A 57,671-nucleotide genomic window follows, 5' to 3' on the forward strand; every position below is an offset into this window, starting at 1 on the left:
TTGGGAAAAATGCACCAAGTAACAGAATTCAAATCGGTCAGATAGGCTGTGGGCGAATAGCCAGAGATCATGATATTCCGGGAACTTGGAGACATGCCAGCGCACGTTATGTAGCAGTTTCAGACCTGGATTCCAATCGAATGCTGGACGGAAAAAACCTGATTGAAAATTATTACGCTAAGAATGATAAAGAGGCAGCCGGTGAAATCAAACAATATGGCGATTTCAGGGAAATGCTTTTGAATAAAGAAATAGACGCAGTTGTGATCAGTACGCCAGATCATTGGCATTCACAGCCTGCGATGATGGCAGCATTAGCCGGCAAGCACGTTTACCTACAAAAACCAACATCTTTGACCATCAAAGAAGGAAGACAGCTGGCAGATGTTGTCAAAAAAACCGGCGTAAAACTGCAATTGGGAACACAACAGCGTTCCTCTGAGCAATTTAGAATTGCAGCAGAATTGGTGAGAAATGGCAGGATAGGAAAACTCCACACTGTCCGTATCGGCTTGCCTGGGGATCCTTCTGGTCCTGAAGCACCAGAAATGCCAGTTCCTAAAAACCTGAATTATGAAATGTGGCTAGGCTCAACTCCTGAAGTGCCTTATACTGAAATTGGGGTTCATCCACAAAAAGGCTACGGAAGACCGGGCTGGTTAAGGATCAACCAATTTGGAGCGGGAATGATCACTGGATGGGGCCAGCATCATTTTGATTCGGCAGCATGGGGAATGGATACCGAGTTGACTGGTCCACGATACATTGAGGCGGTAGCAGAGTTTCCTCGTTCCGGACTTTGGAATGTGCACGGCGACTTCATGGTCAAAGCTGAGTATGACAATGGCATCAATATGTTTACCAGTGGAGGCTATCCAAATGGAATTCGTTACGAAGGAACAGATGGATGGATTTGGGTTTCGAGAGGCAATTATGTAGCATCTTCCAGTGATCCTGTGGCTCAAGGAGAAAGTGCAAAGGCATTAGATGCTTCTGATCCAGCTATTCTAAAATCAGTCATTGGTCCCGATGAAATTCATTTGCAGAAGAGCACCGAACATCATGGGAATTGGCTAGGTGCTATTCAGGGAGAAAATGAGTTGCTTTCTCCAGTAGAAATTGGTCACCGTGCCTGCTCGGTTTGTTTGGTAAGTCACATTGCCATGCAACTAGGAAGAAGGCTGGAATGGGATCCTGTTGCAGAGAGATTTGTAAATGATGATGAAGCGAATACCTACCTTAGCAGGGAGCAGAGAGCTCCTTATGGAACAGATTATGTCAAAGTTTAAAAGCGTAAATAGGCCATTACAAAAGGCCGTTTTAATAGCATCTGCAATACTATTTCAATTTTGCGATGCTCCAAAAGAAGAAATGAATACCGAGAAATCCAGTGCAGCTATTCAGATTGTAAGTCTGGATCCAGGACATTTCCATGCAGGATTAATTCACAAGAGCATGTACCCTGAAGTGGATTCTACAATTCATGTTTATGCACCTGAAGGGGAGGAGTTAGGGGATTATCTTAAAAGGATAGCTGGATATAATGAACGCCCAGAAGATCCTACTGCCTGGAATGTAGAAGTTTATACTGGAGATGACTTTCTTCAGAAAATGATCCAAGAGAAAGCTGGGAATGTAATGGTTGTAGCCGGAAAGAATGATCGCAAAATTGATTATATCCTAGCGGCTTTGGAAAATGGAATGAATGTCTATGCTGATAAGCCTTTGGTGATCAATCCGGAAGGTTTTCAGAAATTGAAAAAAGCCTTTGAAATCGCTGGAGAGAAAAACTTACTCTTTTACGATATCATGACGGAGAGATTTGAAATCTCCACTATCCTGCAAAAGGAGCTTTCTGGGATCGAGGAGGTATTTGGGACAATAGAACAAGGAACTCTCGAAAATCCAGCGATCACAAAAGAATCCGTGCACCACTTCTTTAAATATGTTTCAGGAGCACCATTGATTAGACCGGAATGGTTTTTCGATACCGAAATTGAAGGATCAGGATTGGTAGATGTGACCACTCATTTGGTGGATTTGGTGCAGTGGGAAGCATTTCCTGGAGTTGTTTTGGATACAACGGACGTAGAAATGATCGATGCGAAGCTTTTGTCTACTTCACTCGATTACGATCAATACAAACTGGTGACTGGCAAAACACCTCCTTTTCAAGAAGGAGAGACTCTTGATGTTTTTGCCAATGGCGAGATGAATTATACTCTGAAAGGAATCCACGCTAAAGTTTCTGTGAAATGGGCCTTTCAAGCTCCTGAAGGTACTGCAGACACGCATTATAGCATCATGAGAGGCACCAAAGCTGATTTGATAATCAGACAAGGTGCTGAAGAAAATTACAAACCTGTTTTGTATGTGAAATTGAAAGAGCAACAAGACGAGGCTTTGGAAAAAGCAATTCAAGAAAGTTTGCAAGGTAAATATCCTGGAATTACTTTGTCAAAATTGGCTAATGGCGAATTTAAAATAGAAATCCCTGAATCTTACTCCGTAGGTCATGAGGCTCATTTTGCTCAGGTGACAGAAAACTATTTGAAATATTTCAAAGCAGGAGAACTTCCTGACTGGGAGGTGCCGAATATGATTGTCAAATATTATACGACGACCAAGGCTTTTGATGTGGCCAAAAAAGATTAAATCTGGCCTCCCAAACAGGGAGGCTATTTTTTTGTTTAATACTCATGGCTGAACAAACTCAAAGCTCTGATAAGAAATTAACACTCGCGATTGCAGGAGCCGGAGGCTATGTGGGAAGATGGTTTATCCATCACTACAAGGACAAATACAATATCATAGCCCTCAGTAGAAGGCAAATAGATTACAATCCTCACCCAGAAGTAACTTGGCGGCAGGTTGAACTCTATTCAATCTCCTCGACAACCGAAGCTTTGAAAGGTGTAGATGTGGCGATGTATTTGGTACATTCTATGAATGCATCCACCCGTTTGAATCAAGGTAGTTTTGAAGACACAGATTTATTATTGGCGGATAATTTTTCCAGAGCAGCCCAAATCAACGGAGTCAAGCAGATTATTTACCTAGGGGGATTGCTTCCTAAAGAACCTGAGGAAAAGCTGTCCAGACATCTCAAAAGCAGGCTTGAAGTAGAAGAAACATTGGGTTCGAGGAAAGCTTATTTGACAGCGATTAGAGCATCAATTATCGTAGGCCCTGGCGGTTCTTCTTTTGATATGATCAAAAATCTGGTGAGAAGACTTCCTGTGCTTATGTGTCCAAAATGGACAGAATCAATGACTCAGCCTATTTCCTTGAGAGATACTTTGGATATTATTGATACCTGCATTGGGAATAAAAATGTATTCGGAAAAGCCATCGAAATAGGGAGTCCAGAAGTGATGTCCTACCGGGATATGCTCGAAAGAACAGCTAAAGTAATGGGAAGGAAACGGCTCGTTTTTTCAGTCCCAGTTTTTTCTCTCGGGCTTTCAAAATTCTGGGTAGGCTTGTTTGGAGATAGCCCTCCGCAATTGGTTTCTCCTTTGGTGGAAAGTTTAAAGCATACCTTGACGGTCTCACCAGAATTGAAGTTTGACGAAAAGAAAATTGATTATCTCAGCTATGAGGATTCGGTCAAAATAGCTTTGAACGAAGATACCAAGCCAAATCCAGTTACTTTTTTTCCAAGTGATAAGGTGAAAAACACGGTAAGAAGTATTCAAAGAATGCAAAACCAAAATCGTCACTCGGCACTTTGGGTCGCAAATCGATATAACCTCTGGTTGCCAAGTTTTTTCAGTTTTCTGATCAATGGTAAAACATCAGAAAGAGGGGATTTGGGCTTCTATTTACTTTGGGGTAAAAAACCCATGCTTCAACTCACGATGATTCCGGATAGAAGTGACCAGCAAAGGCAACTTTTTTACATTTCTGGTGGTTGGCTTGTAAAGAGATTTGATTACGGCTGGCTCGAGTTTCGTGAAGTTTTGGACAGTAAATACATCATTTCTGCAATCCACGAATTTGTGCCTAGGCTACCTTGGCTTATCTATGTTACTACTCAGGCAAAGATGCATTTATGGGTCATGAACAGATTCAAATCTTATTTAGCTAAAAAAGATTAACCATTTATTTAACCTACAAATCAGGATTTTAACTCCTTCAAAACATGAAAAATTTAACTTTTGCAAATGGCGACAAACTTCCCATTTTAGGATTAGGGACCTGGAAAAGTAAACCCGGAGAAGTAAAACAGGCAGTTCTTTGGGCGATAGAAGCAGGCTACAGACATATTGATGCTGCCGCCATTTACCAAAATGAAGAGGAAGTCGGACAAGGAATTGCAGAAGCAATTAAATCTGGCTTAGTAAAAAGAGAGGAATTATTTGTGACATCCAAGCTTTGGAACAATTCCCACAAGTACGAAGATATCCAACCAGCTTTGGAAAAAACATTGTCGGATCTTGGTTTGGACTACTTGGATCTTTATTTAGTCCATTGGCCAATTGCTTTCAAAAGAGGAATTGGTTTTGCAAAAACACGAGATGAATTTTACACATACCTTGATGTGCCTTTAACTCAGACTTGGGAAGGAATGCAGGCGGTAAAGAAAGCCGGATTGACCAGACATATTGGAGTTTCTAATTTCAACCAAGAAAAGCTTCGGGAAGTCATGAGCATCGGTGGTCAGATTCCAGAGATGAACCAAGTGGAAATGCATCCTTACCTGCCTCAAAAATATTTGGTTCAGTTTTGCATTGAAAATGGAATTTTGATGACAGCCTATTCACCTTTAGGCTCACCTGATTCCAGAAACGAAAGTCATGCAAATGATCCTGTTTTATTGAAAGATCCGGTAATTGACATCATAGCCAAAAAGCATAATGCTTCTATGGGACAAATCCTTATTGCTTGGTCCATTGCGAGAGATATTGCCGTGATTCCAAAATCCGTGAATCAGGGTAGGATCAAAGAAAACCTTAAAGCAGCATCAATTAAGTTGGATCAAAATGATATGATGGAGCTAGATGATATAGGAGTGGATTTCCGTTTTATCAATGGTAAATTTTTCACGGGTGCAGAAAGCCCCTACAAGCTTTCCGATTTATTTGAATAAAGAAAAAGCCCGATTCGGGCTTTTTTTAATCTTCAGTTTCTAAAACTTCGAGTATATCTGCAAGCTCATCAAAATCCTTTAATCCAGGTTTGATTTCCTCTCCACCTTCCAATACTATTCCTTTCAAATTCAGCGTATCGATCAGGTTATTTACATTCTCGGCACTTAAGCCAGCTCCCAAAATGACCTCACAGGTTTCAGAGAGAAGTTTTATCACTTCTTTATCACCAGGCGTCAAAGGATCATCATTGGAAGTAATATGAAAGATTATTCCTTCTTCCTTCAGTTTACCAGCAACATCGGCTTCCATATGTCTGACTTCTGCTAGATCTTTCTTGTAAATAGGTTTGTACCCAGCTACTTTAAGTGCTACTAGCTCATCAATTCTTGTATGCTCTACCCATGTGATAGCTGGATATTCCTTTAGCACTTCCAGGCAATCTTTCGCGGACAATTTTTCAAATTCACCAACAAATTCTAATCCTGAAACCCAGCCGGTAATCTCACCAAATTGAGCTGGTTTAACATATTTCGCAGCACTCTCTTCCAAGGCAAATCCAATGAGATTCACATACATTCCTGCACAATATCTTGCATCACTTAGATTGGTGATACCACTTATTTTAACAAAAGTCCTTAAGGCCATAGCTTAAAATTTAACGCCGTAAAGGTAATCAGGATGATGGGCTGGGAAAAGGTTTTTCCAAGAATATGATGGATCCAAAGAAGGGTTTAATAGGAAATTAAATGTATTTTTAAATCGTAAAATGAATCTATGAAAAGACTCTTACCTCTCTTTTATCTTTTGGTTTTGATTGGTTTCTCTGGATGTGAAAGAGAAATAGAGGAAGATCCTGTGGATTTGGGTTTTGATTATCAGCCATTGGAAGTAGGTCGCTTTTGGATTTATTCTGTGGATCAAACCATCTACTTTGGAGAAAACGATTCTGAAACCGATTCCTTTTATTACAAGGATTTGATTTTTTCCAGCTTTCTCAATGAGGAAAATGAACAGGTTTTTATTCTTGAAAGAACTAAATCAGCTGACCTGGAAATTTGGGAGCCTGTTTTAAATTATACACTGCAGTACAAAGGCCAAACTTTAGTAAGAACAATTGAAAACCAAGCGCTTGTAACTCTTGTTTTTCCGCCAATAGAAGGTACGGTTTGGGATGCAAACACTTATAGAGATTTACCGGTTGATGAATTTGAGGTGTTCCTTTTAAATGATTCAGGGGCGGCAAACTCTTTGCAAGTAAAACAGGAAGAGGCAGATGATCTTGTAACTTACAGGGATATCCGATATGAAAATTACCAGTTGGGTGTAGGCTTAATTGAGGATTACAAAGAAGTGCTGACCTACTGCTCTAGAAACGATTGTCTGGGAGATCAGTTAATTGATTCAGGGAGTAAAATTCACATGAAACTTACCGAATATGGGAAACAATAAACTTTTATTTTTAGCGATCATTTTTTTTGGTTTTTGGAGTACTTCAGAGGCTCAGGATCGATATGCGGTATTCTTTAAATATAAACCCCAAGATTCCTATTCTTTAAGTCAGCCAGAGCAGTTTCTAACCCAAAAAGCTTTGGAAAGAAGGGCTAGGGAGGGAGTTTCGGTGGATTCCTTGGATTTGCCAGTTTCCCAGAAATACATTGATGAGTTGGAGGAAAAGGCGCATTACCTTTTGTATCCAAGTAAATGGATGAATGCTTTGTTGCTGGTAACGGACGAAGCAGGAGCCTTGGAAATGGAGGCATTGCCTTTTGTGGATCGAGTTGAAATGGTTGCATTGGATTTTATACCTAGTCCAAACGCCAAAGTAGGAAGGAAAATCTTTGCTTCTGTTAGTTTGAAAATCTGCCTTCCTGTGAATCATCGTAAGCTAGGGACCAATGAAAATCCGTATGATTTCCAAAATAGCCTTTTGGGAATTCCAGAAATGCATGAGGAAGGATTTACCGGAAATGGGGTGACTGTAGCTGTTTTCGATGCTGGATTTCCTGGAGCAAATGAAGCTTCAGCTTTAAATCATTTATTTGCTAATAATAAAATTCTGGGAACCAAAGATTTTGTAAAACCATGGTCTGAGAATGTCTATACCTCAAATCAACATGGAACCAATGTTTTATCTCTTATAGCAGCAAAAGAGGAAGGTGTATTGGTCTCTGGGGCTCCAGATGCCAATTATATTTTGGCGATTACTGAAGAGGATGCAACGGAATATAAAATTGAAGAATACAATTGGGTGAAAGCCGCTGAATATGCAGATAGCCTTGGCGTAGATATTATCAATAGCTCTGTAGGTTATTGGGATTTTGATGATCCAACTATGAATTATACCTTGGATGATCTGGATGGAAAAACTACTGTAATCGCCCGAGGAGCCAATGTAGCAGCCCAAAAAGGGATTTTGATTGTAAACAGCGTCGGGAATTATGGACCAAATGAGTCCAGCATAGTTTCTCCTGCAGATTCGGAATTTGTTTTGGCGATAGGTGCTGTCAATAAAGATCTGGAAGTTTCCAATTTCAGTTCAAGAGGGCCAACTGGAGATGGTAGATTGAAACCCGATCTGACTACTTATGGTAATGGAGTGGCTTTGATCCGATCTAACGGAAGCTTGGGCTATTCCAACGGGACTTCTTTCTCAGCTCCGCAAATCACAGCCTTAGCAGCTGGACTTTGGGGAGCTAAACCAGAATGGACAAGAGCTGAATTGGTTGAAAACCTAATCAGAAGCGCCACTCAAGCCGATGCAAAAGACAATGAATTGGGATATGGTATTCCTAATTTCTTTGATGCCTACTATGGAGAGATTCTGGCGGTCAATGCCGAAGAAAATGTCGCTTGGAAAGTGTATCCAAATCCACTTGCAGAAGATGATTTGACCATTTATTTCGGTCAGGGTCTTAGTGCAGAATTCACTTTGATCGATATGAATGGAAAGACTTTAATGTCGTCCGTTCTACTTAGAAACGATGCAAAAGAGCCTTTCAGAACTTCCTTACAAGGCTTGAAACCTGGATTTTATATCGTACAGATGCAAGATGCCAGAAACCTGAAACGAACCAAGTTGTTTAGGCAATAACCGATTTGAATTAACCATAAACTTTACCCATGTCACTCTTAATTGCCCCATCTATTTTAGCGGCGGATTTTGCCAACCTTCAGAAAGAGGTAGAAATGTTAAATTCTTCTCAGGCTGATTTTATCCACGTGGATATTATGGATGGTGTATTTGTCCCTAATATTTCTTTTGGTATCCCAGTGATGGAAGCAATTCATCGACATGCCAAGAAACCATTAGACGTGCATTTAATGATTGTCGAGCCTGATCGGTATTTGGAGGCATTTAGAAATGCTGGAGCTCAGATCATCTCAGTTCATTTTGAGGCTTGTAACCACCTACACCGAACTATTCAAGGAATTAAGTCCTTGGGTGCTAAAGCAGGAGTTGCCATCAATCCTCATACGCCAATTGACTTTTTAAAAGAGGTAATTCAGGATATTGACGTGGTTTGTATGATGTCTGTCAATCCTGGATTTGGAGGGCAAAAATTCATAGAAAATACCTATGACAAAGTAGCGAGATTAAAAGAGTTGATTCTATCAAAAGGAGCAAGTACAAAAATAGAAATAGACGGAGGAGTGAATTTGGGGAATGCCCCGAAACTTTTAATGGCTGGAGCGGATATTTTAGTAGCAGGCAGCTTTGTCTTTAATTCGCCTGATCCTGTCGCAACTATCTCTGAATTGAAGTCTATCCGGATGGTATAGGACTATTGGCGACCGTTCATCCAAAAATACCTTAATAAACCCTAAAAGTCTTGATTTTTTGGAATATGGTTTATTTATTGAACATATTACGAAAACTAAAATCAGAGAAGATTATGAAAAAAGTATTGTTGTTTGGAGCGTTTTTCGCATGTATGGGAATGACCGGATTTGCGCAGGAAGCAGCGGAAGAAGTTACGGATGAGGAGCTTACAAAGTTTGCCAATGTGGAAGTCATGACATCTGAGTACGTGGACTCAAAAACTGAAGAGTTGAGAGCTATGATTTTGGAGAATGAGATTTTCCAAGGTGGTGCTAGATATAATGAAATCAAAGCGGCTTGGGGAGATGAGGCAAAAATGGCAGAAGCAGAAATCACTGAAGAAGAAAAAGCAGCTTATCAAGCGGTTCAGGATTTCCAAAACTCACTTCAAGATGTAGTAAAAGAATATAAGACAGACTTGATCATGAATGATTCTATCTTAGGAGCATCTACTTATAATAAAGTAAATGGTGCACAAAAATCTGATCCTGCTGTTAAAGAAAAACTTGATGCAATTATTGCTGAGCTTAAAGCCAAAAACGAAGGAGAAGAAGAAGATGGTGGCGAAGGTACTAGCAACTAATTCAAAATAATCCTACCTATTAAGCCTTCCTTGTGGAGGCTTTTTTTTTATCTTCACACCAAGACAGCCGATTATTCGTTAGTTTTCTATGATGATGAAAAAACCACTACTATCACTTCTTTTAATTTGTTTTGCACTAGTTGCTTTTGCTCAGGATGAGGATGTGTTTGGTATTTCTACCAAAGCCAAAAATCCTAAAAGTGAGAGTGCAGTGGGCAATATCACCAGAAATGTTTTAGAAATGTTCAGTTTGGAGCTTTCTACCGGAACTGCTTACAGCCAGTTTTCTACCTCTTTTTACACTCCAAATACAGCCCTTTATCCTAATTTTTCCCAGTACCAGAACTTTGATAATCCATTGGATATTTCCGAAGAAAATCCTCTGGAAATGAAAAGCAATGACTGGGTATTTCCAGTGTTTAATGCTGGTTTAAGAATCAATTTATTTAATCTTCTGACTATTGGAGGAGGCTATGGGCAGGAATGGGGAGACATGTCTGCAATGAAAGGCGGTGATTTTGAATTCCAATTTGAAGGAGCCTCTTATCAGGCAAGCAAACTTTATGGAACCGTGGGATTGGTACTCTACGATGCGAAAAGAAGACAGGCTTTTTTAAGATGGAAATACAGAAAATATGCTTCGGCTAATTTTTACATGCAATCCGAGCTGACCCAGAGATCAAAACAAGTATATCCTTGGCGTTTTATTTTGGAAGGAGAATTCGGTCAATTAAAAATGAAAAATTTTGTTGATGGAAGTCTGACTGCAAATGGAGCCATGTACGAACCAAAATTGGCAGTGGGAGACAAGCCATATATGGGTATTGCTTTACGGATTGAAAGGGACTTTTCTGAATACACCAAAATGTTTATCAAAGGCGGAGCAGAGTTTAGGGATTTCACTTATTCTGCATCTGATTTTTCTGAAGTTCAGGATCTTAAGCAAACACTATATGGAATGCAAGTAGGTTTTGCTGTTCGCTTCCCTGGAACCAAAAGATGCAAAATTGCAGGTTGTGGCGTAGTGATGAAACACATGCATAATGGAATTGAGTATCGAGGCAGTGGGATTTTCAATTATCAGAACAGAAAAGTAGGTCAATGGTATTAAGTTTTTAAAGACTTTTTTTGACTTCATATTCTCTTTTCAAAACCATTGGGTTTTTACTATCTTGCAGGCTAATAATCGACCCTACAAAAGCATTATATGGCTCAAGGAGAAAACGAGAACATCATACCCATTAACATTGAAGAGGAAATGCGCGGAGCCTACATCGATTATTCGATGTCGGTTATTGTTTCCAGGGCACTTCCAGACGTCCGTGACGGAATGAAGCCAGTTCATAGAAGGATCCTTTACGGGATGCAAGAACTAGGCGTACTACACAACAAACCCTATAAGAAATCTGCAAGAATCGTAGGTGAGGTACTCGGTAAATATCACCCACATGGTGATTCAGCTGTTTACGACACAATGGTTCGTATGGCACAGCCTTGGTCTCTTCGCTATCCTTTGGTGGATGGGCAGGGTAACTTCGGTTCGATAGATGGAGATAATCCAGCTGCGATGCGTTATACTGAGGCACGTCTCAAGCGTATTGCTGAAGAATTGCTGATTGATATCAATAAGGAAACAGTAGATTTTCAGTTCAACTTTGACGACTCCTTAAAGGAGCCAGTTGTGCTACCAGCTAAAGTTCCTGCACTTTTATTAAATGGAGCTTCTGGTATCGCAGTAGGTATGGCTACCAATATGGCACCTCACAATCTTGGGGAGGTCATCAATGGAATCATTGCCTATATAGATAACAGAGAGATTACAGTTTCTGAATTGATGGAGCATATCATTGCTCCGGATTTCCCAACTGGTGGTATTATCTATGGTTACAATGGTGTAAAGGCTGCTTTCGAAACAGGACGAGGAAGAATCGTCATGCGAGGAAAAGCCAATGTGGAGACCAAAGATGGAGGAAACAAAGAGATGATCGTCATCACTGAGATTCCTTACATGGTCAACAAAGCCAATATGGTTGAGAAGACCGCGCAGCTGATTAATGAGAAAAAAATAGACGGAATTTCTGCTATTCGTGATGAATCGGATAGATCAGGGATGCGTATCGTATACGAATTAAAGAGGGATGCCATTCCTTCAGTAGTACTTAATAACCTTTATAAGCATACTCAGCTTCAGACTTCTTTCTCAGTGAATAATGTTGCCCTTGTCAAAGGAAGACCTTATACACTCAACTTAAAGGATCTGATTGTTCATTATGTGGACCACAGACATGAAGTGGTTGTCCGCAGGACTGAATATGAACTGAGAGAAGCTGAAAAAAGAGCACATATCCTTCAAGGATATTTGATTGCTTTGGATCATTTGGATGAGGTGATCGCTTTGATCAGAAACTCAGCAGATCCAGAAACAGCTAGAAATGGTTTGATCGAAAGATTTGAACTAAGCGAAATTCAGGCAAGAGCTATTCTCGATATGAGATTACAGCGATTGACAGGAATGGAGCGAGATAAAATCATCCAGGAATACAAGGAAATCATGGCTTTGATCGAAGAGCTGAAAGAAATTCTTGCCAACGAGGAGAAGAGAATGGAAATCATCAAGACGGAACTCACAGAAATGAAAGACCGTTATTCTGATGATAGACGTACTGAAATCGAGCACAATGCTGAAGATTTCTCATACGAAGACATGATTCCTAATGAGGAAGTAGTTATTACAGTTTCTCATCAAGGATATGTAAAGCGTACTGCGCTTACAGAATATAGAACGCAAGGTAGAGGAGGAGTCGGTTCCAGAGGTGTAAGTACCAAGGAAGATGACTTTACAGAATACCTGTTCACTGCCTCTACTCACAATTACTTATTGATCTTCACCGATAAAGGAAAATTATTCTGGTTGAAGACTTATGCGATTCCTGAAGGCTCTAAAACTTCTAAAGGAAGACCAATCCAAAACCTGATTAACATAGAATCAGATGATAAAATCCGATCTATCATTCAGGTGGATGATCTTAATGATCAGGATTACATTAACAACCATTTCTTGGTAATGGTAACAAAGCAGGGGATTATCAAAAAGACTACACTTGAGCAGTACAGTAGACCAAGAACCAATGGCATCATTGCCTTGAACATCAGAGAAGATGATCAATTGGTAAAAGTGGATATGACGAATGGTGATCAGCATATCGTAATAGCTGCAAAATCTGGTAGAGCAATTCACTTCCCTGAAACAGCTGTAAGGCCTATGGGTAGAACTGCTACTGGTGTTAAGGCAATTACATTGACTGGTTCGGAAGACTTTGTAATTGGCATGGTTTGTGCCTCTGAAGAAACTGCAACTCTTCTGGTAGTTTCCGAAAACGGATATGGAAAACGTTCCAATCTGGATGAATACAGAATTACTAACAGAGGTGGAAAAGGAGTGAAAGCAATGAACGTAACGGATAAAACCGGAGCTTTAGTTGCGATCAAGCAAGTGACTGATTCTGATGACTTAATGATCATTAATAAGTCGGGAATAATCATCCGGATTTCAATGGATACACTTAGAATTATGGGTAGAGCTACCCAAGGTGTTCGATTGATTAAAGTCGGCGAAAATGATCAGATTTCATCAGTTGAAAAAATCACTGTAGAAGAGGAGGAAGAGATTGACACCCTTGAATCTCCTGAATCTGATTCTACAGAAACAACAAACGAAGCTCCTGATACCGCAGGGGATGAGCCAAATGAATAACCAAACAAAAAAGTAAAAACGAATTAATAATGAAGAAGCTAATTCTATCAATGGCCTTGATCGGTGCAACAACCCTGGCCTTTGGACAAAAAAAAGTAGTTAGGTCCGCAGAAAAAAACTTCAAATCAGGTGATCTTCAAACAGCATTATCTGAGGTAGAAGCTGCATCTGCCGACCCAGAGACAGGATCTGATCCTGCCACCTATCTATTGAAGGCACAAATCGAAACCAAAATGTTTGGTAGCGATTCTTCTAATACCATGCAGACTTATGAAATAGGAAAAGCTGCCCTAGCTACCTATATGAAAACCTTCGAAATGGCTGGATCTGATAAAAGTTCTGGCGTTGGAGAAGAAGTTTGGGAGGAAGATATTACTGGTGTGCCAGATAACTTGAGACCTTATTCTATCAACACTTTGAAAAATACTTCATTTGACAAAGCGATTGAGAGATTCAATGAAGAGGACGAAGAAATGGCATACTATTTCTTTGACCTAGCAGGTGAAATCGATCCAAAAGACACTACCATTCATTACAATGCTGGGTATATTGCTAATAACCTAGAAAAGTATGATGAAGCTAAGAAGCACTTTAACATGCTTTTGGACGTGGAAGAATATGATAAATTGAATACATATTACTTCATGGTTCAAATCTTGAGTGGAGCTGAATCTAATCCAGAAGGAGCTTATGATATGGTAATGGCTGCTAGAGAAGAATATCCAGAAGACAAGATTCTTGCTGAATATGAAATCCAGTTGTTATTGCAATTGAATAAAATGGATGAAGCAATGGCTTCAATCAAAGAAGCATTGAAAAATGATCCTAACAACTCTGCAATTCTATTAAGATCTGGATATTTGAAAGAGAAATCTGGAGATATGGAAGGTGCATTAGCAGATTACAAAAAGTCTGTGGAAGTAGATCCTGATTTTTATGACGGAAACTTCTACACTGGTGCTTTGATGCTTGATAGAGCAAGAGAAGTATTGGCTGAACTCAACAGTCTTTCTGATGAAGAGTGGGAAAAGAGATCTGAGTCAATGGGCAAAGAAGCGGATGGATATTACAGAGATGCAATTCCTTACTTTACAAAAGCTTTGGAAATCAGACCTGATAACACTGACGTGATGGAAGTATTGTTCCAGGTTCATACAAGACTGAAAAACGAAGCTGAAGCTGAAAAATACAATAAGAAACTGATCGAGTTGATTGGTCCAAATTGGATTGAAGGCGGAAATTAATTCCGATAGAATATGAAAGCCAACCTTAAGGGTTGGCTTTTTTTATGCCCATTCCTCATCAAGAATACTTCCACTTTGGAAAAATTGAAATATCTCTCCATTTCATACTTTCAAACTCCTTTTAAAAGGGTTCTTTTTTTATTCCTCTTATCTTTGTGATTCATTTGTGAGTTTTTGCGATGCCAGTACCATTCAAAGCAGTTACCCTTGCTGTTTTTAGTTTAGTGATTTCTTTCCAGGCAATTGGACAGTCCAAGTTTCAAAAATCATTGGCTATTACCTATGAGAATGGACCTTTATTGGGTAATGGAAAAGACTGGGCAGATCAAATCAGGCAAACTGAGAGATACAATGGGATTGATGTACGTTTTGAATGGAGAAAGGTCGAGAACACTTTTTATAATTACCTCTATCGATATCCAAGCATGGGTTTTGGATTCAGTTCCTTGGCTCATTATTCAGAGCAATTAGGAAGACCCATGGGGGTTTATGGCTTTGTAGAAATGCCTTTTTCTCGAAAAGGAATTCACCAAAAGTTTTACCTGAGTTATTTTGGTCAAATTGGATTGGGTTTTCATGTGAAGCCTTACGATCCGGAAGCTAATCCTTTAAACTTATTCGTTGGATCCAATTTAAACAGCTACATCCATTTAGGATTTAAAGCTAATTATCAATTGACAGATCGAGTGAGTTTATTAGGTACAATTGGATTGAAGCATTTTTCTAATGGCTCTACCAAAAAGCCGAATGCAGGAATTAATTATGCGCCTATTGGTTTTGGCATCAAAACTAAACTCGGAAAGATAGAGCAATTGCCTTCAGAACGTGTCGCGTATCCGGATTTGGAGAAGAGAGGTTTTTGGAATTTAGCAGTCTATCTGGGAATGAAAAACTACGAAATCGGAGACCCGACTTATTTCCGAGGCGGTTTGGGAATCAATTATCTCTGGGAAGCTTCGTACAAATACAGAGTGGGGCTAGGAATAGACTGGTATTATGGTGCAGGAATCAAAGAGAGATGGCCAGATCAAAAGACAGATTTCTTTGATGCTAATTCATTTGCTTTGGTTGGATCTTGGGAATGGAAAATCAACAAGCATTTGTATGCACCGGTTGCCTTTGGAGTTTATTTCAATCAATCGGAATTCAATCAGGAAGTTTCTTGGTTTTATGAGCGAGTAGGAGTGCGCTATCGATTTGATAATAATATTTTTGCGGGTCTGCAGATTAAGGCCCATAAAGCCAAAGCAGATATCTTTGAATTTACTTTTGGTTATACGATTCCCGGTAAAATCAAATATATCCGGTCCAAAAACCAGTAAGTTTCCCCATTAATCACAAAATATTTTTATTTGAAGCAGGCTTATTTTAGCTTGTCATGATTATTAATGCCCATTTATGACCAAATCAAACTTATTCAAAGGTTTAACCTTTTTATTCGCTCTTTTTGCATGGTATTGCGGCAATGCCCAATCCGTTCCATCATCAGAAATCTATCATAAGCTTCAGGAATTAAAAGAAACCAGGAGAGTACTTTATGTGGCAGCTCATCCCGATGATGAAAACACTAGATTGATAGCTTATTTGGCCAATGGTGAAAACCTGCAGGTTGCCTACTTGAGTTTGACCAGAGGGGATGGAGGACAAAACCTGATAGGAAAAGAGCTAAGTGAAAAATTAGGCCAAATCCGTACTCAGGAATTGCTTCAAGCTAGAAAAACAGATGGGGGAAGACAGTTTTTCACCAGAGCCATTGATTTTGGTTATACCAAAACACCAGATGAAACCTTCCAAAACTGGGATCGGAAAACCATTCTTTCAGATGTGGTTTGGGTAATAAGAAATTTTCAGCCTGATATCATCATTACAAGATTCAATACTGTTCCTGGAGGTGGAAATCATGGCCAACATACTACTTCAGCAATTTTGGCCGGAGAGGCTTTGGAAGTAGCGGCAGACCCAAGAGCCTTTCCTGAGCAATTGAAATATGTAAAGCCTTGGAAGGCTAAGCGTGTGTTCTGGAATACTTATAATTTCAGAGGTGAATTCACCAAAGAACCTGGGCAACAATACTTCGAATTTCCAACAGGTGATTATAATCCCTTAATCGGTGAAAGCTACAGTCAGATTGCTGCTGATAGCCGTACCATGCATAAATCGCAAGGTTTTGGGAGCACAGCTTCTACCGGTTCCGCTACTGACCATATACAGTTAGTGGCCGGTGAACCAGCTAAGAATTCCGCTTTTGATGGAGTGAAAAATAGATGGGAGGGAATTCCTGGAGGAGAGGAAATAGAGGCTTTAATAGAAGGGCTTCTGGAGTCATTTGATTTCAAATCACCTGTAAACAACCTTGATGAACTTCTTGAAATCAAGTCTAAATTGACTGCACTCAATTCAAACGAAATCTGGGTAAAAGAAAAAATAACCTTAGTGGATGAAATGATTTTATCCTCCTTAGGAGTAACTGCAGAATGGAATGTCAATCAGGAATTGGGATATCCAGGACAAAAAATTGCTACAAGAATAGAATTGACCAACCCAACAAACGACCAACTTCAAATCAAATCATTTAAGGCAGTTGGGGCGAATAAATCGGAGAATAAAAGCTTGGAAACAAATGAGAGTCTGGTTATACCTCATGAATTTGTGATTCCAGCCGATGCTCCTCTTTCACAACCTTACTGGCTCAAAGATCCTACCGATGGAGCGGTTTATCACGTAAGCAATCAGCTATTAATCGGAAAGCCATTTGAAAATGATCAGCTAAAGGCAAATCTTGAATTAAACTACGCTGGTCAGGATATTTCGATGGAACTTCCATTGATGTATAAATTCAATAGCCCAGTCGACGGGGAGGTTCAACAACCTTTTACGATTGTTCCTCAGGTGGACATTGCGCTTTCCAAGGAAAACGTCTTTCTCTTAGAAGGAGCTGATCAAAGCCTTGATGTAACTGTAACTTTTGCAGATAAAATCTTGCCTGGAAAAATCGAATTTGAAAATCTCAGCACTGATCAGTTTAAATTGACTTCAATAATTGAAAATCCTGAACAGCATCAGAAAATTTTTAAAGTGACTTTCAATCTTCCAGATGCAAATGTGAAGAAAACAGTCAAAGCCAAATTTGTGGTTGACTCTCAGGTTTTTGATCAGACTACCAATAGGATTTTATATTCTCATATTCCCAATCTGACTTATTTCAGTCCGGCTTCTGTCAATTTAATTAAAGAAGATTGGAAGATCTCTTCTGGAGCCAAAATCGGATATATTCCTGGAGCTGGGGATGAAGTTCCTGAAGTATTGGCTTCATTAGGATATGAAGTTTCAGAAATTACTGCAAGTGATTATTCAATCGAAAATCTAGCTCAATACAAAGCAATCGTAGTGGGGATCAGAGCTTATAACACCAATGGGGATTTAGTAGAAAACCAGCAAAACCTTTTGGATTATGTCAATTCCGGTGGGAATATGATTGTTCAATACAATACCACTGCTGGACTTAAAACACAAAATATGGGGCCTTATCCTTTCCAAATAAGTAGGGATAGAGTAACGGTTGAAAACTCTCCTTACAAAGTGGATTGGTCACATCCGGTGATATCTTCTCCTAATCAATTGGATGATGCGGATTTTGAGGGTTGGGTTCAGGAAAGAGGTCTTTATTTTGTTACAAACGTTTCTCAGGAATATAGCGCACCTCTTCAGTTTCAAGATCCTGATGAACCTTTCCTAGATGGTTCTTTGATCTATACCAACTATGGAAAGGGTCATTACGTTTACACAAGTATTTCTTTTTTCAGAGAGCTACCAGCAGGAGTACCAGGAGCAATCAAGTTATTCATCAATCTAATCGAACAGTAGTTTTGGAAGAAAAACCAATACGTTGGAAAAATCTGTATATCGGACTAATGGCTAGTTTAGTGATTATAATTATGCTGTTTTACTGGCTTCAAACGACGTTTGCATGAGCACGATAGACTGGATTGTATTATTTGGTACTCTGTTGACCATTGCTGCCTATGGAGTCTATAAGACCTATAAACAAAACAGCTTAGATTCCTATTTGAGAGGTAAAAACTCCATGAATTGGTGGACGATTGGTCTTTCCATCATGGCCACCCAAGCTTCTGCAATCACCTTTTTAAGCACTCCTGGTCAGGCTTACGAAGACGGGATGAGATTTATCCAGTTTTATTTTGGCTTGCCTTTGGCGATGATCATCATTTCTGTGAGTTTCATTCCTATTTATTACAAGCTGAAAGTTTATACAGCCTATGAATATTTGGAAAACAGGTTTGATCTGAAAACAAGAACATTGGCTTCCCTTTTATTTATTATTCAAAGGGGGTTGGGAGCTGGAATAACGATTTATGCACCAGCTATTATCCTTTCCACTTTATTAGGATGGAACTTGACCTGGACTAATATTCTGATAGGCACCTTGGTGATAGCCTATACGGTATCAGGAGGAACAGAAGCTGTTTCCATCACGCAAAAACAACAGATGGCTGTGATGATGGGAGGGATGATATTGGCAGGGATTATTGTTATCAATATGCTACCTATTTCATTTCAGGAAGCATTACACGTGGCTGGAAGTATGGACAAGCTGAATATGGTCAATTTTGAATTTGACTTAGCTGATCGTTACAATATCTGGTCAGGTATGACTGCGGCTGTTTTCCTCTTTCTCGGTTATTTTGGTACCGATCAAAGCCAAGTTCAACGCTACCTTTCTGGACAAACTCTTTCCCAAAGCCGAATGGGGCTAATAATGAATGGCTTTTTAAAAATCCCCATGCAGTTTGTGATTTTGTTTATCGGGGTAATGGTTTTCGTGTTTTATCAATTTTATCAGCCACCTGTTGTATTCAATCAGGTTCAGACAGAAAAGCTACGAACCAGCGAATATGCAGGTGATTTCGAAGCTTTAGAAGATAAATACAGTGAGAATTTCGAAGTAAGTAAAGCATCCTATTTGGAGTTGCTTTCGGCTATTGAGCAAAAAGATGAGACAACTGAAAGCAGAGTAAAGGAAAATCTCAAATCTCTGAAGATAGAACAAAACAAGATTCGGGATGAAGTAAAGGATCTAATCGTGACAAATGATCCAGTTGCTGAAACGAGGGACACCGATTATGTATTCATGCGCTTTGTGATGGACAATTTGCCAAAAGGAATTATCGGTTTATTGTTTGCAGTGATTTTCTCAGCTGCCATGTCATCCTCGGCATCTGAATTAAATTCTTTAGGCTCGACAAGCACAATAGATTTATATAAGCGATCTATCAAAAAAGATGGTTCAGATCGTCATTATTTACATTCTTCTAAGTTCTTTACTGCGTTCTGGGGAGTAGGGGCAATTCTTTTTGCCACTTATGCATCCTTGTTTGAAAACTTGATTCAAGCGGTAAATCTTTTGGGATCCTTATTTTATGGAACAATCCTTGGGATTTTTATAGTAGGTTTTTTCATGAAATGGATCAAAGGACAGGCTGTATTCTTAGGAGCTTTGGGTTCTCAGGCTTTGATATTCTTAATCCACTTTAGAAATGGAGAAGGACTATTCGGATTTGTCTGGGATATAGGATTTCTATGGTACAATGCCATAGGCTGTCTGGCAGTGATGCTCTTTGGTGCCATCTTTCAATTGTTTATCAAAAAGTAAAAAAGAAGGCCTCAATTTTTGAGGCCTTCTTTTTTTATTTCAGCGATTTAATCAATCGTTCATTTAATCCTACGTAATCGGGATTTTTAGCTTCTTCAGCCATTTCCATAGATTCTTTAGCCGAATCGATAGCTTCTGTTTTCATTCCCAAAGCAGCCTCGATTTTTGCCTTTAAGTGGTATGTCCAATATTTCGGATCAGACTCTACTGACTCCTGAATCCAAGAATAAGCTTGATTTAGATCTCTGCCAGTATTTAGATAATAATTTGAGGCTTCGTAAAGTAAACTTGGATCAGTTGTTTCTTTGTCCAAAACAAATTCCTTGATCTGAGCCATTACGATAGGATCTGCATCCATTGTGATGTGAAACTCAGCTCTCGTTTGTTCCCATTTCATAGTCAAATCAGCTCCGGTATCAGTCATGTTATTGAAGCTGATTTCAAAAGTTTCGTATTTACGGCTGGTTTTAGAAGGTGTTATTTCAAATCGCATTAGATCCTCCTCTGGATTGTATCCTATTGCTCCCCATAACTTGGTGTTTTTTGAAAGGATAACCGTCCAGGTATTCTTATTCGGGATGGTATACAGAGCATATTGTCCTTGGGGTACTGTTTTGCCATCAATGATCACATCAGTGGAAAAATTAATGACAGTAGCTCCATTGGCACCAGTTCTCCAAATAGATCCATAAGGAACCAATTCTCCGAAAATCTTTCTTCCTTTTGTGCTGGGTCTACTATAATCGACGGTCACATCAGTTAGCCCTATTTTTTGGGCAATTTTGGCAGAAGGGGAAGCTTGCGGCATTTGGATTTGCTGCGCAAAGCTCTGTATTCCAGATAGTAGGAATACAATAAGTACTAGTTTTAAAAAGGAAAGCGTTTTCATGTTATTAATATTGGATTATTGCAATTTAAATGATATTTAGACTCAGAATGTTTCCAAATTATCTGCAATTTGAAACATTTTCATGCATTTTTGTAATGTAATTAATCGGATTTTCGTTTTTAATCCGAAATCTTCTTTCTGGTAACCATCGAGGTTTCCAATTTTTCGAATCATATGAGTTTAGCAATAATAAGTCCAGGAAAGAACGCGCAACCTTGGATTGAGGTTTTAAAAAATCAAAATCCTGATTTGACGATTCAGGTATACCCTGAAATCAACGATCCAGAATCAGTTGAAGTCGTCATGCTATGGAATCATCCACAAGGCATTCTTTCAAATTACCCCAACTTAAAACTGATCAGTTCCATGGGAGCCGGTGTGGATCATATCCTGAGGGATGAAACGATACCAGAGGATATTCCTGTGGTCAGAATTGTAGATGAGAAACTGACTTTTTCCATGACAAATTATGTGATCATGGGAGTTCTGAATTTCCATCGACAGATTACCAGATATCAGGAAGATCAAAAGAAGAAGGTCTGGGATATGAGTAATCCAGAAATTGATGTCAAAATAGGAGTGATGGGAGTTGGAGCCTTAGGAGGAGATGTATTGGAAAAATTGGATTTCATGGGCTTTCCAGTGGCTGGATTTGGTTTCTCAGAAAAGAAAGATTTTCCTTATCCCTATTATTCTAAAGATAAATTATCCGAGTTTCTGGAAGCTGTAAATGTGATCGTTTGTCTTTTGCCATTGACGCCGGATACAGAGAACATTTTGGATCTAGAGCTGTTTTCTAAATGTAAGAAAGGAAGCTATTTGATTAATGTAGCCAGAGGGAAGCATTTGGTGGAAGAGGATTTATTGGAAGCCTTGGATAAGGGATTTCTTTCTGGGGCGTTGCTGGATGTTTATAGAACTGAACCATTGCCAAAGGATCATCCATTTTGGGATGAAAGCAGGATTCAGATTACGCCACATATTGCGAGTGTGACCAATCCCAAAGCGGCGGCTCCTCAAGTGGTTGATAATATCAGGAGGATTCAATCGAACCAGCCACTCCAAAATCTCGTAATCCGAGAAAGAGGCTACTAAAAATTTTTATTATGTCTAAAACTTTTACGATTCTTTGCCCCACAGATTTTTCAGAATGTTCCTTGAATGCGATTGAATACGCAGCGAAACTGGGAGAGCTTTTTAAGGCAGATTTATTTCTTTTTCATGTCTTGAATAAAACGGACTATGAAAAGCTTTCTCCATTGGATACTGAAGGGTATCATCAGGAAGAATTCATCAAAGAAAAACTGGTCAATCTTCAACAAGCTGTCTTAAAAGAGAGCTTGCCAAAGGGATTGAAAAGCTGTGAGATCTCTTTTAAGGATGGAAAAATAGTTTCCAGAACCTTGAAAGAAGCGAATAAAATCGGTGCAGATTTAATCGTCATGGGGACTGAAGGAACCAATGATCTTAGAGAGCATATAATTGGTTCTAGAACCAGTAAACTAGTTGAGGAATCTGAAAAAGATGTGTTTGTAGTTCCTCGTAAAGTCTATTTTAAGAAGCCAAGGAAAATTGTCTACGCTAGTGATTACTTGGAAGAAGACAAAATCGCTATTCAAAAAGTGGTTGAATTAGCCCGGTTTTTTGATTCAGAAATCGACATTGTTCACGTAAGCAGCACTCACAAAGCAATAGATAAATCATTGCATATGGAGATGGTCGATGAGCTGACTCCTTTTGTGAAATATGAAAAAGTGAATTATGTGCTGAAGTCTTACCGGGATGATTTGGCTCTTGGCCTTGAGAATTATCTCCAGACTTCCAAAGGAGATATCCTTGTCACATTGAGTAAGAAGAAATCCTTTTTCGATCAGATTTTCTCCAAAAATCTCTCAAAAAAAATGGCTTATTTTATCAATAAGCCACTTTGGGTAATCAAGTCTTTTTAGCTTTTACTTTTACCGAAGATTCCTTTTAGAAATTTTTTGAAATCGGATCTGGCTTTGGGATCAGAAAACAGAGAACCCAAGGTTTTGAAATAAAAACTAGCTGTCAATTTTTCCTTCTCATTTACCTGGTCTTCAGATTTCTCCTCTTTTAAATTTTCTGTAGGAGGAGCAGACTCAGGAGTTGAGGGTTTGTAGCCCACCAAGTCATCTGCTTGAGAAAAGCTTTTTTTAGAACGCTCTTTGTATCCAAGTTTTTCTTCTACCAGACCTTTGTTGTTATAAGCAACAGCATCTTCAGGATCCAATTCAATTGCTTTTTCATAATCTTCAATAGCACCATTTAAATCTCCAATACGATCTTTGAAATAAGCTCTGCTGCTATAGCGATAAGGATTTTTAGGATCCAAGTTTGCTGCTCGATCAAATTCAGCTAATGCCTCTTCGTTTCTTTTCAACAAATGAAGGACTACCGCCCGGTCTGAAATGTAATTGGTATTGTAAGGATCCAGTTCAATGATCAGGTCAAAATCCTGAATAGCTTCCTCAGTTTTTCCCAATCGGGAAAGAATCCTTCCTCTGTAAAGATGCAGCTCAGGATTTTTTTCTACTGTGGTAATCAGTTGGTTGAAAACCTGAAGTGCTTCTTCAAATTTTCCCGTTTTATATAATTCAATTCCTGCCTCGAAAGTCATTCTTCTATTTTTATCAATTAATACAAAGGTAAGGCAGGAATAGTTTACCAAATAATCTTTCTTTTGTTTTTGCACCCAATCCAATCACCCTATTATCTTTAAGCTTTAGAGTAATAATCATCCATGGCCCAATCACCCCAAGTTGTACTGAAAGACCTAAAGGAGAAAAAGTTTGCTCCCATTTACTTTTTGGAAGGAGACGAACCCTTTTACATTGATCAGATTACTGAGTTTATAGAAAAGAATGCTATTGCAGAGCATGAGCGTGGTTTCAACCAAGTGGTGCTTTATGGAAAAGACAGCAATGTCGGATTGATTATCAATAATGCCCGTAAATTCCCCATGATGGCGGAACGGCAAGTGGTGATTGTCAAGGAGGCTCAAAGTCTTCCTGATTTGGGAAAAGAGGAAGCTCAAAAACTCTTGATAAGCTATGCGCAGAATCCGCTGCCGAGTACCATTTTGGTTTTTGCTCATAAATACAAAAAACTCGATAAGCGTACTCAGCTGTCAAAGGAGTTACAAAAAAATACGGTTTACGTAACTTCAGATAAGATTCCTGATTACAAACTGACCGAGTGGGTTCTGCAGTATTTCAAAGATATAGGGCATGACATTGAACCGAAAGCAGCTCAGTTTTTAGCGGATGCCATTGGAAACAATCTGGAAGTAATGACCAATGAGGTAGGGAAGATGCTCATCAACTTTCAGGAGCCTACCAAGTTTACCATACAGCATATTTCGCAGTACATCGGGATCAATAAAGATTACAATAATTTTGAGTTGCTGAAGGCAATAGGAATGCGTGATCCTATCAAATCAAACCAGATCATTCATTATTTTATCCAGAACCCCAAAGCGCATCCATTGATCCCACTTTTTGCTTTGATGTACAACTATTTTTCAAAATTGGCTCTGATCCATCAAGCCAAAGGAGCATCTGATGATCAGATTGCTGCTTTGATAGGTGTTCCGAGATTTGTGGCTAAAGAGTATTTACAATCCGCCCGAAACTACAAATTGGGCAAGGTAATTGATGTGTTTAGATACATCAAAGAGGCAGATCTTCGTTCTAAAGGAGTTGATTCCGGAAGTATGACAGATGCTGAAATCCTCCGCGAACTCGTTTATAAGATTTTACACTGATTACCTAAGCCAATTTCTAAATAGTCAGAAGGAATTGTCTGGACTCAGTTCACTCTAATTCCAACTGGATTAAAGGGTTATACTGGGCCAGCTCATTTTGACAGCTATAACCAACTATAATCTATGAAATATTACCTGGCGCTAGTAGCTGGATTGGGCTTGAGTTTGGATGCCTTTTCTCAGTCCACAATTTATCAGACCAGTCCACAATTTCCTCTTGATCATCAGCTTGAGTTATTCGATAAGCAACTTTTTTCTGCTTCTCTTTATGATAACACACGCTTACTGAGTGAAGATTTAACAGAAGACCAAAAAAAATCTGCAGAACTCCATCGGGCCATGTCTGCCTTGCAGTTAGAAAGTCCTGATGGTCCTGGATTGATGAAATCCTACATCTACGAAAATGGAAATCATCCAACGGTCACTTCAGCCGGACTTTATCTTGGAGACCATTTTTTTTACAAAAGAAATTATAAGGAAGCAGCCGAAAGCTATGCTTTAGTCAATCCTCAAAGCCTTGGAGATGATAATCGTGGAGATCTTTATTTCAAGCAGGGTTTTTCACTTTTTCAACTTAAAAATTACTCGCAGGCAGCGCCTTACTTTGATCAGGCAAAAGTCCTCAATACTTCCGTCAGTCCCGATGCATATTATTACAGTGGATACATCGCCTTGGAGAATGGGGAAAATGCAAAAGCCATTTCAGATCTTCAAGCAGCCTCTCAAGATGTATTCTATTCAGGAAAGGTGCCTTACTTGTTGGCAGCACTTTATTATAAAGAAGGAAATTATGATCAATTGATCAGTTATGCTGAGCCAAAGTTTGGAACAGGTCAGCAATTAGATAGACCAGAAATCATTCATTTGTATCTGGCAGAGGCTTATTATGCCAAGCAGAATTTTGCAAAAGCTTCTGAGCATTACGAAGCATACATCAATAGCAGAAAAGGAACTCTTTCAAGAGAAGAAATTTATAAGGCAGGAATATCGCTTTTTGAGATTCAAAACTACGGGAGAGCAGCTGAATACTTGAAAAACTCTGCTTCAGCCAATGATGAGTTGGGACAGGCTTCCAGTTACTATTTAGGACATGCCTATTTAAAGCAGGAGAATTTCCAGTTTGCTTCCACCAGTTTCGCCGCAGCAGCAAAAGCTGATTTTAATAAGAAAATCCAGGAAGATGCCTTGGTTAATTATGCCAAAGTAAACCTTCAGAAAGGAAGCTTCCAGCTCGCTATTACAGCTTTGGATGACTACTTGGAAAAGTATCCTGACGGAAGTCATAAAGCAGAAATCGAGAATTTGCTTTCTGAGGCTTTAGTCAATACCAATGATTATCTGCGAGCCATCGAACAGATGGATAAGATAACAAACAAGTCTTCCAGAATTCAGGCAGCTTACCAAAAAGTGGCTTTTTATCAGGCGATGGTTTATTTCAGAGACCAAAGATGGGATGGGGCAATTGCCTATTTGGATAAATCCTTGGCCTATCCGGTTGATAAAACAATCGTCTTGGAATCTCATTTTTGGAAAGGGGAAGCATATTCAGCAGATGAAAATCTATCATCGGCAATTCGCTCATATGAGCAGGCTATCGCCTTGGGAAGAACGACTTCTTCAGCCTATCTGACAAAAAGTTTGTACGGATTAGGCTATGCTTATTTCAACTCCCAGCAATATCCTAAAGCAGAGGTACAATTTAAAACCTACACGGATCGCCTGAGAGGTAGAGAAAATAAGGAGAATTATGATGATGCCATGTTGCGTTTGGGCGATTGCTATTATGTTCAGAAGCGATTTGCGGAGGCTGCAGCTACTTTCCAGCAAGCAATTAATGAATCTAATTCTGGAGTGGATTATGCTTATTACAGATTAGCTGTTGTTCAGAATTTCCAAACAAGAAATCAAGAGGCCTTATCTCAATTGGATGCTTTGATTTCAAGATATCCAAACAGCCTTTATTATGAAGATGCCCTTTATCAAAAAGGTCAGATCAATATGGAGGAAACCAATTATTCGGAAGCTTCCCGAGCATTTTCTGATTTGATTAATGGAAAACCCAATAGTCCATTTGTTCCATATGCTTTAGAGGGAAGGGCTGTTGCGAATTTCTCTATGCAGAATTATGATCAAACAATTCAGGATTATAAGACAATTTTGGATAGACACCCGAATGCCCAGAATTCTGAGACAGCTTTAAAAGGCCTTCAGGAAACATTGGCATTGCAAGGCAGATCAAGTGAGTTTTCCGAGTATTTGGCAAGGTATAAAGGTTCAAATCCTTCCAATACCAGCGTACAATCCCTGGAATTTGAGGCTGCCAAAAGCATGTATTTTGATAAGAATTATGCGCAGGCTACGCGTGCTTTGGAAAATTACCTGAAGAGTTACCCGCAATCTTCTCAGCGTTTGGATGCCTTGTATTTCTTAGGCGATAGTTATTTCCAATTAGGAGATAAAGATCAAGCTTTGGTACAATTCAAAGCACTTGAAAGAGAGCCGGCTTCCCCTCAGCGATTGAGAGCGATGCAGCGAATCGGTAGCATTGAACTTGAGAGAGGGAATTTTGAACAAGCCATTCCTTACCTGCAAACTTCAGCCGAAAATGCGAGAAACAAACTCGAAGAAGTGGAAGCTGTTCAAGGTTTGATGGTTGCTAATTTTGAAACCAGAAAATACAACCAGGCAATCGTTAATGCGGATAGACTGTTGACATTGGATGGAATTATTCCGGAGTCTACACCTAAAGCCATGTTGATTAAGGCAAAAGCGCAGCGCGAGACCAATAGGAAAGCAGAGGCAGAGACTACATTGATGTCTTTGGTAAATGAATACAAAACGATCCAAGGGGCTGAAGGTCTTTACTGGTTGGCCTTTTCCTTCCAGGAAAAAGGAGATGTGGCTCAATCCAATGAAACCATTTTTGATTTTTCAGGGCCTTTTGTGGATTACGATTATTGGTATGGAAGGATGTTTTTACTGCTTGCAGACAACTATGTGAAGTTGGGAGAGGATTTCCAAGCGAAAGCAACTTTGGAATCTATCGTGGAGAAATCTACCAATGATGAAATCAAAACAATGGCTCAAACGAAACTTCAAACCTTAAACTAAACCATGAAAAAGCTAGCGAAATCTATACTTTTGGTCGGAGTCATTGGTTTGACAACCAGTTTGACCTACGCACAAACCCAATCCCGAGGAGAGGTAACCGATCAGGAATTTGTAATCAGAAAAGACCGTGTATTGACAGTGCCTGTTCAACCAAGGGTCTTCGAAAGACTTCCTGTTTTGCCACAGCCCAAAGGGCTTACGGATTTTAATTACATGGTCAATAAATATCCATTGACTTTGCCTCCTTTGGTGTTGGAGACCACACCTATACAAAAACCATTTAGAGCACCTCAATTGGATTTGTATCCAGGTTTTCTGAGAGTGGGTTATGGTAACTTTGCCTCACCTTTATTGGAAGCTAGATACATGGCTACCGAAGCTGAACAGGTCAATTATTCCATTAATCTTGGCCATCAAAGTTTTGGAAAAGGGCCAGTGAAAGGTGAACAATCTGCAGAGTCACATACCAAATTCGGTGGGGATGTCAGTTATTTTGCCGATCTCTTTGAAGTCTTTGGTGGATTGGAATGGCAGCAGGATAAATATTCCTTCTATGGAGTGAGTCCTGTGAATTTTGAAAATCCTGATTTTGAAACTTCAGATAATGTTCTCAATACAGTCAAAGTAAAAGCAGGGATTCGGGACATTGAAAAAGTTGGCCCATTTTCATACGATGCTCAGATAAGCTATCGAAATTTTAAGGATAGCTATATGGCAAAAGAAAATGAATTTGGGGCTGCTGCGACGGGTAAATTTAGACCAAATGAGGACTGGAGAGGACAAGTGGGAATCTCTTATTTCATGACTGATCCTGAGGATTTAAACTATTCTAAAACCAGAACTTATTTCGCAATCAGACCAGAACTGGCCTACAAAATGGGAGAGTTTAGGTTTTCAGCAGGCTTGAATTTAGTTTCTGAAAATGATTCTATCGCGGATAAATCAAGTGACTTTAGAATATTCCCTAATCTGAAAGCCTCTTATCAGTTTGCTGAGGAATTTGGCTTCTTTGGAGAGTTTTCTGGAGATGTGAAGAGAAATACTTATTACAGTTTTGTAAGCGAAAATCCATATCTAGGACCTAGTGAGCAGCTGTTGAATACCATTCAGAATTACAAAGTTGAAGGTGGGATAGAAGGACAATTTCAAGAAGCGTTTCATTATCGTGCTGCAGTAAATGTCAGCCGCTACAATAACATGCATTTCTTTGTTACCAATTTTCCTTTCCCAACTCCAGGGGCTGATTCAACCCGATTCAGCATTGTATATGATGATAAAACCACTGTCTTCAATATCAACGGTGAACTTGGATTCAGATTCTCGGATATCTATTCCATGGGAACAAGACTTGATTTGTACCAATATGATTTAAGCACTCAGGGAGAAGCTTGGCATAAGCCTACTTGGGAATTCAGAGTGAATAACCAGGTAACGCCATTCCAGGGGCTTTTACTTCAGGCAAATTTAAACTTCATGGGAGGTATCAAAGCCAGAGGATATGACTTGAGTGATATTTTTGGGCAAACGGGACCTTATCAAGTAGTCAAATTGAAGACCATTGCAGATTTGCAGTTGAAAGCAGATTATCAGATCACCAATAGATTTGCAGTATTTGCTGAAGGAAACAATATTTTGAACGGAAGAAATACCAGATGGCTCAATTATCCGGTTAGAGGAATTCAATTAATTGGTGGGGTATCCATGAAATTCTAAGAATGTTTCATTTTGGGGTTGGGGATTAACCTCATTTATTTTAGTTTCGTAGCTCCCAATTCAATTATGTCAAATTCTTCAGAAAATAAACATTGGCCAGATCCCAAGGATTTTGGACTTCCCTATGTGGAAGTCAAACCCATTGTGACAGAATATGAAGAAAAACAGCCTGAAATCATTACTCCTCCAGTTTCTGAAAAATCAGAGGAAAAGAAAGTAGTGATTGAGGAAACTTCTATCCCAGTCAATAAAACTCCTGAGGTAAAAGAAAAAGTACTGGTTGAAGCAAAGCCGACAGAACCAGAGCTATCTCAAGAAAAAAAGGAACCAGTTGCTTCCCAACAAACTCGAATTCCTGAAGAAAAGAAGAGTAATTCTTGGATTGCAATCGTACTTATTTTAGCAGTATTGATTGTTTCTGTGATTGTTTGGCAATTGATGGGACGTGAGAAAGGTTCAGAAATTAAAGAAAGCCAGCTAGCTCAACAAGAAGAGCCAATTCCAGCAAGCGAACCGGTAAATCCGGTAATTGAAAATACCCCAACTGAAGAAATTCAAACACCTGATAATCAGGACTCTATTCCAAAATCCAATTCTTCTTTAGAAGAACCTGCAGAAAGCCCTCAAACTGGTACAACTATTGATCGTACTGGTGCAGAGACTTTGATCCGAGTAGAGAGCAAATCAGATCGACCCACTTATTACATCGTGGTGGGTAGTTTGCCAAATGAACAAATGGCAATTTCTGAGTCAGCTCAATATTTTAACCGTGCAAGTTCAGTTTATCTGATTTTGCCATACGAAGAAGTTAAAAACTATCGTTTGGCAATAGGATCATTCACCAGCTTTAGAAAAGCCAGTGAAGAACTTGACCAGATCAAAGATCAGTATACTGAGGCATTATGGATTTTGAAATATTAATATGATTCTTCTTCAAACCCTTTCTGTTGCGGATTCTTTAGCAACAGCAGACAGCCTGGCAGAAGGCGCTACCAAACAAAGCATAGGTTTATTGGATCTTTTGATCAAAGGCGGATATATGATGGTCCCCTTGTACCTGCTTTTCATTTTGGCAATCTTTATTTTCTTCGAAAGATTAATTACCCTTAAAAAGGCTTCCAAAACGTCCACCTCCTTAATGGATCAGATTCGGGTTTTGGTGCAAAGCGGGAAAATCGAAAAAGCTAAAATGCTCTGTGCCGGAGAGAATACCCCGGTGGCAAATATGATTGCCAAAGGGATCGAGAGGATTGGAAGTCCCTTGAAAAATATTGAAGTCTCCATTGAGAATGTGGGTAAGATCGAGATTTATAAATTGGAGAAAAACCTGAATTTATTGGCTACAGTATCTGGAGCTGCTCCTATGATCGGTTTCTTGGGAACTGTGGCAGGGATGATACAGGCTTTTATTGCTATTGCGCAAGAAGAGGGGATGGTCTCTCCAAAACTTCTTTCCGAAGGTATTTATGAGGCCATGATCACTACAGCTGCAGGGCTTGTAGTAGGTATTATTGCTTATTTGGGATATAATTACCTGGTTTCTCAGGTTTCCAAATTGGTTCATAATATGGAATACACTACAGTAGAGTTTATCGATTTACTTCAAGATAAATAAGATGGGACTTCAAGCAAAAAATAAGGTAGATCCGGCATTCAGCATGTCATCCATGACAGATATTATCTTTCTGTTGTTGATCTTCTTTATGCTGACTTCATCCTTTATTACGCCATCAGGTTTGCCAGTCAATTTACCCTCTAGCGAAACTTCGGATATCGTTATGCAGGAAGTTTCCGTTACTATTACGAAGGACTTCAAGTATTCTGTCAACGATAAAATTGTGGCAAGAGAAAATATAAAGGCTGAATTGACCAACCTGTTGGCAGATAAAAAAGGCCAGGTAGTCTTGCACATTGACAAAGAAGTTCCTGTAGAATATTTAGTTGAAATAGGTGGAATTGCCGCCGGATTGGAGGCAAACGTTTCCATCGCTACTAAACCTTACTAAAATGCAATATTGGGACGCAGATAAAGAAGAATCACAAAGCAAAAAACGGGCATGGATCATTACGATCGTTTTTAATGCCTTGCTATTGATTGCCTTCTACTTTATTGTGGTTTGGAAACAACCCATTCCACCTCTGCCTACCTTTGGATTAGAATTGAATCTTGGTTTTACACCCACTGGATCTGGAGACAGAAATAGTCCAAATCCACCTTCGGAAAAAGTTACTCCAGTAACTGAGGCTGCTGCTCCGGGAGAAATCGCAGAGGCTGTTACCAAACCTGCCACTCCAGCACCAAGTCCCAAAACTGAAGTTGCGAAGCCAAAAGCTCAATCTCAGCCTTCTGTAAATAAGGCTGTTACTACAAAACCTTCGCCAATCAAAGGAGAAGAAAAAGCATCCGAACCATCGAAAAAGCCTGAGCCAGTAAAAACTGAGCCAGCAAAAACTGTGACCACCCCAGCAAAATCTGAGGCAGAAACCACGACACAAAAGGCCCCTGAAAAACCAAAAGTGGACCAAAGGGCTATTTTTGGAGCTGGCGGAACTTCCGGTAAGTCTACTACACCAGCATCTGGTGGAGCTCAAGGTTCATCTAATGAAAAAGGTGATGAAGGAGATCCAAAAGGCACTGTTGATGGAAGAGCTATTATGGGTACGGGAACAGGCAAAGGAACCAATTCCGGAAACGGAGTAAGTTTGGATTTAGCAGGTTGGGATTTTGCCAATCGCCCAAATATCAATGATAGAGTATCCACCAGAAATGGTAGAATAGTTTTTAAAATCACGGTAGATGATGCAGGTAGAGTCGTGCAGGCAGTACCTTTGGAATACAATGTTTCCAATGAAGTGTTGGCTTATTACCGACAAGTTGTAAACCAAATCTCTTTTAAAAAGCAAGGGGGAGCTGCAGCAGATTTCTCTTCCGGTAAAATCACCTTCATCATCAAAGTGGATTAATCCATGAACTATCAGCAGACGCTGGATTATTTGTTCAATGCCTTGCCAATGTTTCAAAGGGTAGGGGCATCAGCATTTAAAAAGGATTTGAGTAATACCCAAGCTCTTTGCAAGCACCTGGGAAATCCTGAAAAGAAATTTAAATCCGTTCACGTAGCTGGGACAAACGGCAAAGGAAGCACTTCTCATTCTTTAGCGTCAATCCTTCAATCCGCGGGATACAAAACTGGTTTATACACATCCCCTCATCTCAAATCATTTACAGAACGTATCCGAATCAATGGAATTGAAATTCCTGAAGATGAGGTTGTTTTGTTTGTGAGAGAAAACAAGCAATTTCTTGAAGATCTGAAGCCTAGTTTTTTTGAAATGACGGTAGGGATGGCCTTTTGGTATTTCGCGAAAGAACAAGTCGATATTGCTATTGTTGAAGTGGGAATGGGCGGAAGGTTTGATAGCACCAACGTTATTCTCCCTGAGGTTTCAGTCATTACAAATATTGGATTTGATCATGTACAGTTTCTGGGAGATACGCTTCCTAAAATTGCTGGAGAAAAAGCTGGGATTATTAAGCCAGATGTTCCAGTGGTCATTTCACAGACTCAAACAGAAACCACCCCCGTTTTTCAGGACAAATCAAAAGAAGTAAAAGCTCCAATCACTTTCGCCGATTCCATTTGGGAAGTGAAGAAGCTTGATTCTGAGGTGGGATACGCTACTTATTCAGTAAGAAGCAATGGTAAAGAGTTTGAATTAAAAATGGATCTGATGGGAAATTATCAGAAATATAATTTGCCAGGAATACTAGAAGCGGTCCATCAACTTCAGCTCAAAAACTGGAAAATCTCAGATCAAGCTATTCTTGAAGGCTTATCCAATGTCATCTCAAAAACAGGATTAAAAGGACGCTGGCAACAATTAGGAGAAAATCCACTTGTTATTTGTGATACTGGCCATAATGAAGCTGGGATACTCGAAATCTTATCCCAGATTGAAACCTATTCTTTTTCCAAGCTTTGGATGGTTTTGGGAATGGTTCAAGACAAGGATATTTCTAAAGTACTGGCTATGCTTCCTAAAAAGGTCTCTTATGTCTTTTGCGAAGCGAAAATTCCTCGTGCTCTTGGAGCGGATCAATTAGCAGATAAAGCAGAATTGGAGGGATTAAAGGGAGTTGTAATTCCAGATGTGAATGAAGCTTTGGAATTTGCCCGAAAAAATGCTGCAAAAGATGACTTGATTTTTATTGGAGGGAGTACTTTTGTGGTCGCGGAAATCGAAGACCTATAAATGAGCAGAAAAAAACTTGTTCGCTTCAAAGAAAATGAAGAGAACCCAAATGTAGTCCAGGCAGGCAAAGAATTATTTGAAACAATAAAGGGAAATTGGAATTCAGTTCAGTTTCAAAATGAAAATCCAATTGTCGTTGAACTTGCTTGTGGTCGAGGAGAATTTACAGTCGGACTTGGTCGCGTTTTTACCACACAGAATTTTATTGGTGTAGATATTAAAGGTAGCCGAATTTGGAAAGGAAGCTCCACGGCAACAGAGGAAGGAATTCATAATGTGGCATTTCTTCGAACTCAGATAGAACAACTGGATAAGTTTTTTGCTCCAGGAGAAATCAGTGAATTATGGATCACATTTCCGGATCCTTTTCCAAGAGACGGAGATGAAAAGCGAAGGCTAACATCCCCTCGTTTTTTAGAAATGTACAAGCCACTTCTAAAATCCGGTGGTACGGTTCATTTTAAAACGGATAATACTGGCCTGTTTGATTATTCATTGGAATTATTCCAAAGCCGAGAGGATATTGATTTAATGGGATTTACCCATGATTTTTACCAATCTGAATGGAAAGATGATCATTTTGGGATTCAAACTCGGTATGAAAAGATATTTTCCGAAAAAGGGGAAAAGATTAAATACCTCAAATTCAAATTCAAGGATTAGAGGTTGTTCACCTCTAATCTTTGTAAATAAAGCGCGTTCAGTACTTTTTCCAATAACAATTCAGCATCAATCGGCTTGGTCATAAAATCATCCATACCCACAGCCCTTGCTCTGATTTTTGTTTGATCTGTAGTGTCAGCAGTTACAGCGATGATTGGAATGTCAGTGTGTCGATCTCTACCATCACCTCTTCTGATCGCTTCTGTGGCTTCATAACCATCCATTTCAGGCATTTGCAGGTCCATCAAGACCACATCAAATTCAGCAGCTTGCAGTTTCTCTAAAGCTTCCAAACCATGGTTTGCAAAATCCATTGTAATTCCTTCCCATTTTCTGAGGATGGATTTGATAACTAACTGATTGACAGGATTGTCTTCCACAACTAGTATATGTCGCCCTTTCAAAAGCTTTTTAGAATCCTGCTTCGCCAATTCAATCAAGTTACTTTCAGATCTTTCGACTTTTTCAAAATTCATCGCTAAAGTCACATGAGTACCTTCACCAACCTTACTTTCGATTTGGATAGATCCCTTGAATAGATTTACAAGGGCTTTTACAATACAGAGTCCCAATCCAAATCCTCCAAATTTTCTTTTATCATCGAGTTGCTGCTGCACAAAGGATTCATAGATTCTTGAAAGCTTACTCTTTTCAATCCCTACACCTGTATCCGAGATTTCTATTTTTAAATGGATCTGACCTTCTTGTTCTACAATTTCAGAAAACTTCAATTTGACCTCTCCCTGAGGGGTAAACTTGATTGAATTGTCCAAAATGTTTCCAATGATTTGACGGAACCTACCCGCATCACCAATAATTCGCTTAGGCAAGGGAGCTTCTTCCTCATAGATGAACTTCAGTCCTTTATCCCTTGCTTTTTGAAAAGCAAAAGCCTTGATTTCCTGAATTAATTTATGAAGGTCAAAAGGTTTGTGATCTAAAATCAATTCACCTTTTTCGATTTTAGAATAATCCAAAATATCCTCAATACTGGAAAGAAGCGATACAGATGAGTATTTGATTACCTCAAGGTTTTCCTTGATTTTGGTATCTGTTATTTCATTCATGATGCTTTGAGATAGCCCCATAATGGCATTCAAGGGAGTTCTCAGCTCATGACTCATGTTGGATAGGAAATAAGACTTGATTTGGTTGCTTTCTTCAGATTGCTCTAAAGCGATTGCTTGCATTTTCTCTTTTTCTGATTTCAGAAGTCGAATTCTATTTGCCATAGAAAGGGATAGAAACATGATCTCGAAACCAGTTCCGATTTTAGCAGAGTTTTCTGTAAGGAAGGAATTCTCGATCAATCCAAAGTTATTGAGAATGAAAATTACGAATCCGATAATCAAGGAGGTAATACCTGCGGCAAAGAACAGATCGACAGGTTTTTTGGTGAAGAAACTTACGATCACTCCAACTAAGCAAAGTAAAATCAAAATCAAGCCAATAGCATTGGCAGCTGGATAATAGAAAGTCCTACCAGCATCAATAAAGATGATACCAATAATCAATAGCAGGTTTGCAATTAGTGCTATCTGAAAGACTAGATTGATGTTTTTTGATATCTCCTTCAGTTTAATGAAAACCTGAGTATACCTTCCGAAGGTAAGGGTAGATATTGCAGCAATTAATAATAGGCTTCGATCATAAAACCACTCCTGACCCCCATTTGTAAATTGGTAAACAAATCCATCTAAGGAAGAGTGAAGTAATGCTATCGAAGCCACATATAGTGAATAAAGCAGGAAACTCCGTTCTTTGATACCGAAATAGAAGAATAAATAAGTAATCCCTGCCAAAGCCAGGAATCCATAAAAGCCACCAAAAATCAGCTGATCAAAATAGGATGTCTGAATTAGTGAGTTCGCATCATGAAGCATTATCGGCAGGTTAATAACTTCCCCGTCGCTCTCTAGATACAAATAATTAGAAAGGGTGGAATTAGCCTCTACCGATATTGGAAAAATAATCTTCCTATGGTTAAATGGTCTTTGATCTGCTTTAATCAGATCTCCACTTTTTTGGATTTGAACAGTTCCAGAAGCATCTACCGAATATAAATCTGCTACATCTGTAATTGGTCTGGCTACTTCTAAATAATAGGATTGAGGTTCATTGCTGGTGTTTACAATAGGAAATTTGACCCAAAAATTTGAATCAGTAAATCCCAGATTGGAATTGGAATTTGGAAGTTTTTTGAAACTATCACTCAATGCTCCCTCATACAAGGAATCAAAATCCAGTTCGTGATGTCCAAGGTTTAGGATTTCTGCTTGATTGTGTAATGATTTAGGAAATCCATTTTGATCTGTCTGAGTGGCACACGAAAACATCGCTAGACAAATGCCCAGTAATAAAAACGTATAACTTTTTTTCATAGGGTGGTGGGGTATTAACTTTAAGCTGCAACATGTACGTGTTGGACTATGTTTTTGGATTTAAAAAGAAAAATTTCATCCTGAAAAAAAGTTATTTCAAAGCATGAAAAACGAATAAAAATCTTTTTATAATTAATAAATTAGTCGATTTAAGCTTCTGAATATTAAATGGTAAAGCCTCCATCTGCTGTCATAACAGCACCAGTTGTATAAGATGATCCTGGAGAGGCAAGAAATAATGCCAATGCTGCAATTTCTTCTGAGCTTCCCACTCGTTTGATAGCAAGCTGCTTTAGCATATAGTCCATGATTTTCTCATTTGACCAAAGTGCTTCCGAAAATTTGGTTTTAATCAACCCCGGGCAAATTGCGTTCACCCTGATTTTGGAGTCACCCCATTCTTTGGCATAAACTTTCGTCATAGAAATCAAGGCTGCTTTGCTGATGCTATAAACTCCTAAGCCTGGTTCTGGTGACAATCCCCCAATCGAACTGATATTGATAACAGAGGCAGAAGATGACTTCCTTAGGTGTGGGAAGCATAGCCTGCTCAATTCAAAGGGTGCTTTGACGTTGACTGCCATGATTTTATCAAAAGCTTCCAGAGTGGTTTCGTGAATAGGACCAAAAATTGGATTTGTGCCAGCGTTATTTACCAATATATCCAATTGGCCATAAGTTTCTACCGATTTATCTACCAGACCTTGCAGCTCTCCAATATTTCCAACATTACAGGCAATTCCTATAGCCTCATAACCTTTACTTTTTAGGCGATTTGCCTGTTCATCAAGATCTTCTTGTTTTCTGCTGCTTAAAACAACCTTAGCTCCGGCAGCTGCAAAAAATTCGGCGATGGCAAGGCCGATTCCCTTACTGGCTCCAGTGATTAAAGCCACTTTGCCATCTAAAGAAAAAACTTTTGATAAATCCATGGTAGATGCGGTTTTATAGGAAGCCTTAAGATATAAAAAAATGGGGGAGAGAAGTAGACCTTCAGAATATATCCATAGTTTTATTTAAATAATTTCAATCGATTGATATTAAATAAGGAAGCCATGAAAGAAGTCATTTTTGAACAGGTAGGAATGCCATTGGATGTTTTGAAGCTCATCAAATCTGAAGTGCCCCAGCCAAAACCCGAAGAAGTTTTGATTCAAGTGAAAGCCAGAAATATCAATCCAGCAGATCTAATGTTTATTCGCGGGAGGTATGGTATCAGTCCTAAATTCCCAAGTAGTGCTGGTTTTGAAGCAAGTGGGATAGTGGAAATTCCTGATCAGGAAGGAAAATTTAAGAAAGGAGATCGGGTGATGCTTACAGCTGCCGGTACTTGGAGAGAATATGTTGCTGTCCCAGCTTCAGCTGTCATTCCTATTCCTGATGGGATGTCTTTTGAAGTGGCGTGTCAGGCATTTGTCAATCCCATGACAGCTTTTTGTATGATCGAACAATCAGGATTGCAAGCCGGAGATTGGTTGTTAATTACGGCAGGAGCTTCTGCCTTCGGGAAATTTGCAATTCAAATGGCAAAGGCAAAAGGAATAAAGGTAATATGCACCGTTCGACATGAAGAACAAAAGTCATTGCTTCAAGAGCTTGGGGCTGATTTGGTAGTAAATTCAGAAAAAGAAAAAGTTCAACAAGTAATCACTTCTTTTACCGATGGAGGAGTGCATGTTGCATTTGATGCGGTGAGTGGGATTCTTGGTGCCAAAGCTTTGTCCTCTTTGAGGAAAGGTGGCTTATTGATGGTTTTTGGAGCTCTTAGTATGGAAAATATTCCTTTGAATAGTGGATTGATGATCTTCAAAGCTTTGCGAATGGAAGGTTTTTGGTTGACTGATTGGATGATGAATGCCAAGCCAGAAGACAGAAAAAATGCTTTTGCCCAAGTATTCAAATTCCTGATGAATGAGGACTCTAAAATAGATATTGCCGGAAAGTACCCATTAGAGGAATTTGCTGAAGCCTTAAAAGCATATGAAAAAGCTGGACGAAATGGGAAAATTCTCCTGATCAGTTAATTTCTTTGAAATATGTAGGGCATAAAAAAAGAGAATGCCCATCTTTGCATTTTAATAAACAAAAAATCAAGAAGGAATGAATTGGGATAAGCTAGATAGAGAGCTCACCGAAATTGTAGAAAAAAGAAATCAACTGGCTGAAATGGACTACAGTGATGCCATGTATGATGATTTGGAAGAAGAACTTCATGATTTAGAAGATGACTTCAATGCTGATTATGAAGATGTTCTGGAGAAGGAATTGGAGAAGATCTATTCAGTTTTGAAATCTGACACAGATATTTTGTTGCCAACAGCCTATTTAGCGAATAAATACAAACCTTTGCTACCAGATGCAAATGGAATTGTAAGCTATGAAGTTGTAGGTAGAGAAGGAGTGCCTATTGAATCGGACCAGTTTGATAGACAGGATGTTCGGTTGGTTTTGGTGCCAAATCCAGTAAGATTTCTGATGATAATCAATGGTAATCCATTGAAGGTTCTTTGGAGAAGCAGGTAAGAAGAGAAATGATTCGGATTACTGAATCCGAACTTTGATAAGAATAGAGGAAGAACCTGGCAGAAAGCCGGGTTTTTTCATTCAACACAGGATTTATCCTGATTTATTGCTAAAAATGAATTCAAAAAGAGTAGTAATCACAGGCTTGGGAGCCCTATCTGCCTTAGGCAATGATGTTTCTTCCAATTGGTCAAATGCCATCCAAGGAAAAAGCGGTGCAGGTCCCATTACTTATTTTAATGCGGAGAAATTCAAAACTCAGTTTGCATCCCAACTGATCGGCTTTGACCCTAGTTCAAGATTGGATAGGAATGAGATCAAAAGAGCGGATTTATACACTCAATATGGTCTTTACGCAGTTGCTGAGGCCATGGAAGATGCTGGTTTAGAAATCGATAGGTTGGATTCTCCCTTTGATGCAGGGGTGATCTGGGGAACTAGCCAAGGTGGAATGAATACCTTCGAAAAGGAAATGAGGGAATTTGTGGAAAATGATTCAAACCCCAGGTTCAACCCATTCTTTATTCCCAAATTCCTGGGAAATATGGCTTCAGGATTAATATCCATGAAATATGGAATGATGGGGATCAATTTTGCTCCTGTTTCAGCCTGTGCCACTTCCAACAGTGCCATCATGGATGCTTTTAACTATATCAAATGGGGAAAAGCAAAAGTTATCTTAACTGGAGGTTCTGAAGCTCCAATTACAGAAGCTTCCATTGGTGGGTTTGGAGCATTAAAAGCACTTTCTACCAGAAATGAAAACCCATTGATTGCTTCAAGACCATTTGATGTCGAAAGGGACGGATTTGTGATGGGAGAAGGGGCAGCGGCTTTGATTCTGGAGGAATATGATCATGCCAAAAAACGAGGAGCAAAGATTTATGCAGAAGTAGTTGGAGCTGCGATGACTGCCGATGCATATCATATGACCGCTACTCATCCGGAAGGTTTAGGAGCGTTTCAATGCATGAAATTTGCGCTGGAAGAAGCTGGTTTGACTGTACAGGATGTGGATTACATTAACGCGCATGCAACCTCTACTCCATTAGGCGATGTCAGCGAAACCAAAGCGATTTCCAAGCTGTGTAACGGAGAGAAAAACAAATTACATATTTCTGCCACCAAATCAATGACAGGCCATCTTTTAGGTGCTGCTGGAGCAATAGAGGCTATTTTTAGTGTAATGGCTATCAAAGATGGAGTAATTCCACCTACGATTAATACTGAAAATCTGGATCCGAATATTCCTTCTGATATCGAGATTGTGTACAAGGAAGCATTAAGCAAAAAAGTCAAAGTTGCCTTGAGCAATACTTTTGGATTTGGTGGTCACAATGCAACCGTCATATTTCAGGAATTCAAAGATTGATTTTAGGTTAAAAAATAAAAAAGCTGCTTTTGTGATAAAGCAGCTTTTTTATTAGCTGAAACCAAGCTTTTCCCTGACTTTCGAGAGGATTGGTTCTGCCACAGCTTTGGCTTTTTCTTCTCCAGCAGCTAGTTTACTTTCTATTTCAGCAGGATTTTCCATGTAGAAATTAAATAATTCCCGCTCTTTTTGATACTTGGTCAGAATGAGTTCGAAAAATTCCTTCTTCGCATGTCCATAGCCATAATTGCCTCCTTGGTATTTTCCCCTCATCTCTAAGGTTTGCTCTTGGCTTGCGATCAGACTATAAAGTTTATAAACATTACAGGTGTCTGGATCCTTAGGCTCTTCCAAAGGAGTGCTGTCAGTAATAATGCTATTGACGTTCTTCTTTAATTGCTTTTCTGGAAGGAAAATGTCTATGAAATTATTGTAGGATTTACTCATTTTTTGACCATCCGTTCCCGGAATGGTTTTTACAGCCTCTGAAATTCTAGCCTCAGGAATAGTCAAAATCTCTTCCTCCATGATTCTATTGAATGTAGAAGCGATGTCACGAGTCATTTCCAAATGCTGCATCTGATCTTTTCCCACAGGTACCAAATCTGCCGAATAAAGCAAGATATCCGAGGCCATAAGAACAGGATATGTAAACAGTCCAGCATTGACATCAGAAAGACGGTCTGATTTATCCTTGAAGCTATGCGCATTTGCAAGCATTGGATAAGGTGTAAAGCAGCTTAAGTACCAGGTCAGTTCTGCTACTTCAGGTCTTCTTGATTGTCTGTAGAAAACCGTTTTATTTATATCTAAGCCAAATGCCAGCCATGCTGCTGCTACTGCTAGCGTATTTTCTTTCCTGATTTCACCATTTTTGGTACTCGTCAAGGAATGCATGTCCGCAATGAAAATAAAGGACTCCTCTTGGTTTTGTTGGATCAATTCAATAGCAGGGACAATGGCCCCAAGGATGTTTCCCAAATGGGGTCTTCCGCTACTCTGAATGCCTGTCAGTACTCTTGCCATTTGTTTAATTTTGACGCAAATTAAGTAAATCAGCATATAATCCGTTTGAAATTATGCGTTAATTGCGACATGAGCAGAAATCATTCTTCATTCCTATTTACCGCTGTTTTATTGCTTTTTTCACAAGCCATTCAGGCTCAGAGCCCTGTGGTTCCAAAATTAATTTGGACTGTGAATAAAGTGGATTTGGGGACTGTTTTTGAGGAACAAGGAACTCAATATGCCACTTACGAATTCACCCATACACAAGATTCTCTATTTTACATTGAGGACGTTTGGTCAGATTGTGGGTGTACTACTGTAGATTTTACAAAAGATACTCTACAAGTAGGAGAGAAAGGACAGCTGAAGGTGGCTTTTGATCCTGTTTCTGCAGCAGGTTATTTTAACCGCATGATAGTGGTGAAAGGGAATTTGCAGGATACTCAGGATACTTTGTTTTTAGAGGGTATCGCAATTCCTTATCCTGAAGTTCCAGAAAAAGCTTACCCTGTTGTCAAAGAAAATGTAGGTTTCCGATTACCAAAGCTAAATATGGGTGAAGTTTTTACGAATGAACCCAAAATTAAAATGCTTGAGTTTTACAATTTTGGCAGTTCAAATTTGTATGCGGATAGCCTGATTTTTAATTCACCTGAATTTATACAAGTTTCACAGGTTCAGGAATTTATAAGACCACAGGAAAGAGGTTTGCTTCAAGTAGTCTATGATGGAAAACTGAAAAATGATCTAGGTTTTTTTGAGGATTATTTTGCAGTGGCTTGGGATTCCACTTCGGTGATTCCGGTTTCCGTTGTTGCGGAAGTTTTTGAATATTTCCCTCCTTTTTCTAAAGATGAATTAAATGTTGTTCCTCAGTTGAACTTGGGTAATAAAGAAATTGATTTGAAGGAAATTTCTTCAAAATCGATTCAAAATCGAGTTGTGAGCATTACAAACAAGGGCCAGCAAATTCTCGAAATCAGGAAGATTCAGGGTAATTGTGATTGTCTGCAATTAGAAATTGCCAAGACCAGCATAAATCCTGGGGAAAGCATTGATTTGAAAATTACTTTCGACCCTAGTGGCCGAAAAGGAATTGATCAAAGAAACATCTATCTATTTAGCAATGACCCTGTAAATCCAGTACAATTGTTTATTCTAAAGAGTAGGATTGAGTAAGCATTTAACCCTCAGGATATCAGTATTTTTTTTGAAATTATTTGAGGATTGAAGAATAGCGAGTAGCTTTAAATTATTCTCATGAACTTTTTAAGTTATGACCAAAAGGATCCTATTTCTTGTATTTGCAGCCTTCTTTTTTGGATCGGCTTGGAAATTTTTTGAAGTAAATCCTTTCCGGATTTACCCGTATTTACAGTTCTATAACCAAGGGAAAGTTCAAATAACCTGGTTTAGTAATTCCTTGACATCCAGTTCGATTAAGGTTTTGGATGATGCAGGAAACACAATTTTGAGTAAAAGTGTCGAGGGCAAATCGATGCCCGAACTATATTATACCAATGCTGAAAAGAATCAGGTTTTGGTAGGGTTGGAACAAGGAAGTTGGATTGGGAGCGAAGAGTCCTTCAAATATCAAGTTCAAATCACCTTACCACCCAATAAAGCAATAACTTATACCGTTGAACTTGGGGGGCAAAGCTTTTCTTCCGAATTTAAATCTCCTCCTAGTCGGGATAACTGGGATAAGATCAGATTTTTTGCATTGGCAGATTCAGAAACTGACCCCAGAGGAAGAGTGACAAATCGAGCCTGGTATCCGGGAACGCCACTTTTCCGTCCTATCACTACTGTTCCTGAATTGTGGAAACAGAAGTTTGGAAGCACAGTGGAGCAAGGTATTGAACTTCCTAATTACATGTTGACTGAGGAAGTTGGGTATGCTGAGAACCTCAAAATTATCAATAACCGAAATCCAGATTTTATAGTAATGCCGGGTGATTTGGTTCAGGGAGCTGGATATCTCCCGGGTTGGGATGAGTTTTTTAGACAAAATGCTGGTGAAAAAGGAAAAGGTTTATCCAAGTATGCCATCATCCCTGCTTTAGGAAACTGGGAGTCCTATGGGGCTATCAATGGGGGTTATGGTACCAATGAAAGAGGAGCTTTCTTACCAGTTTTGAGTAGAAGTCGCTTTCATGCTTATTTTGAAACTCCAGTAGAAGATCCTTTACAAAAGCATCGACAGAGTTACTTTAGAGCTGATTACGGACCAATTACTGTATTAACCATAGATTCCAGCAACGGAACTCCAGATCAAACAGCCGCTGATTTTGAGGGGCAAACCAAGTTGAAAGGAAAGGAATACACAGTTCCAGGAACTGACACTCAAGAGAATTATACCGAATCCCAGTACAAAGGTGCAGGAGGAAATGATTTAAGCAGTTTTGGTCCTGGTTCGGCTCAGTACGAATGGCTGGAATCAAACTTAAAAGAGGCCAATGAATCAGGGCAACTGATATTTGTACAATATCATCATATCGCATTTTCATCTGGTGAGCATGGTGTTCCGTTAAACCATGAATTGTCAATTGGACAAGTAGGAACACCGCTTAGAGTCTTGAATCCTTTGCTTGAGCAATATGGAGTCATCGCAGTTTTTTCAGGTCACGATGAGCTTTTCGAAAGAAGTTTTGTCGATGAGGATGGAGATGGCAAGGGTATCATGTATTATGATGTGGGAGTAGCTGGGGATGGAATGAGAGGGGAAAAGAGAGATTGGTTGGGAAATCCCTTGAACACTTTGGATTACAATCCCTATCGAAAATGGACTGCAGACCAGAGTGAACCTGAAATTTGGGATACTAGCGGAGCAAATCCGGTATTAGTAGATGGAGGAAAGCATTATGGACATCTCGAGGTTAACCTTGAGAAAATTTCCGAAGGGTCGGATCAGTTTGCATTGATCAATTTTACGCCAGTTTATGCTTTTCCTGTTTTGGATCAGAATTACAATCTGGTGAAGGTTGAAAGAAGGGTTTATAAAGATGAAATTCAATTAAAAATCCCACTAAGAACAAGTGAGGCTGCGCCAGTTTTCAAAGAAAATCTGACCGTAAAATTAGGAGAGGACGGCAACGTAACTCCTGCTATTTCGGAATACTTTATTTCGGGCTATTCAGCTGACTATACCTACGATTTATCTAGATCCTCTACCTATTCCTGTGCTGACCTTGGGCTTAAGGAAGTGATCTTAAAAGTCAAATCAGAAGGAGTAGTCAAATGGGAAGGAGTCATCAAAGTAACAGTTGTGGATGATCTCAAGCCAAGTATGACTCTGAAAGAGTTTAAAGGAACCTTGGACGTAACGGCATTTAAACAATTTGAAATAAAAAGGGAGCACATTATAGCTTCAGTTTCTGATAACTGTGGGGATGATCTAGAGATTATTTATTCCCCGAAAACAATTGGTTGCGAGGATTTAAATCAGCCGATAAAAGTTGAAGTGACTGTGAAGGACAAATCAGGGAATAGCATTTCGGGTAGTACCACAGTAACAATCGAAAAAACAGAAAGTAAAAAAATAAGCTTGCAAGGTCCTGGTACTGCGACTGAAGGTTCCGAAATCAAACTGGAACTTGGTTCAGAATTCTCTTATCAAGTGCTAGGATGGTATAAGGGAGAGGATTTGATTTCTACCTCAGACTCTAAGATCCTGACTGTGACACAATCTGGAGTTTATAAAGCGAAAATTTTACCTACAAATGGCTGTCCGGTTTTTTCAGCTATAAAAGAAGTAAGTTTTTCAGCTACCTCAGAAAAACCTTATCCTGCGGTAAAAGAGAAAGTTGAGTTGGTGCTAAACGAAAATGGGAAGGCCGAGCTTTCAATCAGCAAAGTTTTCACAAGTACTCCTTCAGGTGATTTGATAATTTCCTTTAGCCAAACTCTATTTACCTGTGAAGATTTGGGTGAAAACCCTGTTACCATCACTATCAAAGATACCAAAGGAAAAGAGTGGACTGAACAAGTTTTGGTGATCGTCCAAGATAATTCCAAACCGGTTTTGGTTACCAAGAATATTGAAATTGAATTTGATTTAACGAAGGGAGAGATGCCTTTGAAAGCAGCCGATTTTTTAATATCGAGCTCTGATAACTGTGGAATCAAAGAACTGACTATCAATAAAACTTCTCTCAATTGTGAGTCTGTTGGTAAAGAGATCCAAGTGGAAGTCCGAGCGGTCGATTTTGCTGGAAATGTCTCTGAAAAAACTGCCATAGTTAAAGTAAAAGGTTACACTTCATCTCCGGTAGTAATTTCTGGACCACAGGAAATCTGCATTGGTACCAATCAAACCCTGACTTTGCAAAGCGATGCAACATTCGAAGTGGTAAGATGGAGAAGAAATGGCGTTGAAATATCAGGGCAAACAGGAAAAGAATTACTGATTGAGGAAGGAGGGGTGTATCATGCAGTAATCAGATATGCTGGAGGTTGTTTGTTTGAATCGGAAAAACTGGAAGTTAAAACCTTACAAAAACCAACTGGAGAAATTGTTCAGGATGGAAATATTCTTCGGGCTCCTGAAGGCTTCCAATACCAATGGTATAGAAATGGGGAATTGATTCCTGGAGAAACAAAAAGGGCAATTACCTTAAATCAAATGGGTATTTACACAGTGGAAATCACAAATGAAGCAGGTTGTAAATCCAAATTAGGTCCAATAGAAGTAACTATTTCAGGGATATTGCCTTCTGAGATTCTATCTCGGGAATTAAAGATTTATCCAAATCCAGTTGAATCTGAAGTTCTTGTCGAGGCTACCGGAGATCTTGAATTTGAAACAAACTCTTGGCAGGTTTATGATCTGAATGGAAAAAATGTCTCTGGGCAAATCAAACTACTGAATCAAAGTGCTACTCGTCTTGGCATGGAGATTTCAAGTTTGGCAAATGGAACGTATATAATCACTGTAAATAGTACCGATAACAGTATATTTTTAGGTAGAATAGTTAAAGTGAAGTAGGATATTTGTTTTAAATAGGCTTCTTCTGTTGCGTTTAGAAAACACCTACCGTAGGGATTATATCAGTTAACCAAAATAACAATCCCTATGAAGAGAATTTCATGCCTTTTAATGCTTTTTTCATGCCTGATTTTAGGATGTAGTGAAGATGAAGACCCAGTAATCAAAGTTACCTATGAGGTAATTACCTCAGGTGGAGCGGCCTGGTATGGAGAATTTGATGATGAGAACGGGCAAAGAATAAATACTTTTGATTTGAATGGAGGACCAGTTCCTAGCGGATGGAAATACAGCTTTGAACCGAAAGTTTCACCGATTATAGTGACAATTCATGGAACAGCAGAATGTCCAGCCTGCGATAATGCAACTCAAAGAGAGAACTCTCAGGACCTGACTGTCAATTTATATATTAATGACGAACTGGTGCAAACTCAAACCAATATGTGTCGTGAGTGTACCAATGGAACTGTGAAAGGTATGGCTACTGCTTGGATGAAACTTCCTGAGGAACTAGAAGAATAGCAGTGAATTGATTTTTATTTCTCTCTTCCATTTCTCACAATTTTCAGCACACGATTGTAGATGATTTCTGCCAAGCTCCAATCATAGCCATCAAAGTTGGTAGTATTGTTAAACTGGATAATGACGGTATCAATGTCCTTGTGGTACTTGGCGATACTCTGATACCCTGGAAGCAAACCGGTATGTTCATATACATAAATCTCTGAATAGATCTGTTGTTCGCCTTCCTTAAACACTGAACCATCATTTAATGCCCGTAGGAAAATGCCTACATCTTCCGCGGTAGCGAGCATTAAGCCAGTGTCTTCCGTCTTGAAGTCTTGGTCAACTCCCACATAATACCCACTCATTACTTCATTCATATCCACCTCACTAAGCGAAGTGTAGGTGTTCTTCAGTCCAAGCGGTGTCAAAATCTCCTCCCGGATAAATTGCTGATGAGGATAGCCAACGGTTTTGTCAATGAGATCAGAGATCAACATGTAATTCGTATTCGAATAGCCATAGCTTTCACCGGGTTCAAAGTCGGCGGGCAGATCCAATGCGTAATCCAGAGTCTCTTGTTTGTTGCTTGGAGGGTTGGTCCAGTAGTCGGGATGATCTACATAATTGGGAATGCCAGATCGATGCTGCGCCATCATTCTAAGTGTGATTCTATCTGAATACTCAATTCTTCCAGCCAGTTCCGGAAAGTATTCGGCAAGAGTTTTATCCAAAGACAAGCGCCCATCTTTGACCAGTTTAGCAACAGAAACTGCAACATAAAGCTTGGTGATACTGGCGATCTTAAATAGCGCTTGTGGATATGCCACTATTTTCTTTTCCCTATCATGCCATCCAGCGGCATAAAACTCTGGGGACTTACCGCCTTGATCCACGTAAACAATCATTCCATCAAAGCCCTGCTCAACTCCCTCTTCCAATTGTTCCTGAACGGAGTCGGGTAAGGGTACTATCCAAGCTTTCACCAAAGGCCATGGAACAAAATACAAGGAACCTATGCTTGCAAGAATAAATAGGATTCGGAGTGTTTGTTTGATTTTGGGGGAGAGCATTTTATGAATAAAATGGAATTAATGGCCCAGCTATAGCAAGTGCGGGGTTTTGAAACAGAATCATTGTCCGCCTGACCGAATGTTTTTAGTTGTAATATCTTCATTTTTCAGCAGTCAGTCCTCATTTGCTATAGCCGATGTTGGCGTGGCATTGTTTTCTATTAAAATTCAATTTTTTCACCTGTCAAAGGGTGTCTAAGTTCAGGTTCATCTGGCGATGTCTTATTGAAAAATCCATCTGCTACTACTGCATGTCCGAAACCACATCCAAAGTTGTAATTGTCTGTTTTCTCTTTAACAGTCACTCCCTTTTCAGTGAAGTCGAATGTTATTTTACAACTTGGGTCAAGTTCAGGATCAACATAAATTGCCTTGTTAACATGGTAGTCCAAGGTGTCAACGAAGGAACCTGAATTATAACTTGGAGCGCCTTTGCTAACCATGAAAGTCATAACTATTTGTTTTTCATTTAATCGTTTTACTTGTATTTGTCCAAAGTAGGTGTAGATATCGTCTCCATCTTTTGTGGTCTCGCTATTTAGGCCATATGTTCCGGTTGGATCAATATACTTGTCTTGAAAAGTCAAGCTGTTTAAGAAAGCCCAAGTTGTAAATATGTAGATAGTTTGTTTCAACGGTTTTTCAATGCACACCAATTTATTTAAAAACGAAACTTTTATCGTTTAAATAATATATCTTACTCCGAATACACTTATTTTAAAATTAGGTTAACTTTTCTTTCTCTTATTGAATACCTCCGTGCCCTCCGCGGTTAAAAACCTCACACAAAAGCAGGAATCCCAGTAATCTCCTGACCCAAGATTAGCAAGTGAATATCATGTGTGCCTTCGTAAGTAATCACCGATTCCAAGTTCATCATATGACGCATAATCGGATATTCTCCTGTAATGCCCATTCCACCATGGATTTGTCTTGCTTCACGGGCGATGTTAAGCGCCATTTCCACATTGTTGCGCTTGGCCATAGAGATATGGACAGTTTTAGCTTTTCCCTCATTCATCATCTTGCCGACTTTCCAGGCTAGTAGCTGGGCTTTAGTGATTTCGGTAAGCATTTCAGAGAGCTTCTTCTGTACGAGTTGAAAACCAGCTATTGGTTTACCGAATTGGATGCGCTCAGCAGCATACTTTCTCGCAGACTCGTAACAATCCATCGCAGCTCCGATCGCTCCCCAGGCTATTCCAAATCGTGCAGAATCCAAGCACATCAGTGGAGCACCCAAACCTGATTTGCCAGGAAGAAGATTTTCCTTTGGCACTTTCACATTATCAAAAACCAATTCTCCGGTGCAGGAAGCCCGAAGCGACCATTTACCATGAGTTTCCGGCGTGGTGAATCCTTCCATTCCACGTTCCACGATCAACCCATGGATTCGGCCTTCCTCATTTTTGGCCCAAACTATCGCAATATCTGCCTGAGGTGAATTCGAAATCCACATTTTTGCTCCATTCAGCAAGTAATGGTCTCCCATATCTTTGAAATTGGTCACCATCCCACTCGGATTGGAACCATGATCGGGTTCAGTCAAGCCAAAACATCCTAGCATCTCTCCAGATGCAAGCTTGGGAAGGTACTTTTTGCGTTGCTCCTCTGATCCGAACTTATAAATGGGATACATCACCAATGAACCCTGAACTGAGGCTGTAGATCTCATTCCAGAGTCACCACGCTCAATCTCCTGCATGATCAATCCATAGGCGATGTAATCCAAGCCGCCGCCGCCATACTCTTCCGGTATCTGAGGACCAAAGGCTCCAACATCTCCGAATTTTTTAACTATTTCTGTTGGGAAATGAGCTCTTTGTGCCCAATCTTCTATATAAGGTGAAATTTCTTTTTTGACAAAATCACGCATCGAACTTCTGATCAAAAGATGCTCTTCTGTCAGTAAATCATCGACTTGAAGGAAATCAACTCCTTCAAAAAGGTCTTGCTTTTGGGATTTTTGGATTGCCATTGCTTTCCTGGTATTTTGGTTAATTAGTATGAATCAGTGATTTTTGTCCTGTCAAAAACTTCTGACTTTCTCGAAGTAAATAGATTGCTCTCGAAAAGTCTATCTTTTTTAAATAAAATACAGATGAACCAAGACCAATTTGACCCAAAAATCCTGGATAAGATTGAGCAGCTTCAAAGTAAGTTCAAAGCTTCGGGTCAAGATATGCTGTCCTACCTGGAAGGTTTGTTATATGCGGATTATTTAACCTATTGGGAATACATCAATCTAGACGTTTTACTATCCCTTCAGCAACCAAAAACATCCTTTCCAGACGAAAAGATTTTTATCATCTATCATCAGATCACGGAGCTCTATTTCAAATTGATTATTTCTGAAATAGAACAGATCTCGATCCAAGAACCGATTTCTGCTGATTTCTTTATTTCCAGATTGGAGCGCATCAATATGTATTTTGATCATCTGATCAGTTCTTTTGCGATGATGTGGAAAGGAATGGAAAGAGAGCAATTCCTGAAATTCAGAATGTCGCTTTTACCTTCCAGTGGGTTTCAATCTGCCCAGTATCGGGAAATAGAATTAATGGCGGCTGATGCTTTTAATCTGGTTGCGCTTAAGAATAGACATGAGCATGATTACCATAGTCCTGCTGATGATCTTTTTGAGCATTTGTATTGGCAGCAGGGAGCGATTGAATTGGCAACAGGGGAAAAGACTCTAACGCTCAAAAACTTTGAAATTAAGTACGGGAAAAAGCTTAAAGAAATAATTGAGCAGTATAGACGTAAAAATCTCTGGCAGAAATATATAGACTGTACCGATAAATCGGATGAGCTTATAGAAGCAATGAAGCAGTTCGATTTGAAAGCAAATGTTTTTTGGCCTTTGGCACATTACAAATCAGCTGTGAGATACCTGCAGAAAGATCCTGTAGATATCGCTGCAACAGGTGGAACTAACTGGCAAAAATACCTTCCTCCACGCTTTCAAAAAGTTATTTTTTATCCTGAACTATGGTCTGAGCAGGAAAAGGATGAGTGGGGAAAAGGATGGGTTGTCAAAGAAATTTTTGGAGATGATACCCCAGGGAAATATTAAGAAAGAAACCGTATCATAACGCTCCAATTCAATATAGGCAGGAAAGCAAATTTGATTTTCCTGCCTATTAATGGGATGGAATTACTCTTTAGAAATGACTTGTTTTTAAAGTGATTTTCTCGGGTAATGCTTTTTCACAAATGCAGCTGCATTATTAAAACAAAAATCTTCGACAGCGGCCCTGACATCCTCCAAAGAGGTTAAATGAGACAAGTATTTTTTATCACCGGATTTGCGTGCCTGTTCTATTTCAAAAATGAGATTTCCAGCAAATACCTCAAACTCCAAAACTGTAGGATAGGGGCTTACAGGATCAATTAATCCTTCTAAATCGGTTCCAATAGTAATGCATTTCCAAATGTTTGGTTTTTCTTCCTCTGTCAGATTTTGGCTGGAATAAGCACTTCTGACGATTCCCTCTATGTTTTCCCATAAGAGTTGGATGCCGTTTCTTTTAGAATCTTTGTCCTTATCCGTAATTCCTAAGATGCGTTGGTCAAAAGAAAGTCCAAACAACCCTCCGGTCTTCACGATGATTTCAATGTCTTCATCACAAAGATTGATGTTCCAACAATTGAAAAGTCCCGAATCATCACAAAAATCATCCACCTCCTGAGGCATTCTTTCAATATGTTTTTCCAAGGTTGAAATCCCAGAATAACCGCAATGTGAGCCAATCACAGGAATAACATCTCCCTTTTCGATACAAGGAATTACCACTTCCTCATAATACTCTTTTCTTGATCTTGCACTCATGTGCTTTACATCGATCAGAATTCTATAGCCAAGATTTTCATCCTTCTCCAGCTTTTTATTCAGACCTAGAAATTCTCTAAGAATCCTACGACCATTATCATTAAAGCCCTGATTGAGGTTTTCTGTCTGATCCAACAAAGCTTTTCCTTTATCTGGAATGGAATGGGCATGTCCACAAAGTTTGTTGTTAAAGTGATGGGCGAAAGTGATAAAGAAAACCGGAGTTGGCCATTCCTTTTTGATATGCTGTACCCTTCGGGAAACTTCTGCAATTGTCGCACGATCGGTTCCCAATGAATGAGCACCTTCAATGGTCAAAACCATAGTGATTTCATTGTCATCCTCAATGGATTTTGCCAGGTCTTCCGGACTCAGAGGGATATGATAGCAGGCATCTAGGGCCACCATTTCCCTTGGGAATTCGCTTTTTCTGTTTCTTTCAGATTCAAAAATTCTTCTCGCCAAACCCGGAGTGAATACTTCATTTTTCCTGATTCGCTTTCTGGAATCCTTGGTTACAAATTCCATCTCCCGATTCAAAGACTCCCAATAATCATAGGCAGTAGACTGGAAATAATCCACTGCTTCATCTGGGATCCTCATATAAGCCGTCTGGATAAAATCCCTCAGTGGGAGCTTGTGCGAAGTAGCATATGCAATCAGAAATCGGGACCATTTATCTTCTCCTACAGTGGGTTTAAATCCTTTGACAAATGATTTTTCAAGTGGATATAGAGAATTGAAAGTTAGTCTTAGGTTACCGTTCCAGGCTTTTACAAGATCCGTTTGGCTATAGGATGCTCCCATTTTTCCTTTGAGGTATCCTTTTCGATTGGAGGCAATGACAGTCCAAGGGCTGAATTCATTTCTTCTCTCGAAGCGTTTGCGCTGTTCCTGCATCCAGAAATGTGCGCGCATATGATTATGGCAGTGCAGATCAGAAAATCTCATTTTTCTAGTTTAAAAATTGAAAACTGATTTACCTCCCCAAAAAACAGCCGTAATATCTTTTACAACAGATTCGGAATTGGTGTAGTACCAATGATGAATGACTTCATGTAATAGTCCATCATCGTCATTGATATCTGTGACATCACATTGATAAATATCATCTGGCAAACTCAAGGTGTTTTTGGCACCCCATCTTCCCAGCCTGTTAAAAGCATTTTTAGTAACTTCAGAAACTCCTAAAGCCTGATCTTTATTATGGAAATAAACATGCACTCGTTCTCCTAAATCGATCAATCGATACATGGGTTTTGGTCTTTCTAGGGCATCGTAATCAATATCCGAACCTACCAAGACGATTTCTCCAAAGAGGCAATGCAACTCCATTCCTATATCCGCTAGCCCGGCAATCATGTTTTCAAGAACCCTATTTCCCATGCTATGGCATAGCAAATGGATTTTTTGTTCGCAAAGTGGCTTTCGGTCTTTAACCAGTTTTTCTCTGAAATACTCCCTCAAACTTGCCATGGATCTTGCTAAAGCAAATCCGGATTGAGAGGCATCGTAGGCATCCGAGCGGTATTTGAGCATCTGCTTTTTGGCCGGCCAGGTAAATAAGACTATATGGCAAATAGGAGAGTCCTCTGGTTCCACATACTTTTTATGAAGTTCTGCCAATGTTTGCATGGCAGTTTCCAGATCGGATTTAAACCCATGGACAAATACCAAAATATCCTCCCTTTTCTTGGCTTGGACTCCTGCCTTATACAAAGCTTCGAATATTTGACCAGAGGGGAATTTGGATTTGCTAATTGGCGCCCCATCGGTGTATTTAATCAAGGTGGGTTCATCTACCTCAGGAATAATATGGATTTTAAAATCTTTGAGCTTTTTCGCCTTTTTAGGATCAAAAGTCACTGTTCCATAGCGTAGGTTATGTCTTGCTTCTTCATCTCCATCCATTCGCATATACTCTTTTTCATTGACTGAAATGTAGCTTTTACTCTTTCTGGAGGTTACTTCTCTGTTTGTGATGATATAATGGCTAACCATTCTGATAAGATTTGAAAAATTGAAAATGAAAAACTTTACTTCCTGAATATTATCAGGTAATTAAAAAACCAAAGAGGCTTTTTTGACCTTAATTTCTAAATTATTTAACTGAATATCAAGGTTAAAACCATTTGAAGGGGTAGAGAATCTCAAATGATTTTCAATATATTGTGGGTTAAGAGTGGCGGCAAACAATCCGAAAAGCATCCTCTCTTTCAATTTTAACTAGTATCACCCAAAAATTAACCCTATGAATTTTCATTATTGCGCTGATTATGATGCCATGAGTCAAAAAGGCGCTGACCTGGTCCATTTTGAAATCGCTAAAAAACCAAATCTACTATTCTGTGTAGCGAGTGGAGGTTCCCCAGCTGGGCTTTACAGCTTAATGCATCAAAAGCATAGGAAGCATCCTGAATACTTCAATAAAGTAAGGATGATCAAACTTGATGAATGGGTAGGTTTACCTGCTGGGTCTGAGTTTTCCTCAGAGTTTGATGTGCAAAAGAAACTCTTACAGAAAATAGAGATTCCTTCAAGTCGCTATATTTCATTTGACGATCAGGCAAAGGATCCGGGACAAGAATGCGCCAGAGTTCAAGCAGAGTTGGATAAAGCAGGTCCTATTGATATTTGTATTCTGGGAATAGGTCAAAATGGACATATAGCTTTAAATGAGCCGGCTAAAGAAATGAAAATTGATTGCCATGTGGCTGATTTGACAGAAACGACTTTGGGAAGTGGGATGATAGAAAAAGTTGGAATCCCTTTAAAGCAGGGGATGACTTTGGGTTTGGGAGGAATCCTCAGTTCAAAAATGATCCTGCTATTTATCACTGGAAAAGGGAAAAAGGCGGCTTTTGAAAAATTGAAGAACCGGCAGATTAGCACGGAAATCCCGGCCTCATTACTTTGGTTGCACTCCAATGTGCAAGTGATAGTTGATGAATCTTCCTTATAAAAAAAAGGCTTACGGGAAATCGTAAGCCTTTTTATTTTAATCTACTTTAAATCTCTGTCACAAATTCCTCTATTGGATTTCTGACTTTCTTCATTGGCAGAAGCCAATCACCTTCCTCATCTCTGTATCCAATTGGAAGCATTAAGACAGATTTCAACCCCTTTGAACGAAGGTCAAGAAGTTCGTCAAGTTGCTCGCTATTAAACCCTTCCATAGGAGTAGCATCAATTTTCAACTCTGCCGCTTGAGCGATGGAAAGACCAAAAGCAATATAGGCTTGCTTTGCAGTATGAGTGAAATTCTGTTCAGGACTTTGCTTCAAATAAATTGCCTTCAACCGATTAGTGTAATCCACAAAACGATCACTTGGAAGTCCTCTTTCTTTGGAAGTCAAATTAAAAATAGAGTCAATTCTTTCCTCCGTATACTTATCCCAAGCTGCAAAAACCAAAACATGGGATGCATCAGCAACAATCTGTTGGCCATTAGATAAACCGACCATTTTGTTTTTCAATTCCTGATTTGAAATCACAAATATTCTGAACTGCTGCATGCCTGAGGAAGTAGGAGCAAGTCTTGCTGCTTCTACAATTTTATCTACATTCTCTTGACTGACCTTTTTGTTTGGGTCATATTTTTTGGTGGCATATCTCCACTCCAAATCATTTAATAGTGCCATTGTATTTAGATTTTAATGTTTTTTGATTGCTTGTTTCATTCAGATACCACAAGATATATTTAAAGGGAATAGTTCAATGTATGTGTATTAAATGTATAGACAGTAGAAAATACTGAAAGTATTTTATTTTAAAATTTCACCTTTCTTACACTCTTTTCTTTTGTGATTGAGTCAATTTTAAACTCAAAAAATGGGTATTATTTCATTTTCATAAGAATTCATATGGATTAAATAAATTTTTAGCAGGGATGTTTTGTACTTTGCTAATAGGAATTTCAGTATTCCAACCACCACCTGTACCTATTGTAATGATTCCCCAGCACCAACTCAATCCAGATCAGGATCATTCTTGTCTGGCTGATTCATATTTCCCTTGGAAGCCGATGCTCATTAGCATCTGTTTATTAATCTGCTGTTTACATGTAAAAGGACAAACTGCCGAAGAGCCTAATTCGGTTCGTCATTTTAGTGGTTCTCTGCAGGTCACTCAAAATGGTATTTCTCTGATTCCTTCCTTCAGTTTGGGAAAGCCGGCAACCTTACTGAATTTTTCAATAGGTGGTGAAAAAGTAGCTTTTGAACCCCAATTAAGGTTTGGCTTGGATGGTAAACCTTGGTCCTTTGTATTCTGGTGGAGATATAAAGGAATTAAAACCGATCACTTCAGTTTAAATGTGGGTGTTCACCCAGCCATTTCCTTTCGAAGGATGGTGACTTTGATGAATGGGCATGAAATAGAGGATGTAGTAGCAAAACGTTTTTTGACAGGAGAACTAGCACCCACTTGGTTGATTAATAAGAATTCCAGTCTAGGAATTTATTATTTACATGCTTTTGGTTTTGATCAGGGAATCAGTAAAAATACAGATTTTTTGGCCTTGAATGGAGTGATCAATAACATCAATCTATTTAGCAAGGTTTATTTGAACATGAACCCACAACTCTATTTGCTTCGGATGGATGAGGATCATGGATATTACGTCACTTCAAATTTCAATCTGAGATACGGGACATTTCCAATTTCTATTGGCTCAATTGTCAACAAAGCCATTGATACAGAGATAGCTGGGAAGGAATTTATCTGGAATATCAGTTTGATTTATTCCTTTAACCAGCAATTTGAAAGAAAGTAAGATGGATTTTAGTTTAGATTTTGATGTTAAAACCATGCAACAAAACCAATCTTAAACCTACGTAAATCACTAATAGGGCAGTCAACCCTCCTAAAAATCGAAGGTTAAACTTCTTACTGGAAAGGTAGGAACCAATGGAACCTCCTAACACTACAGCAAGAATTAGTTTCCAAATGAGTTCTGTGTCAAACTCAAAAGTGCCAGCCACGGTCAAACCGATCAGTCCAGCTATAGAATTAACTAGGATAAAGACGGAAGCTAGAGAAGCCACTGTTCTAGGATCTTTCCAATTCAACAGATTAAGAACGGGTGAAAGGAAAATCCCACCTCCAATACCTGAAACTCCAGCTAAAAGCCCAACACTTCCACCCAAAGCCAGCTTTTTTGAAACGCTGAATTCCTGGGATTTCAATTTTACTTTGATATATCGAATCAGCATAAAAACTCCAGAAAGTATCAATGCTGTGCCGAGAATTAAAAAGAAGGAAGTCTGTGAAAGTTTCAGTTGAGCGCCTAAATAGGCCAAAGGAATGCTGCTGATTAGAAATGGCCAGAAGAGTTTGAAATCAAATACTTTGTTTCTTACAAAAATCAAGGTACCGATTGTAACCACGCAGATGTTTAGAATTAAAGCA

The 57,671-nt window shown here is 39.2% G+C and carries 47 protein-coding genes (2 of these 47 only partly in view); 34 read left to right on the forward strand and 13 right to left on the reverse strand.

The window, feature by feature from the left end; translation table 11 throughout:
* The 4 genes in view from J0A69_RS12005 to J0A69_RS12020 are tightly spaced (at most 44 nt apart) and all read left to right on the forward strand, a layout consistent with a single transcriptional unit that may run on beyond the window.
* Window positions 1-1,289, forward strand: the 3' portion of a protein-coding gene (locus J0A69_RS12005) for a Gfo/Idh/MocA family protein (RefSeq protein WP_206586794.1). The gene continues 82 nt to the left of window position 1, outside the view; only the last 1,289 of its 1,371 coding nucleotides appear in the window; its start codon lies off the left edge, out of view; it ends in the stop codon at window positions 1,287-1,289.
* Window positions 1,276-2,655 (forward strand): putative oxidoreductase C-terminal domain-containing protein, encoded by a 1,380-nt coding sequence (locus J0A69_RS12010; RefSeq protein WP_206586795.1) that lies wholly within the window; start codon window positions 1,276-1,278, stop codon window positions 2,653-2,655. The genes J0A69_RS12005 and J0A69_RS12010 overlap by 14 nt, the downstream gene beginning before the upstream one ends.
* A gap of 44 nt (window positions 2,656-2,699) precedes the next feature.
* The gene (locus J0A69_RS12015; RefSeq protein ID WP_206586796.1) at window positions 2,700-4,100 is read left to right on the forward strand and encodes an NAD-dependent epimerase/dehydratase family protein; all 1,401 of its coding nucleotides are present in this window, start codon (window positions 2,700-2,702) and stop codon (window positions 4,098-4,100) included.
* A gap of 44 nt (window positions 4,101-4,144) precedes the next feature.
* Window positions 4,145-5,092 (forward strand): aldo/keto reductase, encoded by a 948-nt coding sequence (locus J0A69_RS12020; RefSeq protein WP_206586797.1) that lies wholly within the window; start codon window positions 4,145-4,147, stop codon window positions 5,090-5,092.
* Window positions 5,093-5,117: 25 nt separating this feature from the next.
* Here the strand turns inward: J0A69_RS12020 and J0A69_RS12025 are convergent, their stop codons facing one another.
* The gene (locus J0A69_RS12025) at window positions 5,118-5,738 is read right to left on the reverse strand and encodes a beta/alpha barrel domain-containing protein (RefSeq protein WP_206586798.1); all 621 of its coding nucleotides are present in this window, start codon (window positions 5,736-5,738) and stop codon (window positions 5,118-5,120) included.
* Between the two features lie 129 nt (window positions 5,739-5,867).
* On the opposite strand from J0A69_RS12025, the gene J0A69_RS12030 reads away from it, so the two are divergent.
* The 10 genes from J0A69_RS12030 to J0A69_RS12075 all read left to right on the forward strand — a co-directional run bounded on the left by J0A69_RS12030 (window position 5,868) and on the right by J0A69_RS12075 (window position 20,165).
* Window positions 5,868-6,542, forward strand: coding sequence for a hypothetical protein (locus J0A69_RS12030; protein WP_206586799.1), 675 nt, complete (start codon window positions 5,868-5,870; stop codon window positions 6,540-6,542).
* Entirely contained in the window at window positions 6,529-8,184 is a 1,656-nt protein-coding gene (locus J0A69_RS12035; protein WP_206586800.1) for a S8 family serine peptidase, read from the forward strand. Before J0A69_RS12030 ends, J0A69_RS12035 begins: the two co-directional genes overlap by 14 nt.
* 29 nt (window positions 8,185-8,213) lie before the next feature.
* Window positions 8,214-8,873 carry a ribulose-phosphate 3-epimerase gene (gene rpe, locus J0A69_RS12040; RefSeq protein WP_206586801.1) on the forward strand — a complete coding sequence of 220 codons (660 nt, stop codon included), beginning with the start codon at window positions 8,214-8,216 and terminating at the stop codon, window positions 8,871-8,873.
* A gap of 113 nt (window positions 8,874-8,986) precedes the next feature.
* Window positions 8,987-9,496, forward strand: coding sequence for a hypothetical protein (locus J0A69_RS12045; protein ID WP_236032816.1), 510 nt, complete (start codon window positions 8,987-8,989; stop codon window positions 9,494-9,496).
* Between the two features lie 94 nt (window positions 9,497-9,590).
* Complete coding sequence (locus tag J0A69_RS12050) at window positions 9,591-10,607, forward strand: hypothetical protein (protein ID WP_236032818.1); 1,017 nt, start codon at window positions 9,591-9,593, stop codon at window positions 10,605-10,607.
* Between the two features lie 96 nt (window positions 10,608-10,703).
* Complete coding sequence (gene gyrA / locus J0A69_RS12055; RefSeq protein ID WP_206586804.1) at window positions 10,704-13,250, forward strand: DNA gyrase subunit A; 2,547 nt, start codon at window positions 10,704-10,706, stop codon at window positions 13,248-13,250.
* Between the two features lie 29 nt (window positions 13,251-13,279).
* Complete coding sequence (locus J0A69_RS12060) at window positions 13,280-14,494, forward strand: tetratricopeptide repeat protein (RefSeq protein ID WP_206586805.1); 1,215 nt, start codon at window positions 13,280-13,282, stop codon at window positions 14,492-14,494.
* 179 nt (window positions 14,495-14,673) lie between these two features.
* Window positions 14,674-15,816, forward strand: a complete 1,143-nt coding sequence (locus J0A69_RS12065; protein ID WP_206586806.1) for an acyloxyacyl hydrolase — start codon at window positions 14,674-14,676, stop codon at window positions 15,814-15,816.
* Between the two features lie 76 nt (window positions 15,817-15,892).
* A complete protein-coding gene (locus tag J0A69_RS12070) occupies window positions 15,893-18,358 on the forward strand; it encodes a PIG-L family deacetylase (RefSeq protein ID WP_206586807.1) in 2,466 nt (821 codons plus the stop codon).
* Window positions 18,359-18,461: 103 nt separating this feature from the next.
* The gene (locus tag J0A69_RS12075) at window positions 18,462-20,165 is read left to right on the forward strand and encodes a sodium:solute symporter (protein WP_206586808.1); all 1,704 of its coding nucleotides are present in this window, start codon (window positions 18,462-18,464) and stop codon (window positions 20,163-20,165) included.
* Between the two features lie 34 nt (window positions 20,166-20,199).
* Here J0A69_RS12075 and J0A69_RS12080 read toward each other — a convergent pair whose 3' ends face one another.
* Window positions 20,200-21,054 carry a DUF2911 domain-containing protein gene (locus tag J0A69_RS12080; protein ID WP_206586809.1) on the reverse strand — a complete coding sequence of 285 codons (855 nt, stop codon included), beginning with the start codon at window positions 21,052-21,054 and terminating at the stop codon, window positions 20,200-20,202.
* A 174-nt stretch (window positions 21,055-21,228) separates the two neighbouring features.
* On the opposite strand from J0A69_RS12080, the gene J0A69_RS12085 reads away from it, so the two are divergent.
* Both J0A69_RS12085 and J0A69_RS12090 read left to right on the forward strand, forming a co-directional pair.
* Window positions 21,229-22,149, forward strand: coding sequence for a 2-hydroxyacid dehydrogenase (locus J0A69_RS12085; protein ID WP_206586810.1), 921 nt, complete (start codon window positions 21,229-21,231; stop codon window positions 22,147-22,149).
* 11 nt (window positions 22,150-22,160) lie between these two features.
* Window positions 22,161-23,003: a universal stress protein gene (locus J0A69_RS12090; RefSeq protein ID WP_206586811.1), complete on the forward strand. Its 843-nt coding sequence runs from the start codon at window positions 22,161-22,163 to the stop codon at window positions 23,001-23,003.
* Here the strand turns inward: J0A69_RS12090 and J0A69_RS12095 are convergent.
* Window positions 23,000-23,695 carry a tetratricopeptide repeat protein gene (locus J0A69_RS12095; RefSeq protein WP_206586812.1) on the reverse strand — a complete coding sequence of 232 codons (696 nt, stop codon included), beginning with the start codon at window positions 23,693-23,695 and terminating at the stop codon, window positions 23,000-23,002. The genes J0A69_RS12090 and J0A69_RS12095 overlap by 4 nt on opposite strands.
* 123 nt (window positions 23,696-23,818) lie before the next feature.
* On the opposite strand from J0A69_RS12095, the gene holA reads away from it, so the two are divergent.
* The 9 genes from holA (at window position 23,819) to trmB (ending at window position 34,582) form a co-directional block, all read left to right on the forward strand.
* Window positions 23,819-24,841, forward strand: a complete 1,023-nt coding sequence (gene holA, locus J0A69_RS12100; protein WP_206586813.1) for a DNA polymerase III subunit delta — start codon at window positions 23,819-23,821, stop codon at window positions 24,839-24,841.
* Between the two features lie 123 nt (window positions 24,842-24,964).
* Window positions 24,965-27,952: a tetratricopeptide repeat protein gene (locus J0A69_RS12105; protein ID WP_206586814.1), complete on the forward strand. Its 2,988-nt coding sequence runs from the start codon at window positions 24,965-24,967 to the stop codon at window positions 27,950-27,952.
* Window positions 27,953-27,955: 3 nt separating this feature from the next.
* Window positions 27,956-29,665, forward strand: coding sequence for a TonB-dependent receptor (locus J0A69_RS12110; protein WP_206586815.1), 1,710 nt, complete (start codon window positions 27,956-27,958; stop codon window positions 29,663-29,665).
* 66 nt (window positions 29,666-29,731) lie between these two features.
* Window positions 29,732-30,586, forward strand: a complete 855-nt coding sequence (locus tag J0A69_RS12115; protein ID WP_206586816.1) for a hypothetical protein — start codon at window positions 29,732-29,734, stop codon at window positions 30,584-30,586.
* 1 nt (window position 30,587) lies between these two features.
* Entirely contained in the window at window positions 30,588-31,280 is a 693-nt protein-coding gene (locus J0A69_RS12120) for a MotA/TolQ/ExbB proton channel family protein (RefSeq protein WP_206586817.1), read from the forward strand.
* A gap of 1 nt (window position 31,281) precedes the next feature.
* Window positions 31,282-31,671 carry an ExbD/TolR family protein gene (locus J0A69_RS12125; RefSeq protein ID WP_206586818.1) on the forward strand — a complete coding sequence of 130 codons (390 nt, stop codon included), beginning with the start codon at window positions 31,282-31,284 and terminating at the stop codon, window positions 31,669-31,671.
* Window position 31,672: 1 nt separating this feature from the next.
* Window positions 31,673-32,629: an energy transducer TonB gene (locus J0A69_RS12130; RefSeq protein ID WP_206586819.1), complete on the forward strand. Its 957-nt coding sequence runs from the start codon at window positions 31,673-31,675 to the stop codon at window positions 32,627-32,629.
* 3 nt (window positions 32,630-32,632) lie between these two features.
* On the forward strand, window positions 32,633-33,919 hold the full coding sequence (locus J0A69_RS12135; RefSeq protein WP_206586820.1) for a bifunctional folylpolyglutamate synthase/dihydrofolate synthase: 1,287 nt from the start codon (window positions 32,633-32,635) through the stop codon (window positions 33,917-33,919).
* Window positions 33,920-34,582 carry a tRNA (guanosine(46)-N7)-methyltransferase TrmB gene (gene trmB, locus J0A69_RS12140; protein WP_206586821.1) on the forward strand — a complete coding sequence of 221 codons (663 nt, stop codon included), beginning with the start codon at window positions 33,920-33,922 and terminating at the stop codon, window positions 34,580-34,582.
* On the opposite strand, the gene J0A69_RS12145 is transcribed toward trmB, so the two are convergent.
* Both J0A69_RS12145 and J0A69_RS12150 read right to left on the reverse strand, forming a co-directional pair.
* On the reverse strand, window positions 34,579-36,963 hold the full coding sequence (locus tag J0A69_RS12145; RefSeq protein WP_206586822.1) for a hybrid sensor histidine kinase/response regulator: 2,385 nt from the start codon (window positions 36,961-36,963) through the stop codon (window positions 34,579-34,581). The two genes, trmB and J0A69_RS12145, sit on opposite strands and share 4 nt — an antisense overlap.
* Before the next feature lie 164 nt (window positions 36,964-37,127).
* Window positions 37,128-37,895: an SDR family NAD(P)-dependent oxidoreductase gene (locus J0A69_RS12150; protein ID WP_206586823.1), complete on the reverse strand. Its 768-nt coding sequence runs from the start codon at window positions 37,893-37,895 to the stop codon at window positions 37,128-37,130.
* Between the two features lie 123 nt (window positions 37,896-38,018).
* On the opposite strand from J0A69_RS12150, the gene J0A69_RS12155 reads away from it, so the two are divergent.
* From J0A69_RS12155 to fabF, 3 genes are all read left to right on the forward strand, one after another.
* Window positions 38,019-38,987 (forward strand): zinc-dependent alcohol dehydrogenase family protein, encoded by a 969-nt coding sequence (locus J0A69_RS12155; protein ID WP_206586824.1) that lies wholly within the window; start codon window positions 38,019-38,021, stop codon window positions 38,985-38,987.
* Window positions 38,988-39,063: 76 nt separating this feature from the next.
* A complete protein-coding gene (locus tag J0A69_RS12160) occupies window positions 39,064-39,486 on the forward strand; it encodes a hypothetical protein (RefSeq protein ID WP_206586825.1) in 423 nt (140 codons plus the stop codon).
* Between the two features lie 115 nt (window positions 39,487-39,601).
* Window positions 39,602-40,858 (forward strand): beta-ketoacyl-ACP synthase II, encoded by a 1,257-nt coding sequence (gene fabF / locus J0A69_RS12165; protein ID WP_206586826.1) that lies wholly within the window; start codon window positions 39,602-39,604, stop codon window positions 40,856-40,858.
* Between the two features lie 51 nt (window positions 40,859-40,909).
* On the opposite strand, the gene trpS is transcribed toward fabF, so the two are convergent.
* Complete coding sequence (gene trpS / locus J0A69_RS12170) at window positions 40,910-41,884, reverse strand: tryptophan--tRNA ligase (protein WP_206586827.1); 975 nt, start codon at window positions 41,882-41,884, stop codon at window positions 40,910-40,912.
* Between the two features lie 69 nt (window positions 41,885-41,953).
* On the opposite strand from trpS, the gene J0A69_RS12175 reads away from it, so the two are divergent.
* From J0A69_RS12175 to J0A69_RS12185, 3 genes are all read left to right on the forward strand, one after another.
* Window positions 41,954-43,045, forward strand: coding sequence for a DUF1573 domain-containing protein (locus tag J0A69_RS12175; protein ID WP_206586828.1), 1,092 nt, complete (start codon window positions 41,954-41,956; stop codon window positions 43,043-43,045).
* 97 nt (window positions 43,046-43,142) lie between these two features.
* The gene (locus J0A69_RS12180) at window positions 43,143-46,853 is read left to right on the forward strand and encodes a T9SS type A sorting domain-containing protein (protein ID WP_206586829.1); all 3,711 of its coding nucleotides are present in this window, start codon (window positions 43,143-43,145) and stop codon (window positions 46,851-46,853) included.
* Between the two features lie 87 nt (window positions 46,854-46,940).
* Window positions 46,941-47,375: a hypothetical protein gene (locus J0A69_RS12185; protein WP_206586830.1), complete on the forward strand. Its 435-nt coding sequence runs from the start codon at window positions 46,941-46,943 to the stop codon at window positions 47,373-47,375.
* 14 nt (window positions 47,376-47,389) lie between these two features.
* On the opposite strand, the gene J0A69_RS12190 is transcribed toward J0A69_RS12185, so the two are convergent.
* From J0A69_RS12190 to J0A69_RS12200, 3 genes are all read right to left on the reverse strand, one after another.
* Window positions 47,390-48,430: a serine hydrolase domain-containing protein gene (locus J0A69_RS12190; protein WP_206586831.1), complete on the reverse strand. Its 1,041-nt coding sequence runs from the start codon at window positions 48,428-48,430 to the stop codon at window positions 47,390-47,392.
* 161 nt (window positions 48,431-48,591) lie between these two features.
* Window positions 48,592-49,065, reverse strand: a complete 474-nt coding sequence (locus tag J0A69_RS12195; RefSeq protein WP_206586832.1) for a hypothetical protein — start codon at window positions 49,063-49,065, stop codon at window positions 48,592-48,594.
* A gap of 146 nt (window positions 49,066-49,211) precedes the next feature.
* Window positions 49,212-50,408, reverse strand: coding sequence for an acyl-CoA dehydrogenase family protein (locus J0A69_RS12200; protein ID WP_206586833.1), 1,197 nt, complete (start codon window positions 50,406-50,408; stop codon window positions 49,212-49,214).
* 123 nt (window positions 50,409-50,531) lie between these two features.
* Here J0A69_RS12200 and J0A69_RS12205 point away from each other — a divergent pair, with 123 nt between their 5' ends.
* Complete coding sequence (locus J0A69_RS12205; RefSeq protein WP_206586834.1) at window positions 50,532-51,506, forward strand: tryptophan 2,3-dioxygenase family protein; 975 nt, start codon at window positions 50,532-50,534, stop codon at window positions 51,504-51,506.
* A gap of 105 nt (window positions 51,507-51,611) precedes the next feature.
* Here the strand turns inward: J0A69_RS12205 and J0A69_RS12210 are convergent, their stop codons facing one another.
* Complete coding sequence (locus tag J0A69_RS12210; protein ID WP_206586835.1) at window positions 51,612-53,180, reverse strand: amidohydrolase family protein; 1,569 nt, start codon at window positions 53,178-53,180, stop codon at window positions 51,612-51,614.
* A 42-nt stretch (window positions 53,181-53,222) separates the two neighbouring features.
* On the reverse strand, window positions 53,223-54,263 hold the full coding sequence (locus J0A69_RS12215; protein ID WP_206586836.1) for an alpha/beta hydrolase: 1,041 nt from the start codon (window positions 54,261-54,263) through the stop codon (window positions 53,223-53,225).
* Between the two features lie 250 nt (window positions 54,264-54,513).
* Between J0A69_RS12215 and J0A69_RS12220 the strand changes: the two genes are divergently transcribed.
* Window positions 54,514-55,224, forward strand: a complete 711-nt coding sequence (locus tag J0A69_RS12220; RefSeq protein ID WP_206586837.1) for a 6-phosphogluconolactonase — start codon at window positions 54,514-54,516, stop codon at window positions 55,222-55,224.
* A 46-nt stretch (window positions 55,225-55,270) separates the two neighbouring features.
* Here J0A69_RS12220 and J0A69_RS12225 read toward each other — a convergent pair whose 3' ends face one another.
* Entirely contained in the window at window positions 55,271-55,903 is a 633-nt protein-coding gene (locus J0A69_RS12225) for an NAD(P)H-dependent oxidoreductase (RefSeq protein WP_206586838.1), read from the reverse strand.
* A gap of 308 nt (window positions 55,904-56,211) precedes the next feature.
* Between J0A69_RS12225 and J0A69_RS12230 the strand changes: the two genes are divergently transcribed.
* A complete protein-coding gene (locus J0A69_RS12230; protein WP_206586839.1) occupies window positions 56,212-57,036 on the forward strand; it encodes a hypothetical protein in 825 nt (274 codons plus the stop codon).
* A 13-nt stretch (window positions 57,037-57,049) separates the two neighbouring features.
* On the opposite strand, the gene J0A69_RS12235 is transcribed toward J0A69_RS12230, so the two are convergent.
* Window positions 57,050-57,671, reverse strand: the 3' portion of a protein-coding gene (locus J0A69_RS12235) for a sulfite exporter TauE/SafE family protein (RefSeq protein ID WP_206586840.1). The gene runs 134 nt beyond the window's last position; 622 of the gene's 756 nt are visible here — the last part of the coding sequence; its start codon lies beyond the right edge, outside the window — the gene reads right to left on this strand; its stop codon occupies window positions 57,050-57,052.

The sequence above is a fragment of the Algoriphagus pacificus genome (assembly GCF_017254845.1).
GTDB classification, from domain to species: Bacteria; Bacteroidota; Bacteroidia; order Cytophagales; family Cyclobacteriaceae; genus Algoriphagus; species Algoriphagus pacificus.

Coding starts and splice junctions, on each gene's coding strand:
- J0A69_RS12220 (WP_206586837.1), top strand. CDS start 54,514: ATGAATTTTCATTATTGCGCTGATTATGATGCCATGAGTCAAAAAGGC.
- J0A69_RS12130 (WP_206586819.1), top strand. CDS start 31,673: ATGCAATATTGGGACGCAGATAAAGAAGAATCACAAAGCAAAAAACGG.
- J0A69_RS12115 (WP_206586816.1), top strand. CDS start 29,732: ATGTCAAATTCTTCAGAAAATAAACATTGGCCAGATCCCAAGGATTTT.
- J0A69_RS12150 (WP_206586823.1), bottom strand. CDS start 37,895: ATGGATTTATCAAAAGTTTTTTCTTTAGATGGCAAAGTGGCTTTAATC.
- J0A69_RS12020 (WP_206586797.1), top strand. CDS start 4,145: ATGAAAAATTTAACTTTTGCAAATGGCGACAAACTTCCCATTTTAGGA.
- J0A69_RS12075 (WP_206586808.1), top strand. CDS start 18,462: ATGAGCACGATAGACTGGATTGTATTATTTGGTACTCTGTTGACCATT.
- rpe (WP_206586801.1), top strand. CDS start 8,214: ATGTCACTCTTAATTGCCCCATCTATTTTAGCGGCGGATTTTGCCAAC.
- holA (WP_206586813.1), top strand. CDS start 23,819: ATGGCCCAATCACCCCAAGTTGTACTGAAAGACCTAAAGGAGAAAAAG.
- trmB (WP_206586821.1), top strand. CDS start 33,920: ATGAGCAGAAAAAAACTTGTTCGCTTCAAAGAAAATGAAGAGAACCCA.
- J0A69_RS12030 (WP_206586799.1), top strand. CDS start 5,868: ATGAAAAGACTCTTACCTCTCTTTTATCTTTTGGTTTTGATTGGTTTC.
- J0A69_RS12070 (WP_206586807.1), top strand. CDS start 15,893: ATGACCAAATCAAACTTATTCAAAGGTTTAACCTTTTTATTCGCTCTT.
- J0A69_RS12215 (WP_206586836.1), bottom strand. CDS start 54,263: ATGGTTAGCCATTATATCATCACAAACAGAGAAGTAACCTCCAGAAAG.
- J0A69_RS12155 (WP_206586824.1), top strand. CDS start 38,019: ATGAAAGAAGTCATTTTTGAACAGGTAGGAATGCCATTGGATGTTTTG.
- J0A69_RS12175 (WP_206586828.1), top strand. CDS start 41,954: ATGAGCAGAAATCATTCTTCATTCCTATTTACCGCTGTTTTATTGCTT.
- J0A69_RS12025 (WP_206586798.1), bottom strand. CDS start 5,738: ATGGCCTTAAGGACTTTTGTTAAAATAAGTGGTATCACCAATCTAAGT.
- J0A69_RS12105 (WP_206586814.1), top strand. CDS start 24,965: ATGAAATATTACCTGGCGCTAGTAGCTGGATTGGGCTTGAGTTTGGAT.
- gyrA (WP_206586804.1), top strand. CDS start 10,704: ATGGCTCAAGGAGAAAACGAGAACATCATACCCATTAACATTGAAGAG.
- J0A69_RS12060 (WP_206586805.1), top strand. CDS start 13,280: ATGAAGAAGCTAATTCTATCAATGGCCTTGATCGGTGCAACAACCCTG.
- fabF (WP_206586826.1), top strand. CDS start 39,602: ATGAATTCAAAAAGAGTAGTAATCACAGGCTTGGGAGCCCTATCTGCC.
- J0A69_RS12080 (WP_206586809.1), bottom strand. CDS start 21,054: ATGAAAACGCTTTCCTTTTTAAAACTAGTACTTATTGTATTCCTACTA.
- J0A69_RS12085 (WP_206586810.1), top strand. CDS start 21,229: ATGAGTTTAGCAATAATAAGTCCAGGAAAGAACGCGCAACCTTGGATT.
- J0A69_RS12200 (WP_206586833.1), bottom strand. CDS start 50,408: ATGGCAATCCAAAAATCCCAAAAGCAAGACCTTTTTGAAGGAGTTGAT.
- J0A69_RS12015 (WP_206586796.1), top strand. CDS start 2,700: ATGGCTGAACAAACTCAAAGCTCTGATAAGAAATTAACACTCGCGATT.
- J0A69_RS12010 (WP_206586795.1), top strand. CDS start 1,276: ATGTCAAAGTTTAAAAGCGTAAATAGGCCATTACAAAAGGCCGTTTTA.
- J0A69_RS12090 (WP_206586811.1), top strand. CDS start 22,161: ATGTCTAAAACTTTTACGATTCTTTGCCCCACAGATTTTTCAGAATGT.
- J0A69_RS12205 (WP_206586834.1), top strand. CDS start 50,532: ATGAACCAAGACCAATTTGACCCAAAAATCCTGGATAAGATTGAGCAG.
- J0A69_RS12110 (WP_206586815.1), top strand. CDS start 27,956: ATGAAAAAGCTAGCGAAATCTATACTTTTGGTCGGAGTCATTGGTTTG.
- J0A69_RS12160 (WP_206586825.1), top strand. CDS start 39,064: ATGAATTGGGATAAGCTAGATAGAGAGCTCACCGAAATTGTAGAAAAA.
- J0A69_RS12045 (WP_236032816.1), top strand. CDS start 8,987: ATGAAAAAAGTATTGTTGTTTGGAGCGTTTTTCGCATGTATGGGAATG.
- J0A69_RS12185 (WP_206586830.1), top strand. CDS start 46,941: ATGAAGAGAATTTCATGCCTTTTAATGCTTTTTTCATGCCTGATTTTA.
- J0A69_RS12035 (WP_206586800.1), top strand. CDS start 6,529: ATGGGAAACAATAAACTTTTATTTTTAGCGATCATTTTTTTTGGTTTT.
- J0A69_RS12225 (WP_206586838.1), bottom strand. CDS start 55,903: ATGGCACTATTAAATGATTTGGAGTGGAGATATGCCACCAAAAAATAT.
- J0A69_RS12210 (WP_206586835.1), bottom strand. CDS start 53,180: ATGCGCGCACATTTCTGGATGCAGGAACAGCGCAAACGCTTCGAGAGA.
- J0A69_RS12135 (WP_206586820.1), top strand. CDS start 32,633: ATGAACTATCAGCAGACGCTGGATTATTTGTTCAATGCCTTGCCAATG.
- J0A69_RS12050 (WP_236032818.1), top strand. CDS start 9,591: ATGAAAAAACCACTACTATCACTTCTTTTAATTTGTTTTGCACTAGTT.
- J0A69_RS12095 (WP_206586812.1), bottom strand. CDS start 23,695: ATGACTTTCGAGGCAGGAATTGAATTATATAAAACGGGAAAATTTGAA.
- J0A69_RS12065 (WP_206586806.1), top strand. CDS start 14,674: ATGCCAGTACCATTCAAAGCAGTTACCCTTGCTGTTTTTAGTTTAGTG.
- J0A69_RS12190 (WP_206586831.1), bottom strand. CDS start 48,430: ATGCTCTCCCCCAAAATCAAACAAACACTCCGAATCCTATTTATTCTT.
- J0A69_RS12145 (WP_206586822.1), bottom strand. CDS start 36,963: ATGAAAAAAAGTTATACGTTTTTATTACTGGGCATTTGTCTAGCGATG.
- J0A69_RS12230 (WP_206586839.1), top strand. CDS start 56,212: ATGATTCCCCAGCACCAACTCAATCCAGATCAGGATCATTCTTGTCTG.
- trpS (WP_206586827.1), bottom strand. CDS start 41,884: ATGGCAAGAGTACTGACAGGCATTCAGAGTAGCGGAAGACCCCATTTG.
- J0A69_RS12180 (WP_206586829.1), top strand. CDS start 43,143: ATGACCAAAAGGATCCTATTTCTTGTATTTGCAGCCTTCTTTTTTGGA.
- J0A69_RS12120 (WP_206586817.1), top strand. CDS start 30,588: ATGATTCTTCTTCAAACCCTTTCTGTTGCGGATTCTTTAGCAACAGCA.
- J0A69_RS12125 (WP_206586818.1), top strand. CDS start 31,282: ATGGGACTTCAAGCAAAAAATAAGGTAGATCCGGCATTCAGCATGTCA.